This is a genomic window from Amorphus coralli DSM 19760 (assembly GCF_000374525.1).
Taxonomy (GTDB): domain Bacteria; phylum Pseudomonadota; class Alphaproteobacteria; order Rhizobiales; family Amorphaceae; genus Amorphus; species Amorphus coralli.
This window is the reverse complement of sequence record NZ_KB894571.1, coordinates 335440-391651: the sequence shown is the minus strand read 5'-3', so window position 1 is coordinate 391651 and position 56212 is coordinate 335440. Positions and strand designations below refer to the sequence as shown.

50 protein-coding genes, 1 tRNA gene, 2 pseudogenes and 1 riboswitch (1 of these 54 cut by a window edge) are annotated in these 56212 nt (G+C 66.7%); of the genes and pseudogenes, 12 read left to right on the top strand and 41 right to left on the bottom strand.

Features of this window, described 5'->3' with window-relative positions; genetic code table 11:
* Nucleotides 1–25 precede the first annotated feature (25 nt).
* From C507_RS0105930 to C507_RS23230, 6 genes are all read right to left on the bottom strand, one after another.
* A complete protein-coding gene (locus tag C507_RS0105930; protein ID WP_018698749.1) occupies nt 26–532 on the bottom strand; it encodes a DUF302 domain-containing protein in 507 nt (168 codons plus the stop codon).
* Between the two features lie 16 nt (nt 533–548).
* Nucleotides 549–1745: a YeeE/YedE family protein gene (locus tag C507_RS20500; RefSeq protein ID WP_040400642.1), complete on the bottom strand. Its 1197-nt coding sequence runs from the start codon at nt 1743–1745 to the stop codon at nt 549–551.
* 124 nt (nt 1746–1869) lie between these two features.
* The gene (locus C507_RS23235; RefSeq protein WP_169508950.1) at nt 1870–2031 is read right to left on the bottom strand and encodes a glycine zipper domain-containing protein; all 162 of its coding nucleotides are present in this window, start codon (nt 2029–2031) and stop codon (nt 1870–1872) included.
* 83 nt (nt 2032–2114) lie between these two features.
* Nucleotides 2115–3056, bottom strand: a complete 942-nt coding sequence (locus C507_RS0105915; protein WP_018698746.1) for an alpha/beta hydrolase — start codon at nt 3054–3056, stop codon at nt 2115–2117.
* 166 nt (nt 3057–3222) lie between these two features.
* Nucleotides 3223–3849, bottom strand: coding sequence for a hypothetical protein (locus tag C507_RS0105910; RefSeq protein WP_018698745.1), 627 nt, complete (start codon nt 3847–3849; stop codon nt 3223–3225).
* Between the two features lie 92 nt (nt 3850–3941).
* Complete coding sequence (locus C507_RS23230; RefSeq protein WP_018698744.1) at nt 3942–4100, bottom strand: hypothetical protein; 159 nt, start codon at nt 4098–4100, stop codon at nt 3942–3944.
* 138 nt (nt 4101–4238) lie between these two features.
* On the opposite strand from C507_RS23230, the gene putA reads away from it, so the two are divergent.
* A complete protein-coding gene (gene putA, locus C507_RS0105900) occupies nt 4239–7394 on the top strand; it encodes a bifunctional proline dehydrogenase/L-glutamate gamma-semialdehyde dehydrogenase PutA (protein ID WP_018698743.1) in 3156 nt (1051 codons plus the stop codon).
* Nucleotides 7395–9553: 2159 nt separating this feature from the next.
* Here putA and C507_RS23020 read toward each other — a convergent pair.
* The 3 genes and pseudogenes from C507_RS23020 to C507_RS20495 all read right to left on the bottom strand — a co-directional run bounded on the left by C507_RS23020 (nt 9554) and on the right by C507_RS20495 (nt 14829).
* A complete protein-coding gene (locus C507_RS23020) occupies nt 9554–10828 on the bottom strand; it encodes a hypothetical protein (RefSeq protein ID WP_156829172.1) in 1275 nt (424 codons plus the stop codon).
* A gap of 286 nt (nt 10829–11114) precedes the next feature.
* Nucleotides 11115–13638: pseudogene (uvrB, locus tag C507_RS0105895) on the bottom strand (excinuclease ABC subunit UvrB); the annotation flags it as partial.
* Between the two features lie 192 nt (nt 13639–13830).
* Nucleotides 13831–14829, bottom strand: coding sequence for a heparan-alpha-glucosaminide N-acetyltransferase (locus tag C507_RS20495; protein ID WP_018698741.1), 999 nt, complete (start codon nt 14827–14829; stop codon nt 13831–13833).
* Nucleotides 14830–14924: 95 nt separating this feature from the next.
* Between C507_RS20495 and C507_RS0105885 the strand changes: the two genes are divergently transcribed.
* Both C507_RS0105885 and C507_RS0105880 read left to right on the top strand, forming a co-directional pair.
* Nucleotides 14925–15314, top strand: coding sequence for a hypothetical protein (locus tag C507_RS0105885; protein WP_210162095.1), 390 nt, complete (start codon nt 14925–14927; stop codon nt 15312–15314).
* A gap of 90 nt (nt 15315–15404) precedes the next feature.
* A complete protein-coding gene (locus C507_RS0105880; RefSeq protein ID WP_018698739.1) occupies nt 15405–16109 on the top strand; it encodes an SDR family NAD(P)-dependent oxidoreductase in 705 nt (234 codons plus the stop codon).
* 139 nt (nt 16110–16248) lie between these two features.
* On the opposite strand, the gene C507_RS0105875 is transcribed toward C507_RS0105880, so the two are convergent.
* The 3 genes from C507_RS0105875 to C507_RS0105865 form a co-directional block, all read right to left on the bottom strand.
* Nucleotides 16249–17139: a LysR family transcriptional regulator gene (locus C507_RS0105875; protein WP_018698738.1), complete on the bottom strand. Its 891-nt coding sequence runs from the start codon at nt 17137–17139 to the stop codon at nt 16249–16251.
* 122 nt (nt 17140–17261) lie between these two features.
* Entirely contained in the window at nt 17262–18227 is a 966-nt protein-coding gene (trxB, locus tag C507_RS0105870; protein WP_018698737.1) for a thioredoxin-disulfide reductase, read from the bottom strand.
* A 157-nt stretch (nt 18228–18384) separates the two neighbouring features.
* The gene (locus tag C507_RS0105865; RefSeq protein ID WP_018698736.1) at nt 18385–19326 is read right to left on the bottom strand and encodes a mitochondrial fission ELM1 family protein; all 942 of its coding nucleotides are present in this window, start codon (nt 19324–19326) and stop codon (nt 18385–18387) included.
* A gap of 89 nt (nt 19327–19415) precedes the next feature.
* Between C507_RS0105865 and C507_RS0105860 the strand changes: the two genes are divergently transcribed.
* Entirely contained in the window at nt 19416–19883 is a 468-nt protein-coding gene (locus C507_RS0105860) for an Lrp/AsnC family transcriptional regulator (RefSeq protein WP_018698735.1), read from the top strand.
* Nucleotides 19884–19910: 27 nt separating this feature from the next.
* Here C507_RS0105860 and C507_RS0105855 read toward each other — a convergent pair whose 3' ends face one another.
* From C507_RS0105855 to C507_RS0105840, 4 genes are all read right to left on the bottom strand, one after another.
* The gene (locus C507_RS0105855) at nt 19911–20483 is read right to left on the bottom strand and encodes an LptA/OstA family protein (protein WP_018698734.1); all 573 of its coding nucleotides are present in this window, start codon (nt 20481–20483) and stop codon (nt 19911–19913) included.
* Nucleotides 20480–21148: an LPS export ABC transporter periplasmic protein LptC gene (gene lptC, locus C507_RS0105850; protein ID WP_018698733.1), complete on the bottom strand. Its 669-nt coding sequence runs from the start codon at nt 21146–21148 to the stop codon at nt 20480–20482. The genes C507_RS0105855 and lptC overlap by 4 nt, the downstream gene beginning before the upstream one ends.
* Before the next feature lie 176 nt (nt 21149–21324).
* Nucleotides 21325–21939, bottom strand: a complete 615-nt coding sequence (locus C507_RS0105845) for a ribonuclease D (RefSeq protein ID WP_018698732.1) — start codon at nt 21937–21939, stop codon at nt 21325–21327.
* 101 nt (nt 21940–22040) lie between these two features.
* Nucleotides 22041–22568, bottom strand: coding sequence for a GNAT family N-acetyltransferase (locus tag C507_RS0105840; RefSeq protein WP_018698731.1), 528 nt, complete (start codon nt 22566–22568; stop codon nt 22041–22043).
* Nucleotides 22569–22692: 124 nt separating this feature from the next.
* Here C507_RS0105840 and C507_RS0105835 point away from each other — a divergent pair, with 124 nt between their 5' ends.
* Nucleotides 22693–23487, top strand: coding sequence for a phosphatase PAP2 family protein (locus C507_RS0105835; RefSeq protein WP_018698730.1), 795 nt, complete (start codon nt 22693–22695; stop codon nt 23485–23487).
* 294 nt (nt 23488–23781) lie between these two features.
* On the opposite strand, the gene C507_RS0105830 is transcribed toward C507_RS0105835, so the two are convergent.
* The 7 genes from C507_RS0105830 to C507_RS0105800 all read right to left on the bottom strand — a co-directional run bounded on the left by C507_RS0105830 (nt 23782) and on the right by C507_RS0105800 (nt 31862).
* Nucleotides 23782–26379 (bottom strand): DEAD/DEAH box helicase, encoded by a 2598-nt coding sequence (locus C507_RS0105830; protein ID WP_018698729.1) that lies wholly within the window; start codon nt 26377–26379, stop codon nt 23782–23784.
* Nucleotides 26380–26382: 3 nt separating this feature from the next.
* Nucleotides 26383–28098, bottom strand: a complete 1716-nt coding sequence (locus tag C507_RS0105825; protein WP_018698728.1) for a site-specific DNA-methyltransferase — start codon at nt 28096–28098, stop codon at nt 26383–26385.
* A 95-nt stretch (nt 28099–28193) separates the two neighbouring features.
* Entirely contained in the window at nt 28194–29300 is a 1107-nt protein-coding gene (locus C507_RS0105820) for a tyrosine-type recombinase/integrase (protein WP_018698727.1), read from the bottom strand.
* Nucleotides 29301–29304: 4 nt separating this feature from the next.
* Nucleotides 29305–29754 carry a helix-turn-helix domain-containing protein gene (locus C507_RS20490; protein ID WP_018698726.1) on the bottom strand — a complete coding sequence of 150 codons (450 nt, stop codon included), beginning with the start codon at nt 29752–29754 and terminating at the stop codon, nt 29305–29307.
* Nucleotides 29755–29783: 29 nt separating this feature from the next.
* Nucleotides 29784–30026: a helix-turn-helix transcriptional regulator gene (locus tag C507_RS0105810; RefSeq protein WP_083923380.1), complete on the bottom strand. Its 243-nt coding sequence runs from the start codon at nt 30024–30026 to the stop codon at nt 29784–29786.
* A 374-nt stretch (nt 30027–30400) separates the two neighbouring features.
* Nucleotides 30401–31591, bottom strand: coding sequence for a tyrosine-type recombinase/integrase (locus C507_RS0105805; RefSeq protein ID WP_018698725.1), 1191 nt, complete (start codon nt 31589–31591; stop codon nt 30401–30403).
* 186 nt (nt 31592–31777) lie between these two features.
* Nucleotides 31778–31862 (bottom strand) — tRNA-Leu (locus tag C507_RS0105800).
* 351 nt (nt 31863–32213) lie between these two features.
* Here C507_RS0105800 and C507_RS0105795 point away from each other — a divergent pair.
* A complete protein-coding gene (locus C507_RS0105795) occupies nt 32214–33188 on the top strand; it encodes a complex I NDUFA9 subunit family protein (RefSeq protein WP_018698724.1) in 975 nt (324 codons plus the stop codon).
* A gap of 405 nt (nt 33189–33593) precedes the next feature.
* Here C507_RS0105795 and C507_RS20485 read toward each other — a convergent pair.
* Nucleotides 33594–34391, bottom strand: a pseudogene (locus C507_RS20485) (undecaprenyl-diphosphate phosphatase); the annotation flags it as partial.
* A 254-nt stretch (nt 34392–34645) separates the two neighbouring features.
* On the opposite strand from C507_RS20485, the gene C507_RS0105785 reads away from it, so the two are divergent.
* The 4 genes from C507_RS0105785 (at nt 34646) to C507_RS0105770 (ending at nt 37860) form a co-directional block, all read left to right on the top strand.
* Nucleotides 34646–35338, top strand: a complete 693-nt coding sequence (locus C507_RS0105785; RefSeq protein ID WP_018698722.1) for a glutathione S-transferase family protein — start codon at nt 34646–34648, stop codon at nt 35336–35338.
* Nucleotides 35339–35424: 86 nt separating this feature from the next.
* Nucleotides 35425–36564 (top strand): tRNA epoxyqueuosine(34) reductase QueG, encoded by a 1140-nt coding sequence (gene queG / locus C507_RS0105780; protein ID WP_018698721.1) that lies wholly within the window; start codon nt 35425–35427, stop codon nt 36562–36564.
* Between the two features lie 19 nt (nt 36565–36583).
* Nucleotides 36584–37516 (top strand): SDR family oxidoreductase, encoded by a 933-nt coding sequence (locus tag C507_RS0105775; RefSeq protein ID WP_018698720.1) that lies wholly within the window; start codon nt 36584–36586, stop codon nt 37514–37516.
* A gap of 44 nt (nt 37517–37560) precedes the next feature.
* The gene (locus C507_RS0105770; RefSeq protein WP_018698719.1) at nt 37561–37860 is read left to right on the top strand and encodes a hypothetical protein; all 300 of its coding nucleotides are present in this window, start codon (nt 37561–37563) and stop codon (nt 37858–37860) included.
* A gap of 58 nt (nt 37861–37918) precedes the next feature.
* Here C507_RS0105770 and C507_RS0105765 read toward each other — a convergent pair whose 3' ends face one another.
* The 10 genes from C507_RS0105765 to C507_RS0105720 form a co-directional block, all read right to left on the bottom strand.
* Complete coding sequence (locus C507_RS0105765) at nt 37919–39007, bottom strand: TRAP transporter substrate-binding protein (protein WP_018698718.1); 1089 nt, start codon at nt 39005–39007, stop codon at nt 37919–37921.
* Nucleotides 39004–39825 carry a bifunctional hydroxymethylpyrimidine kinase/phosphomethylpyrimidine kinase gene (gene thiD / locus C507_RS0105760; protein WP_018698717.1) on the bottom strand — a complete coding sequence of 274 codons (822 nt, stop codon included), beginning with the start codon at nt 39823–39825 and terminating at the stop codon, nt 39004–39006. Before thiD ends, C507_RS0105765 begins: the two co-directional genes overlap by 4 nt.
* Nucleotides 39822–40487, bottom strand: coding sequence for a thiamine phosphate synthase (gene thiE / locus C507_RS0105755; protein ID WP_018698716.1), 666 nt, complete (start codon nt 40485–40487; stop codon nt 39822–39824). The genes thiD and thiE overlap by 4 nt, the downstream gene beginning before the upstream one ends.
* Nucleotides 40480–41232, bottom strand: a complete 753-nt coding sequence (locus C507_RS0105750) for a hydroxyethylthiazole kinase (protein ID WP_018698715.1) — start codon at nt 41230–41232, stop codon at nt 40480–40482. Before C507_RS0105750 ends, thiE begins: the two co-directional genes overlap by 8 nt.
* 80 nt (nt 41233–41312) lie before the next feature.
* A riboswitch (TPP riboswitch) is annotated at nt 41313–41415 on the bottom strand.
* 137 nt (nt 41416–41552) lie between these two features.
* Nucleotides 41553–42170, bottom strand: coding sequence for a 30S ribosomal protein S4 (rpsD, locus tag C507_RS0105745; protein WP_018698714.1), 618 nt, complete (start codon nt 42168–42170; stop codon nt 41553–41555).
* A gap of 182 nt (nt 42171–42352) precedes the next feature.
* The gene (locus C507_RS20480) at nt 42353–43402 is read right to left on the bottom strand and encodes an ABC transporter ATP-binding protein (RefSeq protein ID WP_018698713.1); all 1050 of its coding nucleotides are present in this window, start codon (nt 43400–43402) and stop codon (nt 42353–42355) included.
* The gene (locus tag C507_RS0105735; RefSeq protein ID WP_018698712.1) at nt 43399–44220 is read right to left on the bottom strand and encodes an ABC transporter permease; all 822 of its coding nucleotides are present in this window, start codon (nt 44218–44220) and stop codon (nt 43399–43401) included. Before C507_RS0105735 ends, C507_RS20480 begins: the two co-directional genes overlap by 4 nt.
* Nucleotides 44221–44254: 34 nt before the next feature.
* Entirely contained in the window at nt 44255–45319 is a 1065-nt protein-coding gene (locus C507_RS0105730; RefSeq protein ID WP_018698711.1) for an extracellular solute-binding protein, read from the bottom strand.
* Nucleotides 45316–46095 carry an ABC transporter permease gene (locus C507_RS0105725; protein ID WP_018698710.1) on the bottom strand — a complete coding sequence of 260 codons (780 nt, stop codon included), beginning with the start codon at nt 46093–46095 and terminating at the stop codon, nt 45316–45318. Before C507_RS0105725 ends, C507_RS0105730 begins: the two co-directional genes overlap by 4 nt.
* A 54-nt stretch (nt 46096–46149) precedes the next feature.
* Nucleotides 46150–46824 (bottom strand): TIGR00725 family protein, encoded by a 675-nt coding sequence (locus tag C507_RS0105720; RefSeq protein WP_018698709.1) that lies wholly within the window; start codon nt 46822–46824, stop codon nt 46150–46152.
* Nucleotides 46825–46857: 33 nt separating this feature from the next.
* Here C507_RS0105720 and C507_RS20475 point away from each other — a divergent pair, with 33 nt between their 5' ends.
* Nucleotides 46858–47658 carry a DeoR/GlpR family DNA-binding transcription regulator gene (locus tag C507_RS20475; RefSeq protein ID WP_083923378.1) on the top strand — a complete coding sequence of 267 codons (801 nt, stop codon included), beginning with the start codon at nt 46858–46860 and terminating at the stop codon, nt 47656–47658.
* 43 nt (nt 47659–47701) lie between these two features.
* Here the strand turns inward: C507_RS20475 and C507_RS0105710 are convergent, their stop codons facing one another.
* Complete coding sequence (locus C507_RS0105710) at nt 47702–48745, bottom strand: aldo/keto reductase (protein ID WP_018698707.1); 1044 nt, start codon at nt 48743–48745, stop codon at nt 47702–47704.
* Nucleotides 48746–49022: 277 nt separating this feature from the next.
* Between C507_RS0105710 and C507_RS0105705 the strand changes: the two genes are divergently transcribed.
* Nucleotides 49023–49931: an AraC family transcriptional regulator gene (locus C507_RS0105705; RefSeq protein WP_018698706.1), complete on the top strand. Its 909-nt coding sequence runs from the start codon at nt 49023–49025 to the stop codon at nt 49929–49931.
* Between the two features lie 24 nt (nt 49932–49955).
* Here C507_RS0105705 and C507_RS0105700 read toward each other — a convergent pair whose 3' ends face one another.
* The 6 genes from C507_RS0105700 to C507_RS0105675 all read right to left on the bottom strand — a co-directional run.
* On the bottom strand, nt 49956–51590 hold the full coding sequence (locus C507_RS0105700) for a sensor histidine kinase (protein ID WP_051089718.1): 1635 nt from the start codon (nt 51588–51590) through the stop codon (nt 49956–49958).
* A gap of 356 nt (nt 51591–51946) precedes the next feature.
* A complete protein-coding gene (murI, locus tag C507_RS20470) occupies nt 51947–52771 on the bottom strand; it encodes a glutamate racemase (protein WP_018698704.1) in 825 nt (274 codons plus the stop codon).
* Entirely contained in the window at nt 52768–53586 is an 819-nt protein-coding gene (locus C507_RS0105690) for an RNA methyltransferase (protein WP_051089717.1), read from the bottom strand. The genes murI and C507_RS0105690 overlap by 4 nt, the downstream gene beginning before the upstream one ends.
* A 491-nt stretch (nt 53587–54077) precedes the next feature.
* Nucleotides 54078–54557 carry a DUF3429 domain-containing protein gene (locus tag C507_RS0105685; protein WP_018698702.1) on the bottom strand — a complete coding sequence of 160 codons (480 nt, stop codon included), beginning with the start codon at nt 54555–54557 and terminating at the stop codon, nt 54078–54080.
* A gap of 42 nt (nt 54558–54599) precedes the next feature.
* On the bottom strand, nt 54600–55406 hold the full coding sequence (locus tag C507_RS0105680) for a TIGR02186 family protein (protein WP_018698701.1): 807 nt from the start codon (nt 55404–55406) through the stop codon (nt 54600–54602).
* A 7-nt stretch (nt 55407–55413) separates the two neighbouring features.
* Nucleotides 55414–56212, bottom strand: partial view of a sulfite exporter TauE/SafE family protein gene (locus C507_RS0105675; RefSeq protein ID WP_026318872.1) — the 3' portion only. It continues 140 nt past the right edge of the window; only the last 799 of its 939 coding nucleotides appear in the window; the start codon falls outside the window, past its right edge — the gene reads right to left on this strand; the stop codon is at nt 55414–55416.

Sequence of the window (56212 nt, the reverse complement as noted above, 5' to 3'; positions counted from 1 at the left end):
CCTCCGGCGCGGCCCGTGGCTGCGGTCACTGCGCGGTGTCGGTGCCCGTCGCACTGGAGGCAATGCCCTCGAAGACCTTGTCCAGCTCGCCGGCGAGGGTCTCCAGCTTGCTGCCGCCTTCGTCCATGTAGGGGGCGAAGACGTGGCTGGGCGTCTTGTAGGAGAGGGTGGCGGTACGGTCGGCATTCTCCGTCACGTAGAAGCGGATCGGGGCCTCGATGCCGGCGGCAACGCTCGCCTCCAGCATGCGGCGGGCGTAGTCGTTTCGATAGACGCCGATCACCCGGTTTCCGGGGATCGTGATGCCCTGGCCCTTGGCGCCGTCGGAGGCGCTGGCCTGGGTGACCAGCCCCATCTTCGCGTCGGTAACGGCGGTGCGCGTCGCCTCCACGAGGTCCGTGTAGGACTGCTCGGTTTCGATCACGACCCAGCCCTCGCGCGGCGCGATCGAGCCATCGGCCAGCGCCGCGAGAGGCACCGCCATGGCGGCGATCATTGCGACGCTGGCGCCGGTGATGCGGTGGTGCAGCATGATGTTCTCCTCTGGGTCATGAGTCTGTCGCCGCCCTGACAGGAAAAAGCGGCGGATCGATGCCGAGCGCCCCGCGTGCCCAGGTGCCGGCGGCCGAGCCGATGAAACCGAACACCAGCCAGCCCCAGCCGTGCAGGCTGCCCGACACGATGCCGCCGACCAGGCCACCGATGTTGCAGCCAAAGGCGAGGCGGGCGCCGTAACCCATCATCAGCCCACCGGCGATGGCGGTCAGGGCGTCGCGCGGGGTGAGCCCCAGGGTGGGGGCGAACCGGCCCGCAAGGCCGGCTGCCAACATGGCGCCGGCGATAATGCCGAAATCCATGACCGAGGTGGCATCCGCGAACACGGAGCGGTTCACGGCGCCCATCTGGCCCGACCAGTAGGGCCACGCCTCGATGGGAACACCGAGCCCGTGGGCGATCTTGCCGCCCCACAGCGTGAAGCCCGAGGTGATGCCCCACGGGCGTCCAAGGATGAGGAAGGTGGCGATGCCGACACCCGCGAGCGCCAGGGCTCCGGTCGTGGTCGACCAGGGTCCGGCCATCCAGGAGCCGGTGGCGCGCGGCGGATGCATACGGCCTGCGCGACGCTCCAGGTTGAGGGTCAGGGCAGCAAGGCTGCCCAGGACGCCAACCGTCGCGAGGAAAGCCGGGAGCACGCCCCATGCGCTGACGAGGCTGGTGGCCGGCAGCGCTGGAAGAGCATGCCACCACGACAGGTTCGCAGTGGCCAGAAAACACCCCGCCACGAACGCGGCCAGCGTGAGGATCATGCGCGTCGAACCGCCGCCAAGCACGAAGAGCGTTCCGGAGCCGCAGCCGCCGCCGAACTGCATTCCGAGCCCGAACAGAAAGGCGCCCACCGCCGTGGCGACACCCAGCGGGAAGACGTACCCAGAGGTGCGCAGCCCCATCGCGTCGCCGTAGCCAATCAGGGGAAAGGCGACCGCCGCGGTCGCCACGATCAGCAACGCCTGCGCCCTCAGACCTTCCCCGCGCCGCTCCCGGACGAAGGCGCGCCAGGAACCGGCAAAGCCGAACGCGGCGTGATAGAGGGCGACGCCCGCCGCCCCGCCGACCAGGGCCGCCGTAGCGAGGCGCCACCCGCCTTGGGTCCCCGCCAGGAGCGCGATCGCGACGAGACCAGCCGTCGCCACGGCTATGACGGATACACGGCTTGGCGAGTTGGGACGGGGGCTTGCCAGCGACATGTCGGAGCCTGCGGGACGAATGCGTCGGCGGCGCGCGGGACTGGCGGGCCGGCATGCTTCCCACTATAGGCGGTGCGCAGGTCCGGATCGTCTCAACTGGACGTGACGCGCCCGCGAGCGATGCTCAACCCCGCTTGCGGCCGGAGAAGGCCGCGCCGATGGCCGTGCCGGCACCGATACCGACGGCGAGCCATATGGCTATATCGTCGGAGGCCACGCCGATGGCGGTTCCGACGCCTGCGCCGATGGCGATCCAGAGCCCCATCACGGATCCTTGCCTTTGCATCTTTTCACTCTCCTGGGTCCGCGTGGGGCATTGCTGGCAGCGCCGGCAGTGTCCGGGTGCACCCGACCCCCGCGCCTAACAGCTCAGCGGGCGCGTAGGAAGGCGGCGATCGTTTCGGCCAAGGCTGGTGCGAGCGGCAGCGTCGGATTGGAATAGGTGGCCAGATTGGCGGAGCGCTCGCTTGGAGCCGTCCGCAGCATGTGGTTCATGCCGCTGAGGATCACCAGTTCGATGCCGGACCGCGACGCGGCAAGGCGGTGGGCATCGTCTACCGTCGTCTGGAGATCGGTGGTGCCCTGGATGACCAGGACGGGGGCGGTGGTGCTGGCCAGTTCGTCTGCGGGATTTAAGGCGAACCAGGATGCCAGATAGGGTTGGACACTCGGCCGGTAGAGGGCGGCGAGGTCCGCTGGCACAGGGTCGACGGTCTGGCCCGCGGCGATCTGTGCAGCGATTCGAGCCGAGGCACGGCGCAGCGTCTCTGGCGCGCCAGCCATCTCCAGCTGCCGGGCGATGATCGCCGGAGCCGGTTCGGAAGCCCCGGCAACCAGAACCAGTGCCGACACGTCTCGCTGCTGTGCAGCCATGGTGGCGACCAGAGCCCCTTCGCTGTGGCCGATGAGCGCCACTTCCTCGATCTCCGGCTCCTGCCTGAGACGGTCGATCCAGGCCACGGCATCGGCAATCGATTTGTCGAAGGTGAGGTCTTCCTCGCGGGCGACGGCACCCTTGCTTGCCCCGATGCCGCGCTTGTCGACCCGGAGGCTGGCGACGCCTGCTTCCGCGAGCCGATGAGCCAGCAGCTTGAGCATGTCGGGTCGGGCTTCCGGCAGGTTGCCGTCGCGATCGAACGGGCCGGAACCAGGCCAGATCAGCGCAGCCGGGCCACGCGCGCCGGGCATCGGAAGCGTGAGCGTCCCCGACAGGTCGCCGACCATAAGCTCGCGTTCGGTCCATGCGTGCGCGCTCGCGGTCGGAAGCAGGACGATCGCGGCGCAGAGGAGAGGGACGGCGGACCAAGGCATCTTCACTCCCGAGGATGTGAACCTGACCAATCTAGTCCGATATAGAAAAGGTGTCTCGGTCTGCTGCGGGTTCACGGTAAACGCCGATGATGAAGCCTGCACAACAGGTTGGCCGGGCGCCGCAGCCCCGTCTGGTCAGCTGTTGAATCAGCGTCGACAAAGCCCGCTAGAGGTGCTCGTGGAGCAGCCGGTGAACACGGCGTCGTTCCCAGGGGCTGGAGATCTGTTTCGTCTCGACCGTCTCCGGAACGATGTTGTCGCTGTCCGCCTCGGCGTGAAAGCGGAAGGTGCGTTTCGCGCCGATTGCGAGGTTCTCCGGGCCGTGGGCCGCCACCACGATGATTTCGAACGTGTCGAAGACCTTCGAGGGAGCCTCGTCGGTGTCGGGCAGGTCGGTGGCCTGCCGTGTGCGCTCGACGAGATTTCCGAGCGTTCCGATATCCATGTAGTGGCCCTGGCTGAGCGGGCCCTGGTTGGTGCCGCTCTTGCCCGTGGTGTCGCCATTCTCTCTGTCCAGCGACTCCACGTCGGTCACGGCCATCATCCAGCTGTCGTCGTCCTTATTGAGGACCGCGAGGATGCTTTGGACGTAGATCGGTTCCTGGCTCATGTTGCTGACCAGGCAATGGGCGTTCAGGCCAACCCCGCTGCCGCGGTTGATCAGGATCTTCGGCTTGCGCTGCCGGATGTAGGCGAACAGCAGCAGATGCAGGTAGATGAACCACACGGCCAGCATGGCAAGATTGATGAAGACGTTCAGGCTTGCGCTGTTGGTCTCGACCCAAGTCAGCATGGCGGCGGTTCCGGTGCGGTGGCTCACGATGGTGTGAGCAGTCAATGCCCACCGACCCGGATTTGTTTCACGCGGCGGGAAACGCGTGGCCGCTAGTCCGGCCGGATCACCGCCGTGACCAGGACCAGCGCAATGCCGACCAGCACCAGCTTCCAGGCATCGGCCCTCTTGCGGAACCCCGGCACGTCGAACGGCCGGATGACCTGGACGATCATCGCCAGCACGATGAGAAATGAAACGATCTTCGTCATGCCGCGCCCCGGCCCGTCCCGGCGATTGCGGGGGTGACAGCGCGGCCGATCGCACCGCTGCGCATTGCGTCGGCGTGTACGACCAGACACGATGGCGGGCGGACGCCCGAACCCCGTTTCGTTTCCCCGGGAGCTTGCATGCTGTTCGATACCTCGCTTGCTGAGACCGATCCGTTGCGCCGTCGACTGCGCGAGGACATCCGCGCCGACGAGACCGCGATGGCCCGCCGGCTCATCGATGCCGCGACCCTGCCGGCGGATCAGGTCGACCGGATCGCCGAACAGGCTCGCGGGCTGGTGCGCGGCGTCCGCTCGGGCCGGGTCGGGCGCGGCGGCATCGATGCCTTCATGCACGAATACGAGCTCTCATCAAAGGAGGGCGTCGTGCTCATGTGCCTGGCGGAGGCCATGCTGCGGGTGCCGGACTCTCATACCGTGGACCGGCTGATCGAGGACAAGATCGGCACGGCGGAGTGGGAGAGCCATCTCGGCAAGTCGGACTCCTTCTTCGTCAACGCCTCCACCTGGGGGCTGATGCTGACCGGCCGGGTCGCGCGCCTCGACGACACCGAGGGCCGCGACGCGCGGGCGGTGCTGGGCCGGCTGATCCACCGGGCCGGCGAGCCAGTGATCCGCCGCGCGGTGCGCGAGGCCATGCGCATCATGGGACGCCAGTTCGTCATGGGCCGTACCATCAAGGAAGCGCTCGCCAACGCCCGCGAGGCGGAGAAGGAGGGCTATCGCCACTCCTACGACATGCTCGGCGAGGCGGCGCGCACCATGGAGGACGCCGACCGGTACTTCCGCTCCTACGCCGACGCCATCAAGGCGATCGGCAAGGCCGGTGGCAGCCGCTCCGGGGCCGAGGCGCCCGGCATTTCCGTCAAGCTCTCCGCCCTGCACCCGCGCTACGAGTTCGCCAAGCGCGAGCGGGTCATGACCGAGCTGGTGCCGCGGCTCGCCGAACTGGCGATGCTGGCGAAGGAGGCGGACATCGGCTTCACCGTCGACGCCGAGGAGGCCGACCGGCTGGATCTCTCCCTCGACGTCATCGAGGCGGTGGCGCTGGACGAACGCCTCAAGGGCTGGGACGGCTACGGCCTCGCCATCCAGGCCTACCAGAAGCGCTGCTTCGCGCTGATCGACTGGCTGGAGGACCTGGCCGGGCGCGCCGGCCGGCGGCTCTGCGTGCGGCTGGTGAAGGGCGCCTACTGGGACAGCGAGATCAAGTGGGCCCAGGAGCGCGGCCTGGACGGCTATCCCGTGTTCACCCGCAAGGTGCTGACCGACGTCTCCTACCTCGCCTGCGCGAAGAAGCTGCTCGCGGCCCCGGGTGCCTTCTACCCGCAGTTCGCCACCCACAACGCCCACACCGTCGCCGCCATCCTGGAGCTCGCCGGCAACCGCACCGACTTCGAGTTCCAGCGCCTGCACGGCATGGGCGAGGCGCTTTACGCCCAGGTCGTCGGCCCGGAGGCGCTAGACCGGCCGTGCCGCATCTACGCCCCCGTCGGCACCCATGAGGACCTGCTCGCCTACCTGGTGCGGCGGCTCCTGGAGAACGGCGCCAACTCCTCCTTCGTCAACCGCATCCAGGACGAGAAGCTGCCCATCGACGCGATCATCGCCGATCCCGTCGCCCAGGCGCGCGGGCTGGTCTCCTACCCCAACCCCAACATCCCGCTGCCCAAGGCCCTCTACGGCGCGGCGCGGCGCAACTCCCGCGGCCTCGACCTGACCGACCCGCTGGCGCTCGCCCCGGTCGCCACCGCCATGGCGCGCCACGCCGAGACGCCCTGGCACGGCCAGCCGTCGGTCGGCGGCGTGCTGCAGGAGGGCGAGACGCGCATCGTCCACGACCCGGCCGACCACCAGCGCATCATCGGCTCGGTGGTGGACGCCACGCCGGAAATGGCCGAGGCGGCGCTGGACCGGGCCCACCGCGCCTTCCCCGGCTGGGACGCGACGCCGGCCGACGCCCGCGCCGCCATCCTCGAGAAGGCCGCCGACCTCTACGAAGCCCACCTGGCCGAGCTCTGCGCCGTCTGCGTGCGCGAGGCCGGCAAGACCATGGCCGACGCCGTGGCGGAGGTGCGCGAGGCGGTGGACTTCCTGCGCTACTACGCCCACCGCGCCCGCCTCGACTTCGCCGAGCCGGAGGCGATGCCCGGCCCCACCGGCGAGCGCGACGAATACTGGCTGGCGGGGCGCGGCGTGTTCCTGTGCATCTCGCCCTGGAACTTCCCGCTGGCGATCTTCACCGGCCAGGTCTCGGCAGCCCTTGCCGCCGGCAACGCGGTGCTGGCCAAGCCGGCCGAGCAGACGCCTTTGGTGGCGGCCCGCGCCGTGGAACTGCTGCACGAGGCCGGCATTCCCGGCGACGTGCTGCATCTCCTGCCCGGCGACGGCGCGGCGATCGGCGGCGTGCTTCTGCCCGACGCCCGCGTCTCCGGCGTCGCCTTCACCGGCTCGGTGGAAACCGCCCACATCATCAACCGGGCGCTGGCGGCGCGGCCCGGCGCCATCGTGCCGCTGATCGCGGAAACCGGCGGCCAGAACGCCATGATCGTCGATTCCACCGCGCTGCCCGAGCAGGTGGTGGTCGACCTCTGCGCCTCCGCCTTCCAGTCGGCCGGCCAGCGCTGCTCGGCCTCCCGGGTGCTGTTCGTCCAGGAGGACTGCGCCGAGCGCACCATCACCATGCTCGCCGGCGCCATGGCCGAACTCGCCGTCGGCGATCCGTCGGACCTTGCCACCGACGTCGGTCCGGTGATCGACGCGGAGGCGAAGCAGGGCCTGGAGGCCCATATCGCCCGCATGGAGGCGGAGGCCAAGCTCATCGCCCGCGCCCCCGCCACGCCCGCCATGCAGGCCGGCACCTTCGTCGCGCCGGTCGCCTTCGAGATCGACAGCCTCGACCGGCTGAAGAGCGAGGTCTTCGGCCCGGTCCTGCACGTCATCCGCTACAAGGCCGACAGGCTCGACGCCGTGATGGACGCCATCAACGCCACCGGCTTCGGCCTCACCATGGGGCTCCACACCCGCATCGACACGACGGTGGAGTGGATGCGCCGCCGCGCCGGGGCCGGCAACCTCTACGTCAACCGCAACATGATCGGCGCGGTGGTGGGCGTGCAGCCCTTCGGCGGCGAGGGCCTGTCCGGCACCGGTCCCAAGGCCGGCGGCCCGCGCTACCTGTCGCGCTTCGCCTGCGAGCGGGTCATCTCCATCAACACGACGGCCGCTGGAGGCAATGCGTCCCTCATGAGCGTCGGGGATGACTTGCCGGGTTAAACGTCCTCAGACGTTCAGTGGGCGGGGGCTCTTTTTCGCTCACGCCGAGTGCGCTTGCGCGCACCGGCTCCGCGAGGGCGGCCTTCGGCCGGCCGACGGTCGTCGGCTGGTTGGTGCAGTCCGGTTGGGCCCTGCATGTTGCCCTCCACGCCAACCCCACACTCCGCTCATCCCCGCGAAGGCGGGGATCCATAGGGCCGTTCCGGTGGCGGATGCGGAATGAGAGTTGGACGGCGGTGCAGCCTCCGGGACCCAATCACTCCGCCTATCCACAAAGAGATTCACTATGGATTCCCGCTTTCGCGGGAATGAGCGGAGTAAAAAGGCAGCTCCTCCGAGCACCGACTTCCGCCCATCCGGAACAGCACCAACCAGCGCGCGACCGCGCGGCGCCCAAGCAAAGCCAGGAAAAGTGCCCTTGCGGTTTTCCGTCCGGCTTTGCGGCTCAAAAACCTCAGGCCGCCCACCCGGAGCCGGTGCGCGTACGCGCACTCGGCGCGAGGGGTAAACAGGCAGGCCTCAGCCCGCAGCCCTGGATTCCCGCCTGCGCGGGAATGAGCGGAGATTTGAGGCAGCGGTCGGTGTGAACCAACCTCTGCCTCTCCGGACAGCACCAACCAGCGCGCGACCGTCGGCCGCCTGAGCAAAGCCAGGAAAAGTGCCCTTGCGGTTTTCCGTCCGGCTTTGCGACTCAAAAACCTCAGGCCGCCCACCCGGAGCCGGTGCGCGTACGCGCACTCGGCGCGAGGGGTAAACAGGCAGGCCTCAGCCCGCAGCCCTGGATTCCCGCCTTCGCGGGAATGAGCGGAGTGTGTGGCACGGCCACGCGCCATCACCCCCGCGCCGCATCCGGCCGGAGTTTCAAAGAGCAGGGATCGGTGGGGCGCAAAACGGCGGCCATCCGATTGAATTATGTTCGGTCGCCCTTCGGCGCCCCACCCTGACGTTCGAACCGATGCAGCCACCCATCTTCCGAGGGTGCAAGGGATCGGACCTTGCCACCCCTCCACCGGGAAGCGGACGCCGCGCAGTCGCGAATACCTCTACTAGGGCGGTTCGCGAGAACCGCGTCTTCGAGGCCATGCACGGCGCGTCCCGCCTTTCGTCCCGGCGGACGCCACACGCCATCGGCACACCCAGCCCGCCCGCCCGTTACACGGGCCGCAGCCAGGCCGTCAGGCCCTCAACCCACGTGGCGGTCGGTCCGGCACGGCTCCCAGCGGGTCAAGCGACAGGGGAGAGGATACGGGAGGGAGAGGGGGCGGGGATAAGTGGGGGGAGATTGGTGCGCTCACGCCGAGTGTGCGGCCCGATTTGTTTTCCGCTCACGCCAAATGCGCTGCGCGCATCGGCTCCGCGAGGGCGGCCTAGTTTGTTTGGGCCGCAATTCCGGACGCAAAACCGCAAGAGCACTTTTGCTGGAATTGCTCGAGGCCGGCGCGCCGTCGCGCGCTAGTGGGTGCAATACGGGTAGGCTGTGCGAGTGAGCGTAGGCGCCAGCCCCGGCCTCCGCTCATTCCCGCGAAAGCGGGAATCCATAGGGCCTCGAGGGGGACTGCCGGCCCGGAGGTTGGGTCAGCGGAAGGCAGCCCAACAGCACGGACGTCGCGACCGCCCACGCCCGCCGCCATCTCACTATGGATTCCCGCTTTCGCGGGAATGAGCGGAGTTTGTAGAGCGGCCGTGCTTATCGCTCCTGAGCCACTTACGAAAATGCGGCTTGAAGACTTGGCTTGGTTTCCAACGGAAACCGGGCCGGGGCCATGGGACGGTCGGTCCGGCACGGCTCCCAGCGGGTCAAGCGACACGGGCAGGATACGGGAGGATTTGGGGCGGGGATAAGTGTGGGGGGAGGTTATGGTCCGCTCGCGTGGAGTTTGCTGCCTGATTTGTTTTCCGCTCACGCCGAGTGCGCTGGCGCGCACCGGCTCCGCGAGGGCGGCCTGACCGGCCGGCGCGCGGTTGCGCGCTGGTGGGAGAGGTTCGGCAAGGGTGTGGTCGTGTCACCGGAGCAACTCCATCCTCCGTTCACTCCCGCAAGTGGGGGAATCCAGAGTCAAACAGGGGGTAGTAGGCTCTCAGGCAAATTTCAGGGCATCTTGTCGAAGAACCCTAAACGATAAGTGCTGTAACTTTTTCTTTTTAATCGAAAAATAATGCTATAGTCTTTTAAGCTGATCAATCTTTGCAGACGCTCTCATATAGAAAGCTAAATAGGGATCGGCAATGTGGAGATTGGCGTCATCCCATTCCATGACGGTTTGTTCTTGCGCAATTTCCTGGGCTATCAGGCACATGTGATTTAGTGAATTAGATATACTCTGACCTGTGGGGAATTCTTTTTCGCATACAGATTTTACTCTTCGATATATTTCGTCATAGGTAAAATCTCGAGAAATTGGGTCGCTTGTCACGGCAAGTAATATGGCTCTGTACACGTCCCCTCGACTTCCATCAGTAAATGAATATTGGGTTCTCTGCTGGCCCTTCACCTTTGGCCCGCTGTGTAGCGCCTGGACCAGGTCTGCTGAGCTCGCGAAATTTGCACTCGCCTCAAGGGCTCTTTGAAGTGTGGAGTCGGTGACTGAAATTGTCTTTTTCTCGTCATTTGCAGAATTGGTAATGCCGAGTTCTACACATAAATTCAAGCATATTACTTGCATGAGCTGAGGTGAGCCCATTGCTTCATTTGCGATCCTTTTAATCGTGTTCTTATTTATTCCGATATTGAGTGCACCAAAGCCGCGTTCTGCTATCGCAGTTAGCTCGTCAATATTCCATTCTGGAATGTCAATCGCAACAATTCGACCTTTGAGTTCTGAATTTGCCCTGAGCAAATCTTCAGATCGGTGTGGGACGGAGGCTGTACATATATTTACTGAACTCTCAGCTAGTGATTTTATTGCTTTTGCAACGTCTTTCTGTGTTGATGTCGGCATATAGTGGTAGTCATCAATAAGTATTGTGAAATCACTCTCTGATATTTCTCTAACAATTTGCTCGAATGGGTCAATTGGAATATGCTTAGTTTTTGTGTTTGTCGTAGAGGCGCCGCCGCTTCCTTCAGCTTCAACCTTTCCTTTGGCGAGCCAGGATGTGCCGACTTCCCCAGAGCCCCTTGCCGACAAAGAGCCTCCAACAGTCAGCGAAGAAGAAGTAGACTCAGAATCTGGCGTCTCAAACCATGCTAAAACAGCTCTCCAAAAGTCCTCAAGAGATTTGATATACGCACCTCTCAGGTATATCAAATTATTTTGGTCAATTACTCTTTTTAATAAAACTGTCTTTCCTGTTTTTGAGGGGCCAGATAGAGATGTAATCATCTTTGGTGTGCTTATTGATGTTTGTAAATGCATTTCGAGCTGGCGATCATCGCGCTCAACGTAAGTAACTGTTGGTTGGTCATTGGGGGTAAAGACTTGATAGTGTCGCAAGTAATCCTCCTATGTAACGCCTATAGTATTTCCGATTTCGGTCGGCATTCCCCCTACCGCTCCCTTTTCGGCAACGGCCCCCGGCGCTTCGGCTTTTCCGTCCGGCCCACCGTCATCTCGTCCAGCGTGTTCTTGCGTGCCCGGGTGGCGGGGAGGGTGTCGTCCTGATCGGCGCCCGACGCGCCGCGTCCGCCAGAGCCCGATCCGCCGCGTCCGCCGCCCCGGCCGCCTGACCCCTTGCCCGAGCCGGCCATCCCGGCACTGGCGCCCTTGCTGGTCTTCGTGGTGCCGGGGTCGTCGGCGTAGGCGAGCGCGGCGTCGTTCAGCCGCTTGATCTCGTCGCGGATGCGGGCGGCCTCCTCGAACTCCAGGTTGGCGGCGGCGTCGCGCATCCGCTTTTCCAGATCCTGGACGGTGGCTTCCAGGTTGTGGCCCATGCGGGCGCCGTCCTCGGCGAAGCCGGTGTCGACGCGGACATGATCGCGCTCGTAGACGGAATCGAGGATGTCGCCGATGGAGCGGCGCACCGATTCCGGCGTGATGCCGTGCTCGGCGTTGTAGGCGAGCTGCTTTTCCCGGCGCCGGCCGGTCTCCGCCAGCGCCCGCTCCATGGAGCCGGTGGTCTTGTCGGCGTAGAGGATCACCCGGCCGTCGACGTTGCGCGCGGCGCGGCCGATGGTCTGGATCAGCGAGGTTTCGGAGCGCAGGAAGCCCTCCTTGTCGGCATCGAGGATGGCGACCAGCGCGCACTCGGGAATGTCGAGGCCCTCGCGCAGAAGGTTGATGCCGACCAGCACGTCGAAGGCGCCGAGCCGCAGGTCGCGGATGATCTCGATGCGCTCCAGCGTGTCGATGTCGGAGTGCATGTAGCGCACCCGCACGCCGTTCTCGTGGAGGTACTCGGTCAGGTCCTCGGCCATGCGCTTGGTGAGCACGGTGACCAGCGAGCGGTAGCCGGCCTGGGCCACGGTGCGCACCTCGCCGAGCAGGTCGTCGACCTGGTGGCGGGCCGGGCGGATCTCCACCGGCGGATCGACGAGGCCGGTGGGGCGGATGACCTGCTCGACGAAGACGCCGCCTGCCTCCTCCATCTCCCAGGAGCCGGGGGTGGCGGAGACGGCGACCGTCTGCGGCCGCATGGCGTCCCATTCCTCGAAGCGCAGCGGCCGGTTGTCCATGCACGACGGCAGCCGGAAGCCGAACTCGGCCAGCGTCGCCTTGCGGCGGAAGTCGCCCCGGTACATGCCGCCGATCTGCGGGATGGTGACGTGGCTCTCGTCGACGAAGACGAGGGCGTTGTCGGGCAGGTACTCGAACAGGGTGGGCGGCGGCTCGCCCGGCTGGCGGCCGGTGAGGTAGCGCGAATAGTTCTCGATGCCCGGGCAGGAGCCGGTGGCCTCCATCATCTCCAGGTCGAAGCGGGTGCGCTGCTCCAGCCGCTGGGCCTCGAGCAGGCGGCCGGCGGCGTTGAGCTCGTCGAGCCGGGCGCGCAGCTCCGCCTTGATGGACTTGGTGGCCTGGTTGAGGGTCGGCTTCGGGGTGACGTAGTGGGAGTTGGCGTAGACCTTCACGAACTCCAGCTCGTCGGTCTTGTGGCCGGTGAGCGGGTCGAACTCGGTGATGGATTCCACCTCGTCGCCGAACAGCGAGACGCGCCAGCCGCGGTCCTCGTAGTGGGCGGGGAAGATCTCGATCGTGTCGCCGCGCACCCGGAAGGTGCCGCGGATGAAGTTGACGTCGGAGCGCTTGTACTGGAGGGCGACCAGATCGGCGAGGAGCTGGCGCTGGTCCAGCCGGTCACCCACCTGGATGGCGAAGGTCATCGCCGTGTAGGTCTCCACCGAGCCGATGCCGTAGATGCAGGAGACGGAGGCGACGATGATGACGTCGTCGCGCTCCAAGAGGGCGCGGGTGGCGGCGTGGCGCATCCGGTCGATCTGCTCGTTGATCGACGATTCCTTCTCGATGTAGGTGTCGGTGCGCGGGACGTAGGCCTCCGGCTGGTAGTAGTCGTAGTAGGAGACGAAATACTCCACCGCGTTGTCCGGGAAGAAGGATTTGAACTCGCCGTAGAGCTGGGCGGCCAGCGTCTTGTTGGGGGCGAGGATCAGGGCCGGGCGCTGGGTCGCCTCGATGACCTTGGCGGCGGTGTAGGTCTTGCCCGAGCCGGTGACGCCGAGCAGCACCTGCATGCGGTCGTCGTCGCCGACGCCGCCCACCAGCTCGGAGATGGCGGTGGGCTGGTCGCCCTTGGGCTCGTATTCGGATTTCAGCACGAACGGGCGGCCGCCCTCGGACTTTTCCGGGCGGGGCGGACGGTGCGGCACCCAGGTGCCGTCGTGGAATTCCGGCCGGCCCTCCTGGATCAGCTGCTCCAGCGCCGCGACGGTGCGGGTGACGGCGGACTCCGGCAGCGCCTCGGCCTCTTCCAGGCCGATGTCGAGACCGGCGACGGGATTGAGGCCGCCGGCGGCGCGCTCTTTCGCCGTGGCCTTGCCGCCCATGGAGGTGCCGCGCGCCGTCTTGCCGCCGGTGTCGGGCTTTTTGGCCGCCGGCTTCTTCGGCTTGGCCTTTGCCTTGGCTTTCGCGGGCTCAGGGGCTGCGGGCGTCGCGGGCTCTGCGGCCGGCGGGGCGGCGTCCTCGGCCTCCTCGATCTGCCGCGCCCAGTCGCTCACCGGGCCGGCAAGCGGACGGCCGCTGTCGAAGCCGGCCTGCGGCGCCTCGCCGAAGCCGTCGGCGCGCGTGTCGTCGGAAGCGCCCGTGTCGGGGCGGGCGGAGGGTCGTTTGCGGGGGGAGGAGCGATCGGCCATGGGGCGAATATGGGCCGTGCCGCGCCGCGAGGGAAGGGGAGGGGTAAAGCGTGAACGGGATTGGCGGATTTCGGTCGGCCGGGGGCCACTGAGCGGGGCGGGGTGGGCGAATCGAAGCGAACCCGGCGTGAGGGATATCTTTAGACCGCAATCGCGGACGGAAAACCGGTTCCCACTTTTCCTGCGATTGCTTTAGTCCACGGGCACCGTGTCCTGGGCCTGGACGCCGCAGGCCTCGACGATGGAATCCACCAGGGCCTGGTCGTCGGAGCCGAGCGTCTGGGTGATGGTGCGCTCCCACAGCCCGGCCGCAACCAGATTGTCGGCAGAGCAGACGCAGACCGCCCGGCAGGCGTCCGGGTCGCCCAGCAGCGGCGTGCACTGGCGCTGGCAGGCATCCAGGAAGCTGGCCCGGTCGGCCTCGGTGGCGCCGGTCTGCGGCGGGATGGCGAGGGCCACCAGGCCGAGCAGGCCGAGCAGGATCGGCTGGTGGGCGAGGTAGATCCACAGCGACTGGCGGCCGGACCAGGCGATGGCGCGGCTGGCGCGGTCGCGGGCGCGCCAGGTCGCCCAGGCCTCGCGGGGGCGGGCCATCAGTGCGAGCCGGGCAACCACCACGCCGGCATAGGCGCAGCCCACCCAGGGGAAGACGGGCACGTAGTCGTTGGCGGGTGGCGCGGGCAGGGTGCCGAGCCCGACCCAGGCGAGCCACGGCGCGTTGAAGACCTCGGCGCGGGCGACCTGCGGCAGGGCGAAGAAGACGATCGCCAGCGCCGCCGGGACGATCAGCGGCGCGCGGACGGTGAGCACGGCGAGCAGGCTGGCGGCGGCGATGCAGTGGAGGATGCCGAAATAGATCCACGCCAGCGGAAACAGCAGGTAGCTGCCGACGGACACGGCGACGGCGGCGGCGACGATCAGCCCCAGCCGTTCGAAGAAGGATCGCCAGCGGATGCCGGAGCGGTGGGCCAGCACCAGGCTGACGCCCACCAGCAGCAGGAACGAACCGGCGATGAGATGGGCGAACCAGCGCCAGCCGGTGCCGGTCTCCACCGGCCAGCCGACGAAGCCGTAGAAGCCGAGGTCCCAGGAGAAATGGTAGACGACCATCGCGGCGATCGCGACGCCGCGCAGGACGTCGACGAGATCGATGCGCGAGGAGAGACGGGCGGCGGGCTGAGCTGGATCCATGCCGTCCTGATACGCCCGGCAGCGGGGGCGCGTCCAGCCGGGCGCGCGGTGGCCCGGGTGTCCTTGAGAGGCGGCCGTCCATTGCCGGAACCGGTTTGATCCAGACCGGCGCGCGCGGCGTAGAGGGTTTCATCAAGACAAAAACACCGTCACCTCCAGAGGCAAGGATCAAGACGATGCTCGTTGATGCCAGAAACAAGATTTCCTTTGCGTGGGATTACATCTTTGATCACGAAGTCAGCCCGCTTCGCAATATTCCCGACGTCGCGGTGCGGCACTATGCGCTGCAGGCGCTCGGCGCCATGTGGGCGGTAGCAGCATCCATCGCCGTCGGAAGCTACATGTTCTTCGCCGCCAGCCTGGTGGGGCACTCCGTCCTGATCGCGGCGGCGGCGATCACGGTGGCCACCTTCACCACGGCGGCGAGGAGGCCCGGTTCCGTCATGCGCTATTCCGGCCGCCGGTACGACGGTGAGCACGAATAGGCTCGGTCCCGGTTCGTCAGGCGCGCCCGGGCAAAGCAGGGCCGCTTGACGGACCGCCGCCGACCCGCATGTGGCGAACGTCCGGAGCGGATGCCGGCGCAGCCGTCGGTCACGAAAGGCAAAGCCGGAATGTCAAACCGTGCACTGGTGATCGGCGCCTCCGGCGGTATCGGCGCCGCGCTTTGCGCTCATCTGTCGGAGCGTGGCTCGACGGTGACGCGCCTTTCCAGGGCCGCGGACGGCTTCGACATCACCGATCCCTCGCGAGTCCGGGCCGCCATGGACGGTCTCGAGGGTCCCTTCGACACCGTGCTGATCGCCAGCGGCATCCTCGCGCCTGAAGGCAAGCGGCCGGAGAAGGCGCTGTCCGAGATCGATGCGGCCAGCATGGCACGGGTTCTGGCCGTGAATGCCATCGGTCCGGCGCTGGTGCTGCGGCACCTGCCGCAGCTTCTTCCGACCAAGGATCGTTCGGTAGTTGGTGTCCTGACGGCGCGCGTGGGCTCGATCGGCGACAACCGGCTGGGCGGTTGGTACAGCTACCGCGCCGCAAAGGCGGCGGCCAACCAGATCGTGCACACCGCTTCCATCGAGATTGCAAGAAAACGGAAAAACGCGGTGGTCGTGGCCCTCCACCCGGGGACCGTGCAGACGCCCTTTACCGAGGACTATCCCACCCACCGGAAGGTCTCGGCGGATGAGGCGGCCTCAAACATCGTATCCGTGCTCGATCAGCTGACCCCCGAAGACAGTGGCGGCTTTTTCGACTGGGAGGGAAAGCCCGTCCCCTGGTGAGCCGGAGCCGGTGAGCGCGCGCGAACGCGGCGCGAGGGAATTCTTTATGATCGCAAAGCCGGACGGCGAACCGGTTCCCACTTCGCCTGGCTTTGCTTTGCGCGGACGGAAAGCCGCAAGAGCACTTTTCCTGCGATTGCTAGTACGTCCAGGCCTCCGCCTTGGCGACGAGGAAGTCGCGGAAGGCGCGGACGCGGGCGGTGGTCTTCAGCTCGGCCGGATAGACGAAATAGGTCTGATAGCTTGGCAGGGTTTCTTCCGGCAGAAGCCGCACCAGGCCTGAGTCCGGCTCGATCAGGTAGTCCGGAAGCAGCGCCACTCCGACGCCCCGGTTCACCGCGCGCTTGATGGCGATGACGTTGTCGACCTTGAGGATCGGCTTGCGCGGCTGGTCGGCGGGCCGTCCGGCGGTTTCAAGCCAGTTCAGCTCGCGCAGGTAGGTCGGGCCCGTCTCGCCAAAGGTGACGATGCGGTGCTCGTCCAGTTCCTCCAGCGAGCCGGGACTGCCGAAGCGCTTGATGTAGGCCGGCGAGGCGTAGAGGTGGAGGTGGACGGTGAACAGCCGGCGCTGGATCAGGTCCGGCTGCACGGGCTGGCGCAGCCGAATGGCGACATCGGCCTCGCGCATGTTCAGGTTCAGCTCGTCGTCCCGCAGGATCATGTGCAGCTGTACTTCGGGATACAGGTCGACGAACTCGTTGATGCGGGCAGCCAGCCAGGACGAGCCGAGGCCGACGGTGGTGGTCACGCGCAGGACGCCGGTGGGCAGGTCGCGGGAGTCGGTCAGCCGTGCCTGCACGGCATCGAGCTTCATCACCACCTCGCGGGCGGTGCGGAACAGGTGCTCGCCCTGCTCGGTCAGCACCAGACCGCGGGCATGGCGATGGAAGAGCGGCACGCCCAGCTCGTGCTCCAGGGCGGAGACCTGCCGGCTGACCGCCGACTGGCTCATGTTCAGCGCCTCACCGGCATGGGTGAAGCTGCCCGCCTGGGCGGCTGCGTGGAAGACCTTGAGCTTGTCCCAGTCCATCAGACCCCGTCGGCGCCGGCAGCCGGCGCTCGTCCCCTCTCGTCAGCAGTCCCGGGCCGGTTACCGTCCGGCCTCCCCTAAACTCCGACGCCATCGCACAAAAGGCTGGCGTCGGGCTTGCCTCAGGCGGCTTCCACCTCTTCGGCGGCGTGTTCGGCCAGGAAGCGCTCCGCTTCCAGGGCGGCCATGCACCCCATGCCGGCCGCGGTGACCGCCTGCCGGTAGATCTCGTCGGTGACGTCGCCGGCTGCGAAGACGCCGGGAATGTTGGTGGCCGTGGAATCGGCCGCGGTCCAGAGATAGCCGGACGGCTTCAGCTTGAGCTGATCCTTGAACACCTCGGTGGCCGGCTGGTGGCCGATGGCCACAAAGATGCCGTCCACGGCGATGTCGCGGGTCTCGCCGGTCTTCACGTTCTTGAGGCGCGCGCCGGTCACCGTCGGGGGCGTGCCACCACCCAGCACCTCGTCCAGCGCCGTGTCCCAGACAACTTCGATCTTCGGATGGTTGAACAGGCGGTCCTGAAGGATCTTCTCGGCGCGCAGATGGTCGCGGCGATGGATGAGCGTCACCTTGCTGGCGTGGTTGGTCAGGTACAGCGCCTCTTCCACGGCGGTGTTGCCGCCGCCGATCACCAGCACTTCCTTCTCCCGGTAGAAGAAGCCGTCGCAGGTGGCGCAGGCCGACACGCCGAAGCCCTTGAAGAGGGTTTCGGACTCAAGCCCGAGCCATTTTGCCTGGGCACCGGTGGCCACCACCAGCGTGTCGCAGGTGTAGACGGTGCCGGAGTCGCTCTGCAGCGTGAACGGCCGCTTCGACAGATCGGCGGAAGTGATGAGGTCGTAGATGATGCGGGTGCCGACATGTTCGGCCTGCTCGCGCATCTGCTCCATCAGCCAGGGGCCCTGGATCACGTCGGCGAAGCCCGGATAATTCTCCACGTCGGTGGTGATGGTCATCTGGCCGCCGGGCTGGATGCCCGCGACAATCACCGGCTCGAGCATGGCGCGGGCTGCGTAGATGGCCGCGGTGTAGCCCGCCGGACCGGAACCGACGATCAGAAGCTTCGTGTGGAGAGCGTCGCCCATCGCCCAATCTCCCTGTCAAAATCCTCTCGGCCGGGCTCCGTCGGTGGAGCGGCCGTCTGTCTGTCGACCCCTATATGGGATCGGCGGCCGAAGCCGCCCGAATGATGGCCGCGAAGGCCGAAAGTCAAGGCGCGCGCCAGACCGGCGGACGCCGTGTTCAGCGCTCCGCCATGCGCGCCAGGATGGCGTCGGCCACCATGCCGGTGGTGTCCAGCGGCGTGTAGTCCGCCGGCGGAAGGCTTCCGTCGAACCAGCGCATCGCGCCGTGGGCCACCATCGCCTCGTGAAAGCGGCGAAACTTGGCTCGTCCGCCCGGAAGCGGCCAGGCCAGGATCGGCTTTCCCGTGAACGCGGCCTCGCCGATCATGTTGACCGAATCGCAGGTAACAACGAACGCTCGGCTGCAACCGTAAATGCCGAGCAGGGGATTGTCGCCTTCGCCCCTCCAGAGGAAGTGCGGCGTGTCGGCGAGCGCCGCCTCCAGGCGAGCGAGATTGGTTTCGCCGGTGCGCCGGGACGGGGTGATGACGAGGCTGACGCCGTGACCCGCGGCGAAGGCCGCCAGCGCCTCCCCAAGGGCGGTGGCCTCCGCCTCGCCGAGCCTGTAGGTGCCGCTGGTGCCGCCCACCAGGACACCGACCCAGGGCGCCGGTAGCTGGGGGAGGCGGGCCCGGAGTGCGCTGGCCGCCCGGGCGAGGCCATCGACCGTCAGCCGGTTCGGGCTGGTGACGGATTGCAGCACGTTGGGGCCATCGAGCCGGTCATGGGTGTTGGCCCAGACCAGGTCGAAGGCCGCCGGATCCGTGCGCGGCGCCTGCAGGACGGTGACGAAGGGCCGGGGAGACGGTCGGCGGGCGATGGCGCGGGCGAGCGGCACCACCTGCCGGCCAGAGGCGAGAACGAGATCGGCGTCGGTTTCAACCAGCGTGCGCAGGTGCGGGGCGGCGGGGCCGCGCGGGGCGAGCCAGGACCAGGGCGGCGACAGCGTCACCCGCTCGATCCGGGGATCCGCTTCCAGGCGCTCGGCGACGCCGACGCATTGAACCTCGTGTCCGACCTTGCCGGCGGGCGCGAGAACGAGGGTGCGGGGGGCGGTCATCGGGGATGATTGGTGGTGGCGGCTTGCAGCCGGCGCCGCGGTCGGGTTGATGAAGGGATGTGGACCTTGGAACGGGAAGGCGGAACGGCATGAACGTGCGGCTCGATGCGGTCGACTGGAAGATCCTGAAGGAGCTTCAGGACGACGGCCGCATGACCAATGTCGAGCTCGCGCGCCGGGTCGGCATCACCGCGCCGCCGTGCCTGCGCCGGGTGCGGGCGCTGGAGGAGGCCGGCGTCATCCGCGCCTACCGGGCGATCCTCGACGAGAAGACGCTGGGCTACGACATTTCCGCCTTTGCCATGGTGAGCCTGCACCATCAGGGGGAGGCCGATCTCCGGGCCTTCGAAGCGCAGGTGGCGGAGTGGGAGATCGTTCGGCACGCCTGGCTTCTCTCCGGCGACATCGACTTCATCCTGGAATGCGTGGCGCCGACCCTGTCCGCCTTTCACGTTTTCGTGCTCGATCATCTCGTGGCTGTGGAAAACGTCGATACCGTGCGCACCGCGCTGACGATCCGGGAAGCCAAGCAGGCGCCGCGCATCCCGATCCGCTGACCGGCAGCGCCGCCGACTGGCGCCGGACTACTGGGGCTGCTTGGCGCTGTTGGGAACCAGAAGCACGCGGACGCGGGAATCCGACAGGACGCGGGCGTGGCCCGTGTCGAGATTCACCACCAGCTTGTCGCCGTTCACGATGTTCGGCCCCTGGGTCAGCGTCACGTTGCCGTTGAGCTCCAGCATGTTGGTCTTCATGTCGACGTCGCCCCGGTCGCCGGTGGCCGTCTGATCCTTGCTGGTGACCACCACGTTGCCGATGATTTCCAGTCGGGAGATCTGCTGACCGCCTTCGCCGGCCTCGTCCGAGGCGGGTTGTGCGGCCCCGTCGGTGGCCTGTCCGCCGCCGTCATAGTGGACGATCAGCTTGGCCGAGCGCATGCGGGACTCGCCCTGCACGACCACGACGTTGCCGTCGAACACGGCGATGCCTTCCTGGTCGCGCACCTCGAGTTCGTCGGATTCGATCTGGATCGGATCCTCGGACTCTCCGCCCAGGCCGGAGAAGCCGGTCTCGAAGGTCTGCGCCGAGGCCGGGGCAGCGGCGACCGCGGCGAACAGGAGCGCGGACAGGAAAAGACGCAAACGGGTTCCGGTCATCGGTTGCTTTCTGGTTTGCCGTGGATCGTCATGTTCACGTTGCCCACGAAGCGGACCACCTTGCCCTCGTCCGTCACGTCGAGGGCATTGGCGGTGAGGTCGAACTTCTCCGACTGGATCTTGATCGGGGCGTCGCTGGCGAGGGTGCCGGCCTTGAAGTCCAGCCGGGCGTCCTCCAGGTCGGCGCGGTAGCCGTCGGTGGTGGTCAACACGACGCCGTCCGTCAGGTTCATCCACTCGTCGTCGGTGTCGAGCAGGCCCCCCTTGCTGCGCATTTCCACGGTCTGCGCGTCGCTCACGATCAGGGTGGCGAGCATGTCGGTCAGCGTGATCCGCGAGGTGTCGGTGAAGCTCTGCACCGCCTTGCCGGCACTGACATTGTAGGCCCGGCCGTCGTTCAGCCGTCCGGCGAGGTTGGGGTCGTTCATCACCAGACCCTCGCTGGTGACGTCGAGATTGCCGATCACATCGACGGGCAGCAGCGATTTCACGACGGCCATGCCGAAGATCACGACCACGATGGCGACACCCCCCAGCGGCAGCAGGACGCGCAGCGTCTTCACCACCCTGCTGTGACGGCGCGCGGCCTCGCGCGCACGGCGCTGTGCCGTGGCGGCCTCGCCCGGGTCCCGGATGGCTCCGAAGGTCGTGTCGCTGGCGCTCATCGTCTCCCGTCGGCTCAGTGGCGAAAGGGCTGCAAGCCCGCGTCTTCCGTCTCCACACATGGAGCCGAACGAGCGATCCCGCCAGACCGCTCCCGCGGTCCGCCCAGTTTCGGCACCCTAACCCGGCATTTCGGCAAAGCCGAGACGCACGAACACAAAAGCGCGAGCGGCCGTGCTCAGGAGTGGGCGAAGATGTCGTCGTCGGCGAAGCCGCCGAGGTCGAGTTTCACCCGGGTCGGCAGGAAGTCGAAGCACGACTGGGCGATCTCGCTGCGGCCTTCGCGGGCGAGCATCGCATCGAGGCGCTCTCTGAGAACGTGCAGGTGCAGCACGTCGGAGGCGGCATAGGCGAGCTGCGCATCGGACAGCGTGTCGGCGCCCCAGTCGGAGCTCTGCTGCTGCTTGGAGATCTCGACCTCGGCGAGCTCGCGCGCAAGATCCCGGAGCCCGTGCCGGTCGGTGTAGGTGCGGGCCAGGCGCGAGGCGATCTTGGTGCAGTAGACCGGCTCCGGCATCACGCCGAACGTCTTGTAGAGGATGCCGAGATCGAAACGGGCAAAGTGGAAGAGCTTCAGGACCGAGGGATCGCCGAGCAGCGCGACCAGGTTCGGCGCACTGTCCTGGCCCTGGGCGATCTTGACGATGTCGGCGGAGCCGTCACCGCTCGACAGCTGCACGACGCAGAGCCGGTCGCGGAACGGGTTGAGACCCATGGTCTCCGTGTCGATCGCAACGCTCGTGACGTTCTGGAGCGGCGCCGGCAGGTCGCGATCATGGAAACGGATGGTCATGGGATGTCCTTGAGGTCGGGTCCGGTGGGCGGCAGGGCGCGGTCCGCGGGGCGGGGCCCGTGCCGGCGCATCATTCTGGTTAGTATAGCGGCGGGGCCGGATCAATCCGCCGGGTCAGGCACCGCGCTTCGGATCATGTGCAGGCTTGGCAGGTCAACGCCCGGGCGGATGGGCACATCGATGGCCGCGACGGTGCGGAAGCCGGCGGAGCGGTAGAACGCCTCGGCGACGAGCGTTGCATAGGCCTCCAGCGTGGTCGCGCCGGCGGCTTCCGCGTCGGTGATGCAGCGCTCCATCAGGGCCCGGGCCACGCCGCGCCGGGTCCAGGCGGGATCGGTGGCGAAATGGCGGATGTGGCCGCGCTTTGGGTCGACCGGCGCATCAGGGGCGCCGGGGCGGGCGAAGGTCCAGCCTCCGCACCCGACGATGGTCCCGTCGAGCAGCGCTACGTAGTAGGTGCCGCCGGCGAGCAGGGCCGGGTTCGCCGTGGTGATGAGGGGCAGAACGGCATCAAGGACCGTGTCGGAGTAGGCGGGCTTCATCAGCGCGCCGTAGGAGGCGCGGAGAACCCGGGACACGGCGTCCGCGTCGTCGGGCGTGGCGATCCGCAGCCTGGGTCGTTCGGTCATGAGCCCACCCTGTCCTGAACGACGCACCGGGCCTCGCCCGGCCGACGCTGTCACATCGGCTCGGGAAATTGTATCACGAGGATGACACCAGGCCGGAGCCAACCGGCCCGACGCGCGAGGACCCATGCCCGAGACGCCTGCCCACGAGACCCGCCCGGAGACGCTGCTCCAGCAAACCCGCACCTTCATCCGCACCCGGATCGGCTGGAGCGAGATGGTGACGCTGTCGGCCCTGCTGGTTGTGGCCGGCGGGATCTGGGGCTTCGCGGAGATCGTCGACGAGGTGCTGGAGGGCGACACCCACGAGTTCGACAAGTCCATCATGCTGACGTTGCGGGCGCCGGGCGACAACGCCGACCCGATCGGGCCGGCCTCGCTGGAACTGGCCATGCGCGACTTCACCGCGCTCGGCGGATACCCGGTGATCGCGCTGATCGCCCTGCTCGCCGTGGGCTATCTGGCGATCCTGCGGCGCTGGCCCTCGGTGGGTCTGGTGATCATTTCGCTGGCCGGCGGCGCGATCCTCAACACGCTCCTGAAGGGGGCGTTCGCGCGGCCGCGTCCGGATCTCGTCGCCCACCTGGTGGACGTTCACACGTCGAGCCTTCCGAGCGGCCACGCCATGATCTCGGCAGTGGCCTATCTCACCATCGGCGCGCTGGTGGCGCGGGCCCAGCCCAACCGGCTCCTGAAGGCCTACACCATTGTCGTCTCGGTAGGGCTGACGCTGCTAGTCGGCACGAGCCGGGTCTATCTCGGAGTCCACTGGCCGACGGACGTGCTGGCCGGCTGGTGCATGGGCGCGGCCTGGGCCATCGGCTGCCTGCTGATTGCGCAGCTCATCGGCTGGTATTGGGGCCGCAACGGCGCCGACGCGTCGGTGGCGCCGGCCGAACCGGTTTCCCAAGGGCCAGGCTGACACACGCCTGAGAGGCGATGGCCTGCGACGGTCTGCGATCGGTGCGAGGGAAACGATAGCCGGACACGAAAAAAGCCCGGCGGGACCGGGCTTTTTTCATGGGTTCCGATGATCTCGAAACGAAATTTGGTGCCAGGATAGGCGTCAAATCTTTAAGGTACAGAATTGAATTATTTGATATTTTTTCGTGATGCCGGATCGGTGTACCAACAAAAATACCAACAATTCCGGACGCTGGCGGCTTCCGCTGATCGCTAATTGCGTTCGGGGCGTGATGCCGCGAAACGCCCGTGACTATGCGAGATAGTCGGGCAGCTTGGCTTCCCACTCACTCATGAGAATCAGCGTGCCTTCCACAGTCTCGCCGGTATCCTGCACCAACTCCAGTTCCCCTGCCGGGGTGGCTGTATCCCACCGGAAGTTATCGGACAGGAAGGACAACACCTCGCGCTTGTAAGCCGTGTCGAGATTGTCGAGCTGGTCACCCTTGGTTTCAAGTACCGTTACGCGATTTGCCATTCCCTCGCGTTGCACGGCGAAAATGAAGTCGGGGTAGATTTTCGCCTTTCTCCATCCCTGGATGCCATATTGCGTGCGGGCCACGTTCCGGTGCCACCAAACCAACGCGGCCTCGCCGTCCAGGTACACGGCAACTTCGCGTTCATCGCGGTTCAGCTCATTCTCATAGACGGGAGAAAATAGGCTCTTCTCCAGCGGTCCACCCGTCTTGCTCACGAGCTGCCGGGAATTGACGGGCTCGGTCGTTTCTACGTTGAAAGGCATTCGCCAGTTTCGACCGTCCAGGCGAAGCCGGAATTGGATGCGCCCGGCGTCGACTTCGGCCTTGAATAGCGCCTCGGCGCGAGCATGTCGTGCGGCATCGAGGCCCTTGCGCAGCTCTTCGATAATCAGGCTGGCGAGTGTTCCAAGCTTCTCGTCGTCAAAGCCTCGCGCACGAAGCCCATCCAGAAGCCTGCCGACGATTTCGCGGCCGACGAACGGATTCGGCACAATGTCGGACACCATGCGGACGGCGTGAGCCGGGTCGAAAACCAACGTTTCGGAGTTCTTGGCAATGGGCTCTCCAACCAACAGCTCGTCGCCGTCCTCGGCCAGACTGATCCGCTGGAGCTGGCTTTCGGCAGCCTGAGCGTTCTCGGGAATGCGTGCTGCGATGTCCTCGGGGTCAAAGCCACGCCAGTCGATGGCCGACAGCACGTCGGTCTCGTAATCCAATTCGCGTGCCGCACCCTGATCCACGATCATGACCTTGGGCAAATAGATGTCCGTGCTGGCGAATGCAGGGCGCCGGTCGATCTTCCGCGTCACCTTCCCATTTGCCTTGCTGTCGTCCTGCGCGATCTCAAGCACCAAGTCACCTAGGCCGTCCTGCTCCAGTCCATTCTTGATGGCGGCAACCACATCGGCAGTGCCGGCGTGGTGGGTGATGACGTGACATTCGTCCAGCGTTCCGATGCCGGTCTTCATGGCGCCGGGCTGGCGAAGGATGCGTCCGACAAGCTGGGTCATTGCCTTCAGGTTGGTGCTGGCAGCAAGTCCGCAAAGCACATAGGCGAAGGGGCAATCCCACCCTTCCTGAAGCGCCTGTTTGGTGATGATGGCGCGCACCCGGTTGGTGGGTGACAGAAGGTCCTGGTTCTCGGGGGCGTTCAGGTCGTTCTGTTGCGCGGTCTTGATGGCAATTTCGCTGGCGTCGAAACCCGCCGTCAGAAGCCAGTCCTTTACGTCGTCGGCATGGATATGGCCGCTCTCGCGTTGATCGGCCCCGGTGCGCTCGACCTGGATCAGCATGATAGGGCGGATATAGCGGTTGGTTTCTGACCGGAGCTTTCGCGCGTCAGCGTCCAGTGCGTTGAGCTTGGTGAGCGCCGCGTTTAGCGTCGCTTTCCAGTCATTCCCCTGCCGTGGGTCGAGATTGAGGGGCATCTTGATCATGCCCTCGCAGTCCAGTTCGCGGCCCGTCACTTCGACAAGAACGTTCGAATATCGGCCCGGCTTAGGGGTCTTGCCGCCTTTGGGCTGCACGTCCTGCGGAGTGGCCGTCAGTTCCAGCACGAAACTTGGATTGAAGCCGTAGAGGGTACTGAAGGCCAGGTCGGAAATCGCCCGGTGTCCTTCATCCAGCACGACGACGGGCCGAATGATGCGGAGGGCATTGCCCAATGAATCCTTCACCATCGGGAACATGTCGCTATAGGCGGAGAGGTTCGGCGTGAGCTCCAGGGCGGCCTTTTGGGCTTGTTGCTCGCCTTCCGCGGGGAAAAAGCCGTGAACGTCGCCTCGATCCCGGAACATTTTCAGAGAGTCTTGATTTTCACGGTTCGAGGATTGGAGCATCAGGAGCATGACGCAAAGGTTCGTCTCAATGTCGCGGGCATCGAGACGGTCGGTCTTCTCCATGATCCGTACGCGCCCGGCGGCTGCGCGGTCGAGCGCCTGTCGGTAGGGGTGCTGGCGGTCCTTAAGCCGCTTGAGCGTCTGGGTGTAAATCGCCTCGTTCGGAACGATCCAAAGGACGAAGCCGGTGTTGCGGTCGAGATAGCGGCCCATGATCCGTGACACGCCCGTCACGGCGAGCCAGGTTTTGCCGCCGCCGGTAGGCACTTTCAGGACAACGTTGGGCACCGCCCGGTTGCAGCCGTCCACCCGTTCGGAGAAGGGGATGGCGGCGCGCGAGGCGGGCAGCTTGCCTTCGGCCTTCAGCGCCTCCCACGCCTCTTTGGCAAAGTCGGGCATTGTGAGACCAAGGTCAGGGTCTTGAGCGGCAAGTACGGCGATCCTGTCGGCCCGCGCCTTCTTTTCCTTCAGAAGGTCGAGGTACACGTCGAGCGTGTTCAGCACGCGGTCCTGATAGTCGAGCTGGCGGAACATTCGTCAGCTCCGGTCGATGCGGTAGAGCGCGAAGGGCAGCGGCACGAACTCGACGGGGACGTTCTGTTCGGCCAGCATCTTCTGGCTAACATAGCGGGCCGGCGCGAATACCAGATGCCGCTTGTCAAAGTCTGTGGCGGCGAACGCCTTGGCCCGGGACAGGGTTAGCGCGGCCGCGGGCGTCTTCAGCCACTCCAGATCGGGTTTGTAAATCAACCATACATGCTGGCCTTCGGTCGCCCCAAGATAGAAGTCAGCTTCGCGCACTTTGGCAGGGTCGAGCGCCCGGTTGGTCGCCATGTGGAACAGTGCCGCGCCGAGCCCGGCATAGGGCGGCAGCGTCTCGCCGCTTAGCACTTTGTCCAATTCGACCGGGTCGCCAAGCGTGCAATAGGTAAAGGTTCCGCCAAGGCCAGAGCGGTATGGTTCCGTTTCCGCACCGGTGACGCCTGTTTGTACCCTCGCCACTCGCTCGCGGGTCAACTCATCCGCATAGCTTTCGCCTTCAACAAGGATGAATTGGCGTTGTCCCTCGTCTCTGGCATTCAAGTTCATCAGAGCGTGGGCGCTTGTCCCTGAGCCAGCGAAGCTGTCGAGGACTACCGAGTTCTGTGTGGTTGCAAACGAAAGAATTTTCTCCACAAGCTGGGTCGGCTTTGGATTGTCAAATGCCTTCTTCCGATCAGGGAACAGCTGCCGCAGCTCATAAGCAGCGGTTCGGCCGTCTAACTCAATGACGCTGGGAAGTTTGTCCAAAAAATCCTTGGCGTATACCTTAAGCTCAATGATCTTTTCGTGATTTTCCCCAAAGAGAATCTTGTCGGCCTTTAACAGGTCGCGCATAGTTTCTTCGGGAAATCGGTAGCCCATCAGTGGCTGTTTGCAAGGCTCTCCCGTATGCGGATGAACAACATCATAGCGGTAGCCTTCGCGACCTGGGTTGTGAACGCTCTGACTGCCTGTGTAAACGCCGTCGGCGTCGATATATTTGTAGCGATCAAGTGGCCATAGTTCAGATTTATGATGTCTAAACCACTCAGTGTATGCAGTTTGTAATTCCCTCTGGTCATGGTATTTATCTATAAAATCCCCTCCGATTCGGATTAATAAATCCTTCACGTCAGAGAAATGAGATTTCCAAATCTTTTCGATGGAATCTTTGTTTTTCGCAAAGCATACGATGTACTCATGCTCGACAGCGATGCGGGTTGGGTTATTGTCAGTAACATTCTTCCAAATAATTGTTCCAACCCAATGCGAAGGATTACCCGAAATTTCGTCGAGCATAATTCGGAGATTATAGAGTTCGTTGTCGTCGATGCAGATGAAGATAACGCCTGTATCTGAGAGGAGGTCAAATAGAAGCCGCAGCCTCGGCCACATCATGGCACACCACTTGTCGTGGCGAAGTCCGTCTTCGATCCCGATCGGGTTGGCCTCCAGCCATTCTTTGATCATCGGGGCATTGACGTTGTCGTTGTAGCTCCAACCCTCGTTCCCGGTGTTGTAGGGGGGGTCGATGAAGATGCAGTCCACCTTGCCGGCATAGAGCGGCAGGAGCGCCTTCAGGGCGTGCAGATTGTCGCCTTGGATGATCAGGTTGCCGTCAAGCGAAACCGGTCCGATACCCTTTTCCGCATGCGGCACCAGCGGCCGGAAGGGCACGGCAAGATGATGGTTGTAGACAAATTCCTTGCCCTTGAAATTCAGCTCGGTCACGCGCCCCGCTCCGTCCCGGTCGATGTCTCTCGTCTACAGAATCAGCGATCAGCCTAGCGGGCAACCGATAACCGGTCATGGCTCGCGTGCGACAGTCAGGCGGACCGGTTCAGGGCTTCGAGCGCATTCGCGATCCTCTCCAATTCCGCACCCATTTGGTCTTGCTTCGTACCGCCCGGGCCATTTGTTCGAAGCAGCTGTAGGATCTCTTCCTGCCGGTGGTGCGAAACGGCTCCATAGCTCATGAAGGTCGTGAGCACGTCCTCATGGCCCAGGTTCTGGCTCCAGGCCTTGAACGCTTCCGGCGACGTGCAGGCCTTCTCGCCAAATCGCGCGAGCGTTTTCCGAAGGCTGTGCGGGTTGGAGTAGGGAAGGCCCGCGCGCTCGAAGTGCTCCTTGAAGACGCGGCGGATCGGGGCGGCGTTGGTCCAATGGCGGTGGCTGAGACCCGCGACCGCGAATTTGCCTCCTGCGAGCCCCATCTCTGTCGCCGGAAATAGCGGGTCGTCGGGTCCGAAGCGAAGCGTTTGTGTCAGGTGGGCGTGCCAGTCTGCGACGACGGACTCGACGTCGTCGCCGACCGGAAAAAACCACGTCGGAAAGCTCTTCCGGTTCTTGGTTCGGACGTCGCGCGCATCCTGGTCGAGGCGTCGCCGGTCCAGGTCGAGGTGCTTGATCGAAAGCGAAGCCACCGCGTCGTCGCGTGCGCCGGTAAGCAGGATCAGCGCGACGAGCGCCCGGTCGCGCTTCTCGATGTCCGTTGCGTGCGGCATCGTCGCCAGAACGTGCTTCACCTGATCCAGGCTCGGTGCTTTCTGCTCGCGGCGCGCGGTGGCGATCCGGGCATCGTGAGCAGACGGGTTGAAATAGTCGGCATCACTGTATCGGATCTTCGACTTGTAGCCCGGCTGGCCTGCGAGCCAATGGATAAAGCGGCCTACCGCCTTGAGGCGCGAATAGGTTGTGGCTTTGGCGAGCGGCTTGCCGGTTGTTGGGTTCGTGGCGTTCTCTAACTGCCGTTTGAACTTCAGGGCCTGCTCGATGTGGAAGCGGGCGAAGTCGCGCCAGCTGGTAGAAGCCTCAAAGGCAGCTATGGCCGCAAGCGCCTGGTCAACGCTGGCCGGTGCCATCCGCTTCGCCTCTTCGAGATAGAGTGCATAAGCGCGCTTGATCCGCTCGTTCTTGGGGTGGTGCTTTCGCATGGTTTCACCGTGCTTTCTTAAAGTGACCAATCGGACAGGGTTGAGCGCTCTCGCCTATGCGTGCTGGGGCCTGTTTGATCGTCACCTTCACCTTTGCCTGAAGCTCCGGCAGGCGGCTGGCTGACACGCGCTTGTGCATGACAGTGGTGCAGGTGGCGCAAAGCGCCTCCATCATGCCGGCGCCATTGGTGTCGAGCTTGATTTCAACTTCGCCGTATGCCGGATCACCCGGGGCGCGGCACCTGAAGCAATAGGCTTGATGAAGCTGGCACGTTTTCCGATCGCGCCTCCGGCCGTCGAGGAACGCAATCAGGTCGTGGCCAAGGATCAGTGTTGGCCGTTGATCGGTCAGGGCGGGCAAGTCGCCGTCCTTCATCCATCGCCGGACGGTGCCCTTGGTAACGTTGAGTGTCCGGGCGGCTTCATCGACCGTGTAGCTGCGATGCTTCTTCACGGCCCGCCCGTTCGGGCGCCGGGCCACCGTCAGAGCGTCCCTTTTTCGATCAGGGCGCGGATGTCCTCGGCCCGCCAGACCGTGATTCGCGGCCCAAGCTTGATTGGTTGCGGAAAGCGTCCGTCCTTGACGCCTGCCCACCAGGTGGACTTGGAAACCGGGATGGGGCCGCGCGGGGCAAGGACATCGGAGAGCCGTAGCAGCCTGCCAGCTGTTTCCACAGCGAAGGCGGAATCGATAATTTCATCAGTTGTTTGGGCTGTTGAAGCCATTTCGTTCCCTTACTCGCCGGGAGAGAACGTGATGGCCGAAGGGGCTGCGGTGCGCGGTTAGCGCTTTGCGAAAGGCCCGTTCCATCATAGGCTCCACTTGCTGGTCGCGAAATCAGCATTGGGCTTTGCCCGGAAGCTGCCGAGGGTGTGCTAGACCCTCGGCAGCTTCTTCGCTCTCTCATGCACATGCACTCGCATGCAGGGCAAAGCATTCTTGTTTTGTTCAGGATTCGCAACGGCGGCTGCCGGACAACCACGGGTTATTCACGTTATCCCCGCCAAATCCCCTTATAGACTGCCGGGGACTTGATCTCTCACTTCTTGGAATCTTGCAGGCGATTCGCTTTAAGAAGCTTTCTCAAGCGCCGGTAAATTCAGTTGTAAGGCAGTGCGGCGGAGATTTTCTGGGCCCACCATTCTGCCATCCGGACGCGCTCGTCCCAATAGGCCGCGCGATGGTAGGCGCGCCGCACCTCGTCGGCTCCGGCATGGCCAAGCTCCGCTTCGATGGCATCGGCATGCCACAGGTTGCTTTCGTTCAGAAGCGACGATGCCGACGCGCGGAACCCGTGCGAGGTCATGTCTTCCTTGCCGAACCCCATCCTGCGAAGCGCCGCGTTGAGCGTGTTCTCGCTCATGGGGCGCAAGGTCGTGTGGATTGCAGGGAAGACGAGCCGCCCGTAACCGTTCCGCTCGCGAACGCACGAAAGGACGTCGATCGCCAACGCGGAAAGCGGCTTGCGATGGTCGCGCCGCATCTTCGTGCGGGCGGACGGGATTGTCCATATCCGCTTCTCAAGGTCGAACTCGTGCCATTCGGCTTCGCGAAGCTCTCCAGGGCGCGGATAGAGCAAGGCCAACAGGATCAACGCATCGCGGGTGTCTGGCGACCCGTCATAGCCGTGGATGGCCCGAATGAGGCCGTTGAAGGCCGTCCAGTCGGTGAGGGCGGCGCGATGCGTCACCTTTGGCGTGATTAAGGCGCCTCGAAGGCCGTATGTCGGATCGTTTTCCGCCCTTGCAGTGGCAATGGCGAACCGGAACACCTGACCGATGACGGCGCGAAGGCGGCGGGCGGTTTCATAGTTGCCCACGGCCTCGACGCGGCGAAGCGGTACCAGAATTTCCGCCGCGCTGATTTCGCCGATCGGCCGCGCGCCGATGTCGGGTTCTGCTAGACTAAGCAGCCACCGCTTCTTCTTCAGAGTTGCCTCGGCCTTGCCTTCCTGTTCGGTCTTGGCAAGCAGCTCCTCGGCGATCGCCTGAAAGGTCGTCGCTCGGGAAGCTGTCAACGCGATGCGGTCGAGCTTCGATTTCTCCGAAGGGTCGATGTTCCGCTTCAGAAGCGCCTTTGCTTCTTCGCGTTTGATGCGCGCTTCGGCAAGCGTAACCGCCGGATAGGCCCCGAACGCCAGGAGCTTCTGCTTGCCGCCGAAGCGGTAGGCGAGCCGCCACAGCTTCGAGCCTGTCGGCTGCACCAACAGATGCAAGCCACCGCCATCGCTATGCTTCTTCGGCCGGTCGGCCGGCTTGAGCGCGCGAATCTGAACGTCGGAGAGTGGCACCGGTCGATCCGTTTGTTGGTATCGGACCCTCGATGAGAGAGCGATTTAGAGCGGATACCAACGAATCTACCAACGCTATTGCCGGATGCCAACACACGCCGCTGGACGCTGCCGGACCTTCAGACAACAAAAAAGCCCGGAAATCCGGGCTTCTTGGCTCATTTCGGACTGTGCGAGACAGTGAAATGGTGCCCAGGAGAGGACTCGAACCTCCACGCCTCGCGGCACACGGACCTGAACCGTGCGCGTCTACCAATTCCGCCACCTGGGCAGGTGCGGCCCTCCACGTACGGTGCCGGCCGGGCGATGTCAATCAGTCCGGCGCATGCTTTTGTGCATTCATTGGGGGTTTCACACGGTTGTCCACTGCAGGTGCCTGGAAAGGGCCTGCGGGCGCTGTCCGTGGGCATAGACCAAGGGCCACGAACGGCTCCGGGGGCCGTCTCCGGTTGCGGGCGGCACGGCGCGGCGCGGACGGTTTCCGTCGTTGCGGCGGATGCGACCAAGAAGCCCGACAAAGAGGCACCCCTGGTCATTTATCCCGGGCGCCCGATGTTCTAGAGAAGAGCCGAATGCGAAGCGAGGCGGCCGCGGCCGCGACCCGCGCGAGGAGAAGTGAGCGATGAACGAGGTCCGCAACGACAGGCTTGTGACGGTGTTCGGCGGCGCCGGCTTTCTCGGCCGCTATGTCGTGCGCCAGCTCGCCCGGCGCGGCTGGCGCATCCGCGTCGCCGTGCGCCGGCCCGACCTTGCCGGCCACCTGCAGCCTCTCGGCAATGTCGGCCAGATCAAGCCGATCCAGGCGAACGTGCGCTACCGCGACTCCATCGATGCGGCGATCCATGGCTCCGACGCGGTGGTGAACCTCGTCGGCATCCTCGCCGCCTCCGGCCGCCAGTCCTTTTCCGCCGTGCAGGCCTACGGGGCCGGGCAGATCGCCGAATCGGCGAAGGAGCACGGCCTCGACCGGATCGTGCAGATCTCGGCCATCGGCGCGGACGCCGGTTCCTCCTCCGCCTACGCCCGCTCCAAGGCCGAGGGCGAGCAGGCGGTGCTCGAGGCACTGCCCGCGTCCGTGGTGATGCGCCCGTCCATCCTGTTCGGGCCCGAGGACGACTTCTTCAACCGGTTCGCGCAGATGGCGCGCCTGTCGCCGGTGCTGCCGCTGGTGGGACCGGACACCCGCTTCCAGCCGACCTTCGTGGCCGATGTCGCCGAGGCGATCGCCCGTGCGGTCGAGGGTGAGGCCAGGCCGGGAACGATCTACGAGCTCGGCGGGCCGCAGGTGAAGACCTTCCGCGAACTGATGCAGCTGATGCTGGAAGAGATCGACCGGCCGAAGAAGCCGATCGTCGCCATTCCGTTCGGCATGGCGAGCATGCAGGCGAAGGTGCTCAGCCTCCTGCCGAAGCCGCCGCTGACGCCGGACCAGGTGGAGCTCCTGAAGTCCGACAATGTCGTCTCCGAAGCCGCCCGGTCGGAGGGTCGGACCTTTGACGGGCTCGGCATCGTGCCGGACACGCTTGCCGCCATCCTGCCGACCTATCTGTGGCGCTTTCGCCCGAGCGGCGAATTCAGCCGCCAGCAGGCGGGCTGAGCCGGCCGCCCGGGAAGCCGCCGGCCCTCAGGGCTTGCGCGGCGGCAGCGGCGGATCGGTCTGAGGCAACGGCGCGAGCGCGGTTGTGCCGGTCGGGCTGGCTTGCGGCTCGGAGGACGGCGCCGGGGAGGCGGTGAGCTCGATCTGCTCCGGCTCGCGAAAACGGTCCTCGAAAGCCGCCTCGTCGAAGCGCGGCATGCCCCGCGCCAGCGTTTCCTCATTGCCGCCCGCCTCGGTGGGCGAGGGGACGATGGCCTTCAGCGCACCCGCGCTGGAGTTGCGCGGAGCCGGCACGAGGATCGGCCCGGCTCCGGCCGGGGCCGGGATGGAGGCGACCGATTCGGCCGGCAGCGGGCCCGCATCGCGCGGCTCGATGGCGGTGGAGGCCGGTGGCGCCGGCGCGGTGAGAAAGAGCGCGACCAGTCCGATCGTGCCGACCACGATGCGCCAGTAGGCAAACGGGGCGAAGCCGTAGCGCGAGACGAAATTCAGAAGCGTCCGCACCACGAAGATCGCGGCGATCAGCGCCGTGACGAAGCCGACAATGATGACCACCGCGTCGTCGGCGGACAGATAGTCCTTGTTCTTGTAGAGGTCGTAGGTGAAGGCGCCGGCCATGGTGGGCAGCGCCAGGAAAAAGGAAAACTCGGCGGCCGAGCGCTTGTCGGTGCCGAGCACCAGCGCGCCGCCGATCGTGGCGCCGGAGCGGGAGACGCCCGGCACCATGGCCAGCGTCTGGAAGCAGCCGATCGCGAGCGCCAGCCACACCGGGTAGGAGTAGGCGTCGGTGTAGCGGGGCTTGAGCTCCATCCGGTCGAGGGCGAGCAGGATGACGCCGCCAACGATCAGCGTGATGCAGATCAGGGTGGGCGATTCAAACAGCACCGTCTTGATGAAACCGTGCAGGAGCACGCCCAGTACCGCCGCGGGCAGGAACGCCACGACGATGCCGATCAGGAACCGTCGGGCCCGCGGATCCGTTGGAAAGGCCACGACCATGGCCCACAGCCGGCCGAAATAGACCGACAGGATGGCCAGGATCGCGCCGAGCTGGATCAGCACCTCGAACGTCTTGCCGGTGCTGTCGAAGCCGAGAAAGTGGCCAAGAAGGAGGATGTGACCGGTGGACGAGACGGGAATGAACTCGGTCAGACCTTCCACGACGCCGAGAATGACGGCGTTGACGATCGTATCTGCCTCCATGGGAACTCCGTGTCCGGCTGTCAGCTAAACTGGTCAAGCGAAGGAAAAGCAGGGTAAGGATGCGCCCGTCCGGATCGATGAGGGGCTGCCCCATCCTCGCCATGTCAGGGGTATTGGCTTCCGCGCACCCTGTCCGCCCCCCGGTTCGCGGGCCGAAGGAAACGGCCTGTTAACCTGTGAGACTCGATCGATTGCCCTCCGCCGCGAATCCTGCGGTGGCCAAGGGTCCCTCCTCCCCAGGCGCGACGCGCGAGATGTTCACCGTCTATCATCATCCGTTTTCTCCGTCCTGTCGTTTCGTCCGTCTGGCGCTCAGCGAGTACGAGACCCGCTTCGATCTGACGGTCGAGCAGGTCTGGCGCCCGCGCGAGGCCTTTCTGAAGCTCAATCCCGCCGGCGAGGTGCCGGTGGTGGTGGAGAACGAGGGTCCGCCGCTGTGCGGTGCCGCGGTCATTATGGAGTATCTGGAGGACACGCGCGGCTTTGCGGCCGGCAAGCGCCGCCTGATGCCCGATCATCCCGACGCGCGCGCCGAGGTGCGGCGGCTCACGGAGTGGTTCCTCTCCAAGTTTCAGGAGGAGGTCTCGGGCCCGTTCGTCAGCGAGCGCATCTACAAGGTGGAAATGCCGCCCTCGGCCGGCGGCGGCGCGCCGGATTCCGCGTCGCTGCGCGCCGCGCGGACCAACATGCGTCACCATCTGCGCTATCTCGGTTACCTGGTCGCCACCCGCGACTGGCTGGCCGGTGACACCATCACCTTCGCCGACCTGGCGGCGGCGGCGGCGCTGTCGTCGGTCGACTATCTGGGGGAGGTGCCCTGGCAGGAAGACGAGGCGGCGCGGGCTTGGTATGCTCGCATGAAGTCGCGCCCATCCTTCCGCCCCATTCTCGGCGAGAGTGCCCGCGGCGTCAGGCCGGCCCCGCACTACGCCGACCTCGACTTCTGAGCCGATGCGGGCGGCGCAGGCGCGCCGGACCCGACAAAAAAGTCATGAGCCGGGGAAAGACGGAGTGCCCGAACCCGTTGTCTCATATGGACATGATCGCAGACCCCGTAAGGACCCACGAAGCGGCAGCCGAACCGCGCCTGACCGCGTTCGTGAAGGACCGCGCGCTGGCGGCCGGGTTCGATGCGGTCGGGATTGTCCGCGCAGACAGCGTGCCGGCGGTGCTGGGCGAGCGGCTGGAGGCCTTTCTGAGTGCCGGACGCCATGGCTCCATGGGCTGGCTGGAGGAAAAGGCCGGCTGGCGCCGCCACCCGAACGCGCTCTGGGCGGAGGCCCGCTCGGTCATCATGGTGGCGCTCAACTACGGACCGGACACCGATCCGCTGGCATCGCTGGAGCGCCGCGATCGGGCGGCCATTTCCGTTTATGCCCGCAACCGCGATTATCACGACGTCATCAAGGGTCGGCTGAAGAGGCTCGCCGGCCAGGTGGTGGCGCGTGCCGGGGGCGATGTGAAGGTCTTCGTCGACACGGCGCCCGTGATGGAAAAGCCGCTGGCTGCCCTGGCCGGGCTCGGCTGGCAGGGCAAGCACACCAATCTCGTCTCCCGCGAACACGGCTCCTGGCTGTTTCTCGGGGCGATCTTCACCACCGCCGAGCTGGATGCCGACACGGCGGAGGTCGATCATTGCGGCTCGTGCCGGCGCTGCCTGGATATCTGCCCGACCGATGCCTTCCCGGCGCCCTATCAGCTCGACGCGCGCCGCTGCATCTCCTACCTGACCATCGAGCACGCGGGGCCGATCCCGCACGAGTTCCGCCGGGCGATGGGCAACCGCATCTATGGCTGCGACGACTGCCTGGCGGTCTGTCCGTGGAACAAGTTCGCGGCCGTCACCCGCGAGGCGAAACTCGCCGCCCGCGACGATCTCGTGGATCCGCCGCTCGACGAGCTGGCGCGGCTGGACGACGCAGGCTTTCGCGCGCGGTTCTCCGGCTCGCCCATCAAGCGCATCGGCCGCAACCGGTTCGTCCGCAACGTGCTGATTGCCATCGGCAATTCCGGCCGTCCGGATCTCGCGGAGATTGCCGGTCCGCTGACCAGCGATCCCGATCCGGCCGTCGCCGACGCCGCCGAATGGGCGCTGTCGGAACTCGCCTCCCGCGACAGCGGGACGGAAATCTGCGCATCCTGTGCGCCTCACCAATCCCATCCCATCCAGTGACCCAGACGGGAGGTTGTACGTGCCGTTCACGACATCCGAGCCCCATTCCGACGCCGACGACACCCGCGAGGCACCGCAGATGCGGCTGGTCTGCCTCGGCTTCGGCTACAGCGCGAACGCGCTGGTCGAGCTGCTCGACACGCGCCGGATCGACGTGACCGGCACGACGCGGGATCCGGAGAAAGCGGATTCGCTGCATCGCCGCAGCATCCGCACGGTCCTGTTCGACGGGTCGAAGCCGTCGCCGGCGCTGGCCGACGCGATCCGCCACGCCACCCACATCGTCGTGTCGGCCGGGCCGAGCGAGCAGGGCGATCCGTTCCTCTGGCACCACGAGCGCGATATCGTGAACGCCGAGGGGCTGAAGGGCGTCGCGTATCTCTCCACCATCGGCGTCTACGGCAACCACGAAGGCGCGCTGATCGACGAGCGGACCTCGTGCATCCCGACCACCGAGCGCGCCATGTGGCGGCTGGCGGCGGAGGACGCGTGGATGGCCTGCGGCAGCCGGGCCGGCGCGCCGGTGTCGCTGCTGCGGCTTGCCGGCATCTATGGTCCCGGCCGCAACCAGCTGAAGCAGCTCGCCGAGGGCAAGGCCAAGCGGATCATCAAGCCGGGGCAGATCTTCAACCGCATCCACGTGGACGACATCGCCCGGGTGATCGAGCGCGTCCTGGAGCGGCCGGCATCGCGCATCTACAACGTCGCCGACAACAAGCCGTGCCCGCCGCAGGAGGTGGTGGAGTACGCCGCCGAGCTGATGGGGGTGGAGCCGCCGCCCGAGGTGCCGTTCGAGGAGGCGAACCTGTCGCCGATGGCGCGCACCTTCTACGGCGACGTGAAGCGGGTTTCAAACCGCCGTCTCCATGACGAGCTTGGCGTGCGGCTGGAATACCCTACCTATCGGGAGGGGCTGAAGGCGCTTTGGGAGACCGGCCGCTGGAAGGGCTGACGGCCGGCCTTGAGCCGGGCGCCACAGCAGAAGCGAGGACGGCGATGACGACGATCAAGCGGATGCGGAGCCTGGCGGTGGCCGGAGCAACGGCGGTCATGCTCGTGGCCGGCCCCAGTCTGGCGCACGCCCAGAGCTACGAGCAGCAGCGCATGCAGAACCAGACCTACCAGTCGCAGCAGAATCTGCAGCGCTCGTCCGACCAGCTCAACCGCAGCCTCCAGAACTCCGAGAGCCAGATCAACAATCGCGCGAACACCCAGAGCCTGCAGCAGCGTCAGACGATCCAGAACATGCAGCAGAACCTGCAGCCGCGCCTGAACAACGGCCTCAACACGCGCTGATATCTCCGGGCGGGAATGTCCGGGGGGTGGCGCGAACGGGCGGTTAGGCCCGGCCGGATCAGCTCAGCCGGGCGCGCAGGAACGATTGGATGGAGTAGGTGCCCCAGTCGCCCATGGTGGCGCGGGCCTGCCGATAGGATTCCACGATTTTCGCCGATAGCGGATCCCTGGCGGCGATGGTGTCGTAAAGGCCGTTGGCGATGGGCTCGGCCGCCGCAAGGATGTCGGCCGGCACCAGACGCACCTCGGTGCCGCCTTCCCGCAGAGCCTTGAGGCTTTCGGCGTTGCGCCAGCCGGCTTCCGAAAGCGCCCGTGCGTGCTCCTGGGCACAGGCCGCGGCGACGGCGGCCTGGAGATCGACGGGGAGGGCGTCGTAGACGCCGCGGTTGATGATCGCCTCGCCGGTGCCGTTCGGCTTGTTGAAGCCGGGGCCGTAGTAGAATTTCGCCACCTTGGGCATGCCCAGCGAAGTGTCGGAATAGGGGCCGAGCAGTTCCGCCCCGTCGACGACGCCGGACTGGAGTGCGCCGAACACTTCGGAGGTCGGCATGCCCACCGGCGTGGCGCCGAGCTCGCGCAGGATGTCGGCGCCGAGGCCGACGATGCGCACCTTCAGCCCGACCAGGTCTTCCTTCGTCTCAAGCGGCCGGTTGTACCAGCCCGCCATGTTGAACTCGGTGTTGCCCGCCATGAACGGCTTCACGCCGAAGTCCGCGTAGAGCTCGTCCCAGAGCGCCTGGCCGCCGGCGGCGTCGATCCAGGTCATGTGCTCGCGCGGGGTCAGGCCGAAGGGCGCGGTAGTGAACAGCGGCGCCGAGGGCATCTTGCCGGTCCAGTAGATGGCGGCGGTGTGCGCCATGTCGGCAGTGCCGTTCTGGACCGCGTCAAAGGTCTCCAGCGCGGGAACGAGCTCCCCGGCGGCGAAGACCTTCACCTGGAGACGCCCGCCGGACAGCTGGCCGATGGCTGCCGCGACGCGCTCGGCGGAGACACCGGGACCCGGCAGATTCTTCGGCCACGAGGTGACCATGCGCAGCGTCTGCGTGCCTTGCGCGATGGCGGGCCGGGCCAGCGCGCCGGTGGCGCCGGCGGCCGCGGCGGCGCCAATGATGGCGCGGCGGGTGAGCTTGGATGCCGGATCGGTCATGTCGATCCTCCTTGCCAGAACGCGTGGAAGTGATGGACGGGACCGCGACCCTTGCCGATGGCGAGGCTGTCGGCCTGCTTCAGGGCGGCGGTCAGATAGGCCTTGGCGGCCTCGACGGCATCGGGAAGGGCGAGGCCCTTCGCCAGTCCGGCCGCGATCGCCGAGGACAGCGTGCATCCGGTGCCGTGGGTGTTCTTCGTATCGATGCGGGGTGCGACGAACCAGCGGGCGGCGCTGCCATCCCGGGTGACCAGCACGTCGGCGGAGTCCGCGCCGCTGCCGTGGCCGCCCTTCAGGAGAACGGCGCGGGGTCCGAACTCCAGAAGCCGCCGTGCCTGCGCCTCCATCTCTTCGGTGGTGGCGGCCTCGCCCGTATCGAGCAGCTTGGCCGCTTCCGGCAGGTTCGGCGTGATGACGAGCGCGCGCGGCAGGAGCACATCGCGCACGCCGACAACGGCGTCCTCGTCGAGAAGCGGATCGCCGGAGGCGGCGACCATAACCGGGTCGAGGACCACGGTGCGCGCGCCATGAGCGTCCAGCGCCGCGCCGACGGTCTCTATCACCACCGGCTTGGACAGCATGCCGATCTTCACCGCATCGACGCTCAGGTCGTCGAAGACGGCGTCGATCTCGGCACGGATGAAGTCGGCCGGCACGTCGTGGATCGCGCGAACGCCTTGCGTGTTCTGCGCGACGAGGGCGGTGATCGCGGAAGCCCCGTGGACGCCGAGCGCGGCGAAGGCCTTCAGATCGGCCTGGATGCCGGCGCCGCCGGAGGGGTCGGTTCCGGCAATGGTGAGCGCGGTCGGCGTGGTCATGAAAGAGCGATCTCCCGGGAGGCAAGGGCGGTGTCGACGAGGACGCGGAGTTCGGTCGCCGCGGCGGCCGGATCGGGCGCCTTGGACACCGCGGAAATGATGGCGACGCCGCCGGCGCCGGCGCGGATCGTGGCCTCCGCGTTACCGGCATTGATGCCGGCGATGGCGACGCGGCCGATGTGTGGGGCGCGGGCGCGAAGGCTCGCGCAGATCGCGGCAAGGCCGTCGACGCCGATCGGGGCGTTCTTGTTCTGCTTGCTGGTCGTCGTGTAGACGCCGCCGATGCCGACATAGTCGACGAGGTCGGCCGGGACGGCGGCCGCCTCGTCCATGGACCGGACGGTGAGCCCCAGGATCGCGTCCGGCCCGAGCAGTCGGCGGGCATCGTCCGGTGCCATGTCGGTCTGGCCGACGTGGACACCCTCGGCGCCGGACGCCAGTGCGACGTCGATCCGGTCGTTGATCAGAAGCGGCACGCCGGAGCCCGCGATGGCGGCACGGATGGCCCGGGCGGTGTCCACCATGGCGCCCGTCTCCGAGAGCTTGTCGCGATACTGGAAGAGGGTGGCGCCCCCCTTCACCGCCTCGCGGGCCAGGTCGGCAAGCGGCCGGCCGTCGCTGTGTTCGGGATCGAGGAGGACATAGACGCGCAGATCAACCACGGCTGAGACTCGCATGGCGTTCGATGGTTTCAGGGTCGATGGCGCCGATCTCGTCGATAAGGCGCACGGCGAAGGTGCCCGGTCCGGGCTCGCCCTCGGCCGCTCGTTCGGCGGCAACGCCCCAGGCGACGGTGGCGGCGGTGGCGGCAAGCAGGGAATCGGGCTCGACGGCCCGGCAGGTGGCAATCAGGGCGGAGAGGGCGCAGCCGGTGGCGATCATCCGGGCGAGCAGCGGGTGGCCGTTGTCGACGAGCACGGTGCGGTGCCCGTCCGACAGGCTGTCGCGGGCCCCGGTGACGGCAACAACAGTGCCGTCACTGCCGAGATGCGGAAAGAGGGCGGCCATCTCGGCGGTGTTGCCGCGCACGATGGCCGGTTGCGACTTGAGGAGCCGCAGGGCGAAGGCGCGCCGGGTGGCGACCCGATTGACCTTCACCGGATCCAGCACCCAGGGCTTGCCGTGGTCGCGGGCCGCGGCAACGGCCACCTCGATGCCGGCGCGGCGTTCCGGATCCAGTGTGCCGAGATTGACCAGCACCGCATCGGCGCTTTCCACCAGCGCAGCCACCTCGTCGGCGTGGATCGTCATGGACGGCACGGCGCCGAGCGCGGTGAGCACGTTGGCGGTGAAGTTCTGGGCAACAGTGTTGGTGATGCAGTGGACCAGCGGCGCCCAGTCGCGCACGCGGACGATGACGTCGCCGACGGCAATGGCGTCGATCCGGTCGGAGTGGGGCGCGCTCATGGCCGCACGGGCCTTTCGGCCGCGTGTGTCCGCGGAAGTGGGCGCGTCTCGGAAATGGGGGGAGCGTGAAGCGCGGTGGTGCGTGTCGTCATCTCAATCCCTCCGCCGGCATGACCCGGATCAGGTTCAGAAGGGTTGGCGCGGATCGCCTCTCAGCCCGGTCGGGCACCCCTTTGAGACAGTGCGACAGACTTAATCGCCGTCACGACCGCGCGCAAGGGGCGAGCCACCCGGCTAAGCAACCTGGCGGCACGCGAACGCAAAAGGGCCGCCCCGGAGGGCGGCCCTGAAGGCGTCGCGAAACCGCAGAAAGGCTGCGATCAGCGCGAGTAGAACTCGACCACCAGGTTCGGTTCCATCTGCACCGGGTACGGCACATCGCCAAGGGCGGGAACGCGGTTGTAGGTGGCGGTCATCTTGGAGTGATCGGCGTCGATATAGTCCGGAACGTCACGCTCCGGCAGGCCGACGGCCTCCAGCACCAGGATCATGTCCTTGGAGCGCTGGCGCACCTCGATCACGTCGCCGATCTTGCAGCGGTAGCTCGGGATGTTGACCTTGCGGCCGTTCACCATCACGTGGCCGTGGTTCACGAACTGACGCGCGGCAAACACGGTCGGCACGAACTTGGCACGGTAGACGAGGGTGTCGAGGCGGCTCTCGAGCAGGCCGATCAGGCGCTCGGAGGTGTCGCCCTTCAGGCGCACGGCCTCGTCGTAGATCTTGCGGAACTGCTTCTCGGCGATGTTGCCGTAGTAGCCCTTCAGCTTCTGCTTGGCGCGCAGCTGCACGCCGAAGTCGGACAGCTTGCCGCGGCGGCGCTGGCCGTGCTGGCCGGGGCCGTACTCGCGCTTGTTGACCGGGCTCTTCGGGCGACCCCAGATGTTCTCGCCCATACGGCGATCGAGTTTGTACTTCTGCGAATGGCGCTTCGACATGAAAGCGGTGTCCTTCGTTTAGGGTGTTCTGGAAAGAACGATGGACACGCCCCCCTCCTCTGCCCGGATGACCGGACCGACAGGGACGAGACGAGAAGCCCGTCTCGCGTCCCACGGGTGCGTGAATTCCGCCAGCGTTGCCGCCGACGAAGGGCGTCAGATAGGCGATCGGGGCGGTGAAGTCAATTCACGGCGTCCGCGCCGCCGGCGGGAGCGAGCAAACCGTCCGGATCGATCCCGATGGTGACCGTGTCTCCCGGAGAGTAGGGGCGGATGCCGGGCGCGTGAGCGACGAGCCGTTCGCCGGCTGGGCCTTCCAGGTCGAGCCGCTGGCGCGAGCCTTCGAACAGGGCGTTGGTGACGCGGAAGGCCAGGCCGCCGTCCTGGCCGACGATGGCCGCCTCGGGCCGGAAGGCGAGAACGGTTTCCCCGTCCGGCCGGCCGGGAACGGGAAGGGTGCCGGAAGCGGTGGTGAAGACGCCGTGCTCGACGCGGCCGGAGAGCCGGTTCACCGGACCGAAGAAGCCGGCGACATAGTCGCTCTGCGGCCGGTAGTAGACGTCGCGGGGCGCGCCGACCTGGGCGATGCGGCCCTTGTCCATCACAACCAGCCGGTCACCGAGCGTCAGCGCCTCGGCCTGGTCATGGGTGACGTAGAGTGCGGTGGCGCCCTGGGCCTTGATCATCGCCGCGATCTCCGCGCGCAGACCCTCGCGCAGCCCGGCGTCCAGCGCGGTCAGCGGTTCGTCGAGCAGGATCATGCCGGATCCGGGTGCGAGCGCCCGGGCGAGCGCCACGCGCTGGCGCTGGCCACCGGAGAGCTGATCGACACGGCGGCCAGCAAACTCCTCAAGCCGCGCGGTGGCGAGAAGCTCGGCCACGCGCTCGTCCCGCCTTTTTCGCGACCAGCCCTGGACGCGCAGCCCGTAGCCGATGTTGCCGGCGACCGACATGTGCGGGAACAGGGCATAGGACTGGAAGACCATGCCGACGCCGCGCTTCTCAATGGGCAGGGCGGTGACGTCCCTTCCATCGAGGAGAACCCTGCCGCCCTCGTCGGGACGATCCAGGCCGGCGACCATGCGCAGAAGCGTGGTCTTGCCGCAGCCGGACGGGCCGAGCAGCACGACAATCTCGCCGGCATCCACCCTCAGGTCGACCGGCGACAGCGCCCGGGTGCCGTCGGGGTAGGTCTTGGCGCAGCCTTGCAGGCGAAGCTCCTTGCCGCTCATGCCGCGCTCCTTACCCGCGGGCGCACCAGCTCGGCGATGGCCATGACGGTGCAGGCCAGCGCGATCAGAACGATCGACATGGCGGCGGCGGCGGGCAGATCCGAGCCGGAGTCGGAGATCTTGGAGTAGAGGACCATCGGGAGGATTGCGATCTGGGTTCCGGAAAGGGCGAGCGCGGTGCCGTAGGCGCCCAGCGCCACGGCGGCGCACAGGGCGAACGCCACGAGGCAGGCCGGCGCCACCTGGGGCAGGAGGATGTCACGGAAGGCGCGGAAGCGCGACGCGCCCAGGGCGCGGGCGGCCTGGAGCTGCTCGGTCTCGAAGTTGGCGACCACGGGGAAGATGACCAGCACCGCGCGCGGAATGAGATAGTAGCAGTAGGCGATGGCGAGGCCCGCCGGCGTGTAGATGAGTCCGCCGACCACGGCCGGATCGGCGCCGAGATCGGCCAGCAGCATGGTGACGAAGCCGGAGCGGCCGAACACCAGGATGAAGCCGTAGGCCACCACCAGGCCCGAGAAGGAGAGCGGTACCGCGATCACGGTGAGAAGGGCGGTGCGCGCGGTCGGGGACAGGCGCGCGATGTGCAGCGCCACGGCAAGCCCCACGGCGGTGGAGACGGCCGGGGCCAGCGTGCCCAGCACGGCGCTGCCCACCAGACCGTGCCAGAAGACGGGGTCGGCGGTCAGCCGGCCGAACGCGGAGCCGCCGTCGGAAAAGGCTTCCGTCACGACGCCGAACAGCGGCCAGGCCAGGAACACGACGAGAAAGGCGCCGGCGGGAACCGCCAGCGCCCATTTCAGAAGCGGCGCGCGCATCAAGGCCTCCGCGCGCCGCAGGAGTGGGCTCGTGTCATTGGGCGAGAACGGCCTTCGCCCACGCCGCGTCGATTTCCGGCTTCATCGCCTTGGCCTTGGCCACGTCGAGCGGCTGCAGCTGCGGGGCGGCCGGCATGGCCTCGGCGACGCTCTCCGGCAGAGTCACGCCCGGCACCGACGGACGCACGTAACCGTCGGCGAAGCGGGCCTGGCCTTCGTCGGTCATGATGAAGTTGAGCCAGAGCTTGCCGGCGGCCGGGTTCGGGCCGTCCTTCACCAGGCTGATGGCATAGGGGGCGGCGGCGGAGGCCTCTTCCGGGATCACCACGGCGACGGCGTCGCCCATGCCGTCCTTGTACTTGGCCTTCAGCCCGTCGTTCTCGTAGCCGATGTAGATCGGGATCTCACCCTTGAGGAACTGGGCGTAGGGCGTGGTGCCGACGGTGCGCATGACGTTGCCGGACTCGTGCAGCTTGGCGAGGTAGTCGATGCCCGGCTGGACGTCGTCCATGGAGCCGCCGTTGCCGAGCGCCGCTCCGAACACCACGACCTGGCCCTGACCGGTGGAGCGCGGGTCGAGATAGACGATGGAATTCTTGTACTTCTCGTCGAGGAGATCGGCCCAGCTCTGCGGCACGTCCTCGACGAGGTTGGTGTTCACCAGGAAGGCGACGTTGAGGGTGTGGATGGTGAACCACTTGCCTTCCGGATCCTTGAACGGCTCCGGCAGCTTGTCGAAGTTCACCGGCTGGAAGGGCGCGACCACGTCCTTCTCGGCAGCGTCCAGCGCGGAGCCCGCGAAGTAGTAGGCGGTGTCGGCCTGCGGCCGGTTCTTCGCCTTCTCCAGGGCAACCACCGTCGCGGCGGAGCCGAGGTCGTTGTAGACCATTTCGACGCCCGGATAGCGCTCCTTGAAGGCCTTGAACTGGGCCGCCCAGTTGGCCCAGGTCGGGCCAGTGTCGAAGGACACGACCATGCCTTCCTCGGCGGCCTGGTCGTAGAGCGACTGCTCGCCGTCATAGAGCGGCGCACCGTCGAAGGCGTGGGCGGACGTGGCGAGAGCGAAGGCCGCGACGGCCGTGACTGCAAGCGACTTCATGCGGGGGTCTCCCTGTGTGTGGCCGCGGACAGCGTTGCCGCGGCGGTTCCGGTGAGAAGGGACAGGACGAGAAGGATGACGGTCGCCGCGCAGGCAAAGCCCGTGGCGCCGTAGAAGGCCTGGAGCAGGACGATCGGGTAGGTCCGGTCCAGGAAGCCGGCGATCAGGTTGGAGAGCTGGAACTCGCCGATGGAGATGGCGGCGACCGTGACGAGCCCGGTCAGCAGGCTGGTGGCGGAGACCGGCACGATGATGTCGAAGAACCGCCGCCAGAAGCCGGCGCCCAGCGATCCCGCGGCCGCTTCCATCTCGCCGAGCTTCAGCGCCGCCATGTCGTTCATCAGCGTGGCGACCAGATAGGGCAGCGTCAGAAGCACGTGGCCGGCGACAAGAAGCGAGAAGGATCCGAGCCAGGGGGTCAGTGCAGTGGAGAAGGCGATGATGAAGCCGAAGCCCAGCGTGATCTCGGGGGCTGCGACCGGCACCAGCATCAGCAGCCTCACCACTCGAGAGGCGCTCTGGCGTCCGGTCGTCACGGCGGCGTAGGCGAGCGGCAGGCCTATCAGGGCGGCGACCACGCAGGTGGTGCCGGTGACGCGCAGGCTGGTCCAGAAGGCGCGCACGAAGCTCGGATCGTCGAGCACGGCGCGGAACCATTGCCCGGTGAAGCCGGTGGGCAGCAGCGTGTTGGTCCAGCTTTCGCCGAGCGAGCCGACGGCCAGGAGCGCAATCGGCAGCGCCAGATAGACGAGATACGCCCAGGTGACGAGCGCCATCCTTGCCTCCCCCCTCGTGATCGAGTTCTTACATAACCCGATCTGGTGTAAGTTTTATGACGTCAGCCTGACGGGCGCCTCTGCTTCGGTCTCCGCGGTCGAGTCGGTTCCTTCCAGCGCCAGCAGGTGGCGCGCCAGCCGGTCGATGGCGGCGTCGGTATCGCTGCAGGTGACCGCGCCGGCAACCTCCGGGGCGCCCTCGAGCGCCAGCACCAGGCGCCGCCACTGCAGGCCGTAGGCGATTTCCGACAGGGTGCCGTAACCGCCGCCGACCGCGATGAGGGCGGTGCAGGCGCGCGCCAGGATGGCGTTGCGGGCGGCGCCGATGCCGGTGGCGATGGGAATGGCCACGTAGGGGTTGGCGCCGGTCCATTCCTCGTCGGGCAGCAGGCCGATCGGCTGTCCGCCGGCTTCCAGATTGCCCTGGCAGGCGGCTTCCATGACTCCGCCCTTGCCGCCGCAGGCCATCTGCAGGCCGAGCTGGCCGAGGGCGTGGCCGACCTCGTAGGCGACCTCCTTCTGGCGCGGCTTCGGCTCGCGGGGGCCAATCACGCCGACCGGAATCCGGCGCACCCTGGAGCCGGCCATGACGAGTTTCACGCCCTCCCTGGCGCCGACGGTGGTCAGCCCGGCCGGGGCGTCGTCCGCGACCCAGGCGGCGGTCCAGGGGTCGAAGCGCTCGTTTCCTCGCCAAAGTGTGCCGTCGTCGCTACGCTTGAGCAGTGGCATGCGCGATCTCTTTTGTGGTAACTCGGGGTGCTGATGAGCGAAATCTTACATGATCCGGACGTGATGGGCGAGCGGCGAGAGCGAATTCTGTCAGCCTTGCAGGATGCGGGCTTCGTGACCATCGACGGGCTTGCCCAGCGGTTCGGATGTTCGGCGCAGACGGTGCGCCGCGATCTCATCGCAATGGAACAGCAGGGGCTTCTGAAGCGGTTCCACGGCGGCGCGGGACTGGCGGAAACGGTGGCCCGCCCGAGCTACTCGGCCAAGCAGGAGATCAACCCCGCGGGCAAGGGCGCCATCGGCCGGGCAGCCGCCGAGGTGGTGCGCGACGGCGAAACGGTGCTGTTCGACGTCGGCACGACCGTGGAGGCGGCCGCGACCGCGCTGCGCGCGCGGCTCGATGACGGAAGGCTGTCGGATGTCCGCGGGATCTGCGTGGCGCTCAACGCGGCCATGATCCTGGCCGGTGCGCCGGGAATCACGGTGGAGGTGCTGCCGGGCGAGGTGAACACGCCGGACGGCGCCATCACGGGCGCCGCCGCGGTGTCGGCGTTGCGCGATATCCGGCTCGACCACGCCTTTCTCGGCGTCTCGGCGTTCGACGCTGAAGGCGCGGCCTGGGACTTCGATTCCGCCAAAGTGGCGGTGAAGCGCGCGGCGATCGACGCGGCCAAGGATGCCTGGGCGCTGGCCGATGCCGGCAAGTTTTCGCGGACCGCCGGCCGGCGGGTGTGCGGGGCGCGGCAGCTGCGCGGCATCATCACCGATCGCGCCCCCCAGGCGGATCTCGCCGAGGCCTTCGAGCTTGCCGAGTGCGCCGTCGTGGTGGGGTGAGGCCGACGCGGCGGACAGGATCCGCCGCGCCGTTGCTTTCGGATCAGCGCCGGGCAGATGCCGCCTGCGCCGCCCGGTACTCTGACTGGCGCTCCAGCATCCAGCCCGGATACTCCGCCGGCAGCGCCGTGACGGCATCAATGGCGGCGAGATCGTCGGCGGACAGTTCCAGGTCTACCGCGCCGAGGTTGTCGGTGAGCTGCTCGACCCGCTTGGCGCCGACGATGACGCTCGTCACCACCGGCTGATGCAGCAGCCACGCAAGCGCCACCTGCGCGACGCTGGCCGCCTTTTCCTGCGCGATGCGGCGCATGACGTCGATGGCATCGAAGGCGCGGTCCCGGTTGACCGGCGGGAAGTCGAAATTCGCCCGGCGGCCGTCGCCGGAGGTCTGGTTGTCGCGGTCATATTTGCCGCTGAGCAGGCCGCCGGCGAGCGGGCTCCACACCATCAGCCCCATCTTCTCAGACGTCAGCATCGGCACGATCTCGCGCTCGAGGTCGCGTCCGGCGACTGTGTAGTAGGCCTGCAGCGAGCGGAACGGCGCGAGGTTCTTGCGCTCGGCGATGCCGAGAGCCTTGGCGATCTGCCAGGCCGCCCAGTTGGACACGCCGACATAGCGGACGTGGCCGTGGCGGACGAGGATGTCGAGGGCCTCCAGGGTTTCCTCGATGGGCGTCAGCGGATCGAAACCGTGGATCTGGTAAAGGTCGATGTGATCCAACTGCATCCGCTTCAGGCTCGCCTTCGCCTGGTCGAGGATATGGTAGCGCGACGCGCCGCGCTGGTTGGGTCCTTCGCCCATCGGGCCGAGCACCTTGGTGGCCACGACCACCTGATCGCGCGGCACGCCGATATTCTTGAGGGCCTGGCCTGTGATCTCCTCCGAGAGGCCCTCGGCATAGACGTTGGCGGTGTCGATGAAGTTGATGCCGGCGTCGAGCGCGGTGCGTAGAAGGTCGTCGGCGTCCTGCTGCTGAACGGCACCGATGGCGCGCCACATGCCTTCGCCTCCGCCGAAGGTCATGGTGCCGAGGCACAGCTCGGAGACGTAGAGGCCGGTCTGTCCAAGGGGATTGTACCGCATGTCTGATTCCATCCGTTGCTTGGCGGGGATCGACCGGGCCCTTCAGCCGCCCCGGACGGGGACCGACACCCTGACCGGGTGCGGAGTTCGTCCATTCCGGAGACCGGGCGGGGCCGAACGGGCCATGTCGACTGGATGGAAGATGAGGGCGAAGGCCGGTGCGCCGTTAGACGGATCTTGCCGTATTCTTGCACGATCCTCTCAATGCCGTGACGTCGGGGTGGCGCGGGGCGCCACGCATGACACATGATCGGCGGGTCAAGCGCTGGAGATCGACATGGCTGACAGAGAGGATTTGGCAACGGCGATCGGCCGGTTCTGCCCGGATGGCCGGCAGACCACCGAGCTGCCGCGGGTCACCCTGATCAACACCGGTGAACCGACGCTGCCGTCGCCGACGCTCTACAAGCCGCTGGTGTGTTTCGTGGCGCAGGGCGCCAAACGCGTCGTGGTTGGCGAGCGCGTGGTGCAGTACGACGCCGGCACCTATCTCGTGGTTTCCCTCGACATGCCCGTGAGCGCCGAAATCCACGGAGCGAGCGAGCAGAAGCCGTACCGGGCCGTCAGCCTGCAACTGGACCGGGCGCTGCTGGCCGAGATTTTGCTCGACCTGCCGGACGAAGCCGCTCCGGCGAAAAGCGCAGAGGCGCTTGCCGTAAGCCGGATGACCGCCGAGTTCATCGATCCGATCCTGCGGCTGCTTGCCCTTCTCGACCGTCCGGAAGATATCCGGATGCTGGCGCCGCTCGTGGAGCGGGAGCTTCTCTACCGGCTCCTCCAGGGCGAGCAGGGCCATATCCTGCGCCAGTTCGTCCATGCCGACAGCCGGCTTTCGCAGGTGGGGCGCGCGATCGCCTATATGCGCGAGCGGTTCGATAGTCCGGTATCGATCGACACGCTGGCCAGGGTCGCCGGCATGAGCCCCGCAACCTTCCACCGCCACTTCAAGGCGGTCACCGCGATGAGCCCGCTTCAGTACCAGAAGCGGATTCGGCTGCACGAGGCCCGGCGCCTGCTGCTGGCGGACCGGGTCGAAGCCGCCCGCGCGGGTTTCTCGGTCGGCTACGAGAGCCCCTCCCAGTTCAGCCGCGAATATGCGCGCCTGTTCGGCGCGCCGCCCGCGCGCGACGTGGCGCGGCTGCGGTCGCTGCCTGTTGTCGAGGCACCGGAGGCCGTGCGGGTCTGACGATTCCCGCCGGTCGGGCCTGCGTCAGCGCTGGTGCGGGTCCGCCTTGCGCGCGGCTTCCCATTTCAGGGTCGCGCACGGCGCGCTCATGGTCCAGCGCAGGCCCTCGGGCAGGTAGTCGAGGGTGACCGTGGCGGCGAACGCAGCCGTCAGCTGGCGCTCGATGACCGTCGAGCCGAACCCCTTCCGGCTTGGCTCCTCGGCCGGCGGGCCACCAAGCTCGCGCCAGTGGATGGTCAGCCACGGGTCGCCGGTCTCCTGGGACGGCGCCTCGCTCCAGTCGATGACCACCTTGCCGTCCGGGACCGACCATGCGCCATACTTCACGGCGTTGGTCGCCAGTTCGTGGAACGCCATGCCGAGATTCTGAACGGCTTCCGGCTTGAGCGGGAAGTCCGGGCCGGCGGTGGCCAACCGGTCGTCGGTATCGATGAAATTCTGCAGGTGGCTGTGCACCAGCTGGTCCATCGACACGCGTGTCCAGTTCTCCGCCGTCAACAGGTCGATGGATCGGGCCAGACCCTGGAGCCGGCCGCTGACGGCCTGCTGGAACTCGTCCAGCGTGTCGCTCTGGCGGGCGGTCTGGCGCAGCATCGCCTGGATCACGCTGAGCAGGTTCTTGGTGCGGTGTGCCAGTTCGCGCATGACGAAGTGGAGCCGGTCCTCCGCCTCGGACCGGTCGAACGAGGCTTCGGAGAGGACGAGCGCGACCTCGTTCGCTTCGGTGATGCGCGTGGACACAGGGGCAACGATCTCGCCCCGCCCCAGGCGCTGGGCCATGTCGGCGATGGAGACGATGGAATTGCGCATCAGCCGGCCAAGAAGCAGCGCCGCGCCGATGGCGATGACCACCAGCACCAGGCCGCCGAGGATCAGCAGGCGCCACGTGGAGACCAGCGAGGCCTGGGCCGCGTTCACCGGTCCTGCGACGATCACGCTCCACGACCAGCCGGGAACCCGGGCGTAGCCGGCCAGCATGCCGGCATCAACATTGCCGCCGGAGATGGTGCCGCTGTAGGCGGACATCTCCGAGAGGATCTGCTCGTCGTAGCGCACGCCGGGCTCGCGGTCGTCGCTCGACACGATCACCTGGCCGCTGCCGTCCACCAGCGTCGCCGACCAGCCCGGCGGCAGGCCTTCGGGCTTGAGCAGCCTGCCGAGGGTCTCGACGTTCTGGGTCAGGATCAGGGCGGCGCCGCGTTGATCGAGCTCTTCCGGCAGCGGCATGGTGATGTTGAATACCCATTTTCCGCTGGTGCGCCCGAAAAAGACGTCGGAGGCCTCGATGGTGTTGGATTCGAGCGCGGCGTTCAGCGCCTCGAGATTGGACATGGGGCCGAGCTCGGTCCCGAAGGGAACCCGGGTGTTGAGCTGCTGCTGACCATCCTCGCCCACCAGGAGGAGGAACATCGAACTTGTGCGCAGGACCGACTGGGTCCGGTTGTGGAAGGTTTCCAGGTCGCCTTCGGCAAGCTCCTGCGCGGTCGCCAGCAGGCGCAGCGTGACCGACATGTCGTGGAGCTGGCGGTCCACTGTGGTTGAAAGAGCCTGCGCGTCTCGCACCGTGCGCCGTTCCAGCGCCACGCGCTCGCTGCTTTCCAGCTGGTCGAGCAGGATGACCACGAAGGCGAGCATGGGCAGCGCGACGGCCACCACCATTGCTATCAGGTAGAAGCCGATCGTCGCCGTCGGCAGCCTGCGGAAACCGCGTTTCACGTTCGATCCGCTTCGCGTGGAGCCTGTCGCCTGCCGGTTGATCTCGCCCGGGCGCTGCGACGGGACTCGCCTTGTTGATCTGGAGCGGCCGGTCGACGCGATGTCGTCACCCGATCGACCTGGGCCATGGGGTACCTGATGAAACGTAACCGACCGGGCGGGTTGTCAAACCACCCCGGCGGCGGTGCGGAGACGGTTCGACACCCGGTTTCCCGCCTGCGCAGGAAACCAGGGAGCGGACGGCAAACGGTCGATGCACTGTCATTGCGAACAACGTCCGAAATGTGGGCGCGGCACAATTAACTAAGACATGTTTTCGGGGTCTGCACAGGGTCTCGATCCGTCCTCGCGGGCCGGTCCAACCGGGCGAGGATGCGGTCGATCTCGTCGCTCCGCGGCCGACCGGCGGTGGACCGCGTCTGCAGGTCGGCGCGGGCGCGTGCCGGAGCCGGCGCCACCACCTCGCGGACACGGCGGGCGATCGCCGGTGCCGGGTCGATCCAGGCCACCGGCCAGGGCGCGATAGCCTCAAGTGGTTCCAGGAGAAGCGGGTAGTGGGTGCAGGCCAGCACGACGGTATCGGTGCGTCGGCCTCCGGTCTCGACGAAGCAGGCCCCAACGGCCGCCGCGAGCGCAGCCGCGTCGATCGGGTCGCCGCGCCCGTGAGCTTCGGCCAGGGCGGCGAGGTGCGGCGAGCCGACGAGGGTTATCTCGGCCGAGCCCGCGAAGCGGTCGATCAGCGCGCGCGTGTACTCGCGGCGCACGGTGCCGGGGGTCGCCAGCACGCTCACCAGACCGCTGCGGGTGCGCTCGGCTGCTGGCTTGACGGCGGGAACGGTCCCGACCACGGGAATCGCGAGGCGGGCGCGCAGGGCCGGGAGGGCGACCGTCGAGGCGGTGTTGCAGGCGATCACCGCGCAACGGGCGCCCGTCTCGGCGGCGGCGGTCGCGACGGTCTCCACGATGCGGGAGACCAGGGCGGCCTCGTCCTCCCAGTCGCCGTAGGGGAAGCCGGCATCGTCCACGAGATAGACCAGGTCCTCGCCCGGCATGAGATCGCGGATGGCTGCCAGCACCGTGGTTCCGCCCAGCCCGGAATCGAAGACCAGGATCGGCCCGGTCATTCCCGGGGCTCGTCCGTGTCCGGCGCGGCCGCCGGCACCTCTTCGGTGCGGGGGACCAGCTTGCCGCGCCGACCCTCCAGGTGCGCGATCACCCCGCGCAGGAGTCTGACCTGGGTGACGCCGAGGTCGGCATCCTGCAACACCGAGCGCAAGTTGCGCACCATCACCGGCCGCATTTCCGGCGGGCGGAAATAGCCGGTGGGCTCCAGCGCCGATTCCAGATGGTCGAAGAGGCCGATCAGATCCTGCTTGGAGGCTTGCGGCGCCGCCTCGGGCGTGGCGAAGGGAAGCGCTGCGCTGGTCTCCTGGCGGCGCCACTCGTAGGAGAACAGCAGCACGGCCTGGGCGATGTTGAGCGACGCGAAGCGCGGGTCCACCGGATAGGTCAGGATGGCGTCGGCCAGCGCGACCTCGTCGTTGGTCAGGCCCCAGCGCTCGCGGCCGAAGAGCACGCCGCAGGCGGTGCCGGCAGGCGGCGCGATCAGCCGGCCGGCCGCCTCTTCCGGGCCCAGCACTTCCTTCTGGAGGCCGCGTGCCCGCGCGGTGGTGGCGAAGACGAGGTTGAGGTCGGCGATCGCCGCCTCCGCGGTGTCGAACACCCGGGCCTTCTCGATCACGTGGACCGCGCCGGAGGAACTCGCGACGGCCTTTTCGTTGGGCCAGCCGTCTCGCGGCGCCACCAGCCGCAGGTCGTCCAGCCCAAAATTCGCCATGGCCCGGGCTGCGGTGCCGATGTTTTCGCCGAGCTGCGGCTCAACCAGCACGATGGCCGGTGGCGTCGAGGAGGCGGTGGGCTGGGAATCGGTATCGGTCATGGCGCGGATCATAGTGGAAGGACGGGGAGGGGAAATGGGCGATCAGCGGGCGGTTCGATGGCGGCGGCGACCCGCTTAGGCGGAGAAGTATGCTGCTATGCACCCAAGGGGACGGCCGGGCCAGACGAAAAACAGTTTCCCACCCAACCTTTTCTGCCCATCTCGGATGCTGGAAATTCCAGGATTTCCGGCAATTGATCAATACCGATGCAGTCGTTGCATGCCAGTCATGCAGGGATGCCGCTTGTTTGTGCAGCGCAAAAGGTCCAAATCAGGGTCCTCAGCTGATGGATGAACCGGGCCGCGTTCTCCTCCCTGCGGCCCGTCGATGAAGGCAGCTGTTCCCCTCTGGAAGGTGACGCGCGCGTTCGTCGCGCGCGAAACTGCCGGGCTCCTCTGGAGCCCGGCTTTTCTTTTTTCCGGGGTGGGTCACGGTCGCCCGGACCGGCTTCGGCCTGCGTCGCGGCCGTCGGTCGGGCAAGGCCCGACGCTCAGAGCGCCGCCCAGGCGACGAGCAGCAGCACGCACACGATCAGCGTCATTTCCGCCCTGAGCCGCGCGTACCAGTTCGGCGCGTGATCCTTCAGCGCGATCCAGATATCGAACAGCCCCTGCAGCAGGAACGCGATGGCCAGAACCATCAGCGCGATGCCGGGCGCGAACAGCACCGCCACCCAGCTCACCACCGCCGGGACGATGGAGAACAGGAGTTCGCGGTCGCGGAAGCGCGTGTCCGGAGCGGCAAGCGCCAGCCCCCAGTGCACCCCGCCGAGGAATGACAGGATCACCGCCGAGTAGCTTTTCAGCGCGCCGGACACGAAATCCCCCGACAGGCCGCCGACCGATCCGATCCACAGCAGGACGGCGCCCGCGACGAACGGGATGGCGCCGGCCAGGGCCAGCGTGCGCGCCAGATGCGGGACGCCTGTCCTGGGCGGCAGGCCGCCGGTGGCTCCGGATTTCGTCGACATGGATTTCCTCCCGGGTTTACGGCTGCGCGGGCGCCGGCGCGATCAATCCCTGCGGAACACGACGCCGCCCAGCCAGCCGGTGAAGACGGCGATGATGACCACGGCCAGACCGTAGAGAAGCGAGTCGTCCTGGGCGAAGACATACATGCTCTGCTCGAAGCCGCTCTTCGCCACAACGAGGTCCAGCGACGTGGAGGAGAGGTAGGCCTGGTCGGCGAACAGGTAGACCTGGACGGTGTAGAGCCCGTCGGGCACGGCCGCCGGGAAGCTCGCCGTGGTCCGGAAGAAATTCGGGCTGAGGAAGGTGACGGCACCTTCCTGCTCCACGTACAGCCCCTGTTCCCGCTTGAGCTCCACCAGCGCCTCGCGGAACGGTTCGCGGATGCCGAGACTGCCGCGCGCCGGGCCGCCGTGGCCCACATAGAGCAGCCCCAGCCGCAGCTGGCGGGCCAGGATCGAGGGTGCGATCTCGTCGAGCGCATCCGATGACTGCACGGAATAGAAGGAAGGCACGTCGGTGAAGCGCTGCGAGGTGCCGGAGATCCAGATGCCGGCCACGCGCCGCCGCTGGCGCACAACGACCTCGTCGGCCGGGCCGGCGATGGTCACGACGACCTGGTAGCCGCCCCGGCGGGCGATCGTCTGGGCGTCGCGGTCGATCACGCCGAACACGCTGATCTCGGCGCCGGCGAAGTTGGAGCTGATCTCCACGCGCGGCGCCGACAGGCTGGCCACGAGCTTTTCGGCGGCGGCCGGCACGGCGCAGCCGAGCATCAGTCCGAAGGCGACCAGTCCCCGGATCAGGCTCCGGCGGTGCGTGCGCCCCCGCTGTTGCCGTGCGGCTTCCATGATCGCCTCAACCGCCCGAAATGATGGTCATGGTGTAGAGGTGGTCCGGCGTCAGGGTCAGGTTCACCAGGAACCGGATGCCCACCGCCAGGACGAGCAGGCCGAGCAGCGCGCGCAGATGCTCGCCGCGCAGCTTCAGGCCGAAGGAGGCGCCGAACTGGGCGCCGATGACGCCGCCCACCATCAGGATCAGCGCCAGCACGATGTCGACCGTCTTGGTGTTGGTGGCGTGCAGCACCGTGGCCACGGCCATGGTCCCCAGGATCTGCAGCAGCGAGGTGCCGATCACGATGTTGGTGGGGACCCGCAGCAGGTAGATCAGCGCCGGAACCATGATGAAGCCGCCGCCGATTCCGAGCAGCGTGCCCATGAAGCCGATGGTGCCGCCGATGACGATCACCGGAATGACGCTGATGTACAGGCGCGACTGCCGGAAGCGGACCTTGAGCGGCAGCTTGTGGATCCAGTTGTGATGGCCGGAGCGTCGGCCGGTCGGGATCGTGCGGCCGGCCTTGCGCGCCTTGCGGGCCCGCAGGATCGCGCCCACAGCTTCCGTCAGCATCAATGTGCCGATGGAGCCGAGGAAGATCGTGTAGGAAATGCTGATGACGAGGTCGAGCTGGCCGAGGCGTTCGAGAATCGCGAACAGCCACGCACCCGCCGCCGCACCGACGGCACCGGCTGCGAACAGGAAGCCGGCGAGCTTCACGTCGATCAGCCGTTTTCGCCAGTAGGAGAGGGCGCCGGAGGCCGAGGAGGCAACGATCTGCGGCGTCACCGTGGCGACTGCGACCGGATGCGGGATG

Coding starts and splice junctions, on each gene's coding strand:
- C507_RS0105710 (WP_018698707.1), bottom strand. CDS start 48,745: ATGCGGTACAATCCCCTTGGACAGACCGGCCTCTACGTCTCCGAGCTG.
- rpsD (WP_018698714.1), bottom strand. CDS start 42,170: ATGTCGAAGCGCCATTCGCAGAAGTACAAACTCGATCGCCGTATGGGC.
- queG (WP_018698721.1), top strand. CDS start 35,425: ATGGACATGATCGCAGACCCCGTAAGGACCCACGAAGCGGCAGCCGAA.
- C507_RS23230 (WP_018698744.1), bottom strand. CDS start 4,100: ATGACGAAGATCGTTTCATTTCTCATCGTGCTGGCGATGATCGTCCAG.
- C507_RS0105855 (WP_018698734.1), bottom strand. CDS start 20,483: ATGACCGGAACCCGTTTGCGTCTTTTCCTGTCCGCGCTCCTGTTCGCC.
- C507_RS0105930 (WP_018698749.1), bottom strand. CDS start 532: ATGCTGCACCACCGCATCACCGGCGCCAGCGTCGCAATGATCGCCGCC.
- lptC (WP_018698733.1), bottom strand. CDS start 21,148: ATGAGCGCCAGCGACACGACCTTCGGAGCCATCCGGGACCCGGGCGAG.
- C507_RS0105685 (WP_018698702.1), bottom strand. CDS start 54,557: ATGTCGACGAAATCCGGAGCCACCGGCGGCCTGCCGCCCAGGACAGGC.
- C507_RS0105810 (WP_083923380.1), bottom strand. CDS start 30,026: ATGGCTTCAACAGCCCAAACAACTGATGAAATTATCGATTCCGCCTTC.
- C507_RS20475 (WP_083923378.1), top strand. CDS start 46,858: ATGAGCGAAATCTTACATGATCCGGACGTGATGGGCGAGCGGCGAGAG.
- C507_RS0105795 (WP_018698724.1), top strand. CDS start 32,214: ATGAACGAGGTCCGCAACGACAGGCTTGTGACGGTGTTCGGCGGCGCC.
- C507_RS0105820 (WP_018698727.1), bottom strand. CDS start 29,300: ATGCGAAAGCACCACCCCAAGAACGAGCGGATCAAGCGCGCTTATGCA.
- trxB (WP_018698737.1), bottom strand. CDS start 18,227: ATGGGCGACGCTCTCCACACGAAGCTTCTGATCGTCGGTTCCGGTCCG.
- C507_RS0105725 (WP_018698710.1), bottom strand. CDS start 46,095: ATGGCGCTCGTCACCTGGGCGTATCTCGTCTATCTGGCGCTGCCGATT.
- putA (WP_018698743.1), top strand. CDS start 4,239: ATGCTGTTCGATACCTCGCTTGCTGAGACCGATCCGTTGCGCCGTCGA.
- C507_RS0105770 (WP_018698719.1), top strand. CDS start 37,561: ATGACGACGATCAAGCGGATGCGGAGCCTGGCGGTGGCCGGAGCAACG.
- C507_RS0105735 (WP_018698712.1), bottom strand. CDS start 44,220: ATGCGCGCGCCGCTTCTGAAATGGGCGCTGGCGGTTCCCGCCGGCGCC.
- C507_RS0105875 (WP_018698738.1), bottom strand. CDS start 17,139: ATGGACTGGGACAAGCTCAAGGTCTTCCACGCAGCCGCCCAGGCGGGC.
- C507_RS0105785 (WP_018698722.1), top strand. CDS start 34,646: ATGTTCACCGTCTATCATCATCCGTTTTCTCCGTCCTGTCGTTTCGTC.
- C507_RS0105840 (WP_018698731.1), bottom strand. CDS start 22,568: ATGACCGAACGACCCAGGCTGCGGATCGCCACGCCCGACGACGCGGAC.
- C507_RS0105680 (WP_018698701.1), bottom strand. CDS start 55,406: ATGGAAGCCGCACGGCAACAGCGGGGGCGCACGCACCGCCGGAGCCTG.
- C507_RS0105830 (WP_018698729.1), bottom strand. CDS start 26,379: ATGTTCCGCCAGCTCGACTATCAGGACCGCGTGCTGAACACGCTCGAC.
- C507_RS0105845 (WP_018698732.1), bottom strand. CDS start 21,939: ATGACCATCCGTTTCCATGATCGCGACCTGCCGGCGCCGCTCCAGAAC.
- C507_RS0105865 (WP_018698736.1), bottom strand. CDS start 19,326: ATGACCGCCCCCCGCACCCTCGTTCTCGCGCCCGCCGGCAAGGTCGGA.
- C507_RS0105705 (WP_018698706.1), top strand. CDS start 49,023: ATGGCTGACAGAGAGGATTTGGCAACGGCGATCGGCCGGTTCTGCCCG.
- C507_RS20500 (WP_040400642.1), bottom strand. CDS start 1,745: ATGTCGCTGGCAAGCCCCCGTCCCAACTCGCCAAGCCGTGTATCCGTC.
- C507_RS0105700 (WP_051089718.1), bottom strand. CDS start 51,590: ATGGTGGTGGCCGTCGCGCTGCCCATGCTCGCCTTCGTGGTCATCCTG.
- C507_RS0105915 (WP_018698746.1), bottom strand. CDS start 3,056: ATGCCTTGGTCCGCCGTCCCTCTCCTCTGCGCCGCGATCGTCCTGCTT.
- C507_RS0105880 (WP_018698739.1), top strand. CDS start 15,405: ATGCCGGCGCAGCCGTCGGTCACGAAAGGCAAAGCCGGAATGTCAAAC.
- C507_RS0105730 (WP_018698711.1), bottom strand. CDS start 45,319: ATGAAGTCGCTTGCAGTCACGGCCGTCGCGGCCTTCGCTCTCGCCACG.
- C507_RS23235 (WP_169508950.1), bottom strand. CDS start 2,031: ATGCAAAGGCAAGGATCCGTGATGGGGCTCTGGATCGCCATCGGCGCA.
- C507_RS0105690 (WP_051089717.1), bottom strand. CDS start 53,586: ATGACCGATACCGATTCCCAGCCCACCGCCTCCTCGACGCCACCGGCC.
- C507_RS0105765 (WP_018698718.1), bottom strand. CDS start 39,007: ATGACCGATCCGGCATCCAAGCTCACCCGCCGCGCCATCATTGGCGCC.
- thiD (WP_018698717.1), bottom strand. CDS start 39,825: ATGACCACGCCGACCGCGCTCACCATTGCCGGAACCGACCCCTCCGGC.
- C507_RS0105750 (WP_018698715.1), bottom strand. CDS start 41,232: ATGAGCGCGCCCCACTCCGACCGGATCGACGCCATTGCCGTCGGCGAC.
- C507_RS0105910 (WP_018698745.1), bottom strand. CDS start 3,849: ATGCTGACTTGGGTCGAGACCAACAGCGCAAGCCTGAACGTCTTCATC.
- C507_RS0105860 (WP_018698735.1), top strand. CDS start 19,416: ATGAACGTGCGGCTCGATGCGGTCGACTGGAAGATCCTGAAGGAGCTT.
- C507_RS0105720 (WP_018698709.1), bottom strand. CDS start 46,824: ATGCCACTGCTCAAGCGTAGCGACGACGGCACACTTTGGCGAGGAAAC.
- murI (WP_018698704.1), bottom strand. CDS start 52,771: ATGACCGGGCCGATCCTGGTCTTCGATTCCGGGCTGGGCGGAACCACG.
- C507_RS20495 (WP_018698741.1), bottom strand. CDS start 14,829: ATGGATCCAGCTCAGCCCGCCGCCCGTCTCTCCTCGCGCATCGATCTC.
- C507_RS20480 (WP_018698713.1), bottom strand. CDS start 43,402: ATGAGCGGCAAGGAGCTTCGCCTGCAAGGCTGCGCCAAGACCTACCCC.
- C507_RS0105835 (WP_018698730.1), top strand. CDS start 22,693: ATGCCCGAGACGCCTGCCCACGAGACCCGCCCGGAGACGCTGCTCCAG.